The 47,248-nt window shown below is 68.4% G+C and carries 44 protein-coding genes and 2 pseudogenes; 16 read left to right on the top strand and 30 right to left on the bottom strand.

Features of this window, described 5'->3' with window-relative positions; translation table 11 throughout:
* The 6 genes and pseudogenes from ACTWPT_RS54980 to ACTWPT_RS54955 form a co-directional block, all read right to left on the bottom strand.
* Nucleotides 1-292 (bottom strand): annotated as a pseudogene (locus tag ACTWPT_RS54980) (carbohydrate ABC transporter permease); the annotation flags it as partial.
* Nucleotides 293-447: 155 nt separating this feature from the next.
* Nucleotides 448-621: a hypothetical protein gene (locus tag ACTWPT_RS54975; protein WP_305916347.1), complete on the bottom strand. Its 174-nt coding sequence runs from the start codon at nt 619-621 to the stop codon at nt 448-450.
* Between the two features lie 278 nt (nt 622-899).
* Complete coding sequence (locus tag ACTWPT_RS54970) at nt 900-1,118, bottom strand: hypothetical protein (RefSeq protein WP_305916348.1); 219 nt, start codon at nt 1,116-1,118, stop codon at nt 900-902.
* Between the two features lie 24 nt (nt 1,119-1,142).
* Nucleotides 1,143-1,349 carry a hypothetical protein gene (locus ACTWPT_RS54965; protein WP_305916349.1) on the bottom strand — a complete coding sequence of 69 codons (207 nt, stop codon included), beginning with the start codon at nt 1,347-1,349 and terminating at the stop codon, nt 1,143-1,145.
* 41 nt (nt 1,350-1,390) lie between these two features.
* Nucleotides 1,391-3,301, bottom strand: coding sequence for a pectinesterase family protein (locus ACTWPT_RS54960; protein WP_443185539.1), 1,911 nt, complete (start codon nt 3,299-3,301; stop codon nt 1,391-1,393).
* A gap of 73 nt (nt 3,302-3,374) precedes the next feature.
* A complete protein-coding gene (locus tag ACTWPT_RS54955) occupies nt 3,375-4,829 on the bottom strand; it encodes a family 43 glycosylhydrolase (protein WP_443185538.1) in 1,455 nt (484 codons plus the stop codon).
* A gap of 293 nt (nt 4,830-5,122) precedes the next feature.
* On the opposite strand from ACTWPT_RS54955, the gene ACTWPT_RS54950 reads away from it, so the two are divergent.
* Entirely contained in the window at nt 5,123-6,121 is a 999-nt protein-coding gene (locus ACTWPT_RS54950) for a LacI family DNA-binding transcriptional regulator (protein WP_305916352.1), read from the top strand.
* Between the two features lie 543 nt (nt 6,122-6,664).
* Here ACTWPT_RS54950 and ACTWPT_RS54945 read toward each other — a convergent pair.
* On the bottom strand, nt 6,665-6,907 hold the full coding sequence (locus tag ACTWPT_RS54945) for a hypothetical protein (RefSeq protein ID WP_443185537.1): 243 nt from the start codon (nt 6,905-6,907) through the stop codon (nt 6,665-6,667).
* An 11-nt stretch (nt 6,908-6,918) separates the two neighbouring features.
* Entirely contained in the window at nt 6,919-7,293 is a 375-nt protein-coding gene (locus ACTWPT_RS54940; protein WP_443185536.1) for a GDSL-type esterase/lipase family protein, read from the bottom strand.
* A gap of 181 nt (nt 7,294-7,474) precedes the next feature.
* Here ACTWPT_RS54940 and ACTWPT_RS54935 point away from each other — a divergent pair, with 181 nt between their 5' ends.
* Nucleotides 7,475-7,627, top strand: coding sequence for a hypothetical protein (locus ACTWPT_RS54935; protein ID WP_443185535.1), 153 nt, complete (start codon nt 7,475-7,477; stop codon nt 7,625-7,627).
* A gap of 261 nt (nt 7,628-7,888) precedes the next feature.
* Nucleotides 7,889-8,971, top strand: coding sequence for a transposase (locus ACTWPT_RS54930; protein WP_443185534.1), 1,083 nt, complete (start codon nt 7,889-7,891; stop codon nt 8,969-8,971).
* 37 nt (nt 8,972-9,008) lie between these two features.
* Here the strand turns inward: ACTWPT_RS54930 and ACTWPT_RS54925 are convergent, their stop codons facing one another.
* From ACTWPT_RS54925 to fbaA, 8 genes and pseudogenes are all read right to left on the bottom strand, one after another.
* The gene (locus tag ACTWPT_RS54925; RefSeq protein WP_443185533.1) at nt 9,009-10,697 is read right to left on the bottom strand and encodes a glycoside hydrolase family 15 protein; all 1,689 of its coding nucleotides are present in this window, start codon (nt 10,695-10,697) and stop codon (nt 9,009-9,011) included.
* A gap of 9 nt (nt 10,698-10,706) precedes the next feature.
* Nucleotides 10,707-10,943 carry a hypothetical protein gene (locus ACTWPT_RS54920; RefSeq protein ID WP_443185532.1) on the bottom strand — a complete coding sequence of 79 codons (237 nt, stop codon included), beginning with the start codon at nt 10,941-10,943 and terminating at the stop codon, nt 10,707-10,709.
* A 377-nt stretch (nt 10,944-11,320) separates the two neighbouring features.
* Nucleotides 11,321-12,085: a DUF427 domain-containing protein gene (locus ACTWPT_RS54915; protein ID WP_443185531.1), complete on the bottom strand. Its 765-nt coding sequence runs from the start codon at nt 12,083-12,085 to the stop codon at nt 11,321-11,323.
* 71 nt (nt 12,086-12,156) lie between these two features.
* Nucleotides 12,157-12,663, bottom strand: a complete 507-nt coding sequence (gene msrA, locus ACTWPT_RS54910; protein ID WP_443185530.1) for a peptide-methionine (S)-S-oxide reductase MsrA — start codon at nt 12,661-12,663, stop codon at nt 12,157-12,159.
* A gap of 9 nt (nt 12,664-12,672) precedes the next feature.
* Nucleotides 12,673-13,140, bottom strand: coding sequence for a peptide-methionine (R)-S-oxide reductase MsrB (msrB, locus tag ACTWPT_RS54905; RefSeq protein ID WP_443185529.1), 468 nt, complete (start codon nt 13,138-13,140; stop codon nt 12,673-12,675).
* 499 nt (nt 13,141-13,639) lie between these two features.
* On the bottom strand, nt 13,640-14,068 hold the full coding sequence (locus ACTWPT_RS54900; RefSeq protein WP_443185528.1) for a YkgB family protein: 429 nt from the start codon (nt 14,066-14,068) through the stop codon (nt 13,640-13,642).
* 846 nt (nt 14,069-14,914) lie between these two features.
* A pseudogene (locus ACTWPT_RS54895) lies at nt 14,915-15,034 on the bottom strand (adenylosuccinate synthetase); the annotation flags it as partial.
* A gap of 144 nt (nt 15,035-15,178) precedes the next feature.
* Complete coding sequence (gene fbaA / locus ACTWPT_RS54890) at nt 15,179-16,204, bottom strand: class II fructose-bisphosphate aldolase (protein ID WP_443185527.1); 1,026 nt, start codon at nt 16,202-16,204, stop codon at nt 15,179-15,181.
* A 206-nt stretch (nt 16,205-16,410) separates the two neighbouring features.
* On the opposite strand from fbaA, the gene ACTWPT_RS54885 reads away from it, so the two are divergent.
* The 5 genes from ACTWPT_RS54885 to ACTWPT_RS54865 all read left to right on the top strand — a co-directional run bounded on the left by ACTWPT_RS54885 (nt 16,411) and on the right by ACTWPT_RS54865 (nt 18,706).
* Nucleotides 16,411-16,689, top strand: coding sequence for a hypothetical protein (locus ACTWPT_RS54885; RefSeq protein WP_443185526.1), 279 nt, complete (start codon nt 16,411-16,413; stop codon nt 16,687-16,689).
* Between the two features lie 135 nt (nt 16,690-16,824).
* Nucleotides 16,825-17,091 (top strand): hypothetical protein, encoded by a 267-nt coding sequence (locus ACTWPT_RS54880; protein ID WP_443185525.1) that lies wholly within the window; start codon nt 16,825-16,827, stop codon nt 17,089-17,091.
* Between the two features lie 36 nt (nt 17,092-17,127).
* A complete protein-coding gene (locus ACTWPT_RS54875) occupies nt 17,128-17,424 on the top strand; it encodes a hypothetical protein (RefSeq protein WP_443185540.1) in 297 nt (98 codons plus the stop codon).
* A 110-nt stretch (nt 17,425-17,534) separates the two neighbouring features.
* The gene (locus ACTWPT_RS54870) at nt 17,535-18,014 is read left to right on the top strand and encodes a hypothetical protein (protein WP_443185524.1); all 480 of its coding nucleotides are present in this window, start codon (nt 17,535-17,537) and stop codon (nt 18,012-18,014) included.
* Nucleotides 18,011-18,706 (top strand): HAD family hydrolase, encoded by a 696-nt coding sequence (locus ACTWPT_RS54865; RefSeq protein ID WP_443185523.1) that lies wholly within the window; start codon nt 18,011-18,013, stop codon nt 18,704-18,706. Before ACTWPT_RS54870 ends, ACTWPT_RS54865 begins: the two co-directional genes overlap by 4 nt.
* An 87-nt stretch (nt 18,707-18,793) precedes the next feature.
* Here ACTWPT_RS54865 and zwf read toward each other — a convergent pair whose 3' ends face one another.
* On the bottom strand, nt 18,794-20,194 hold the full coding sequence (gene zwf, locus ACTWPT_RS54860) for a glucose-6-phosphate dehydrogenase (protein WP_443185522.1): 1,401 nt from the start codon (nt 20,192-20,194) through the stop codon (nt 18,794-18,796).
* A gap of 215 nt (nt 20,195-20,409) precedes the next feature.
* On the opposite strand from zwf, the gene ACTWPT_RS54855 reads away from it, so the two are divergent.
* The gene (locus ACTWPT_RS54855; protein WP_443185521.1) at nt 20,410-20,700 is read left to right on the top strand and encodes a hypothetical protein; all 291 of its coding nucleotides are present in this window, start codon (nt 20,410-20,412) and stop codon (nt 20,698-20,700) included.
* Between the two features lie 48 nt (nt 20,701-20,748).
* Nucleotides 20,749-21,732 (top strand): hypothetical protein, encoded by a 984-nt coding sequence (locus ACTWPT_RS54850; RefSeq protein WP_443185520.1) that lies wholly within the window; start codon nt 20,749-20,751, stop codon nt 21,730-21,732.
* 42 nt (nt 21,733-21,774) lie between these two features.
* Here the strand turns inward: ACTWPT_RS54850 and ACTWPT_RS54845 are convergent, their stop codons facing one another.
* Nucleotides 21,775-21,960, bottom strand: a complete 186-nt coding sequence (locus tag ACTWPT_RS54845; protein ID WP_443185519.1) for a hypothetical protein — start codon at nt 21,958-21,960, stop codon at nt 21,775-21,777.
* 316 nt (nt 21,961-22,276) lie between these two features.
* On the opposite strand from ACTWPT_RS54845, the gene ACTWPT_RS54840 reads away from it, so the two are divergent.
* On the top strand, nt 22,277-25,717 hold the full coding sequence (locus ACTWPT_RS54840; RefSeq protein ID WP_443185518.1) for a family 16 glycoside hydrolase: 3,441 nt from the start codon (nt 22,277-22,279) through the stop codon (nt 25,715-25,717).
* Nucleotides 25,718-25,971: 254 nt separating this feature from the next.
* Nucleotides 25,972-27,504, top strand: coding sequence for an AAA family ATPase (locus ACTWPT_RS54835; RefSeq protein ID WP_443185517.1), 1,533 nt, complete (start codon nt 25,972-25,974; stop codon nt 27,502-27,504).
* A 61-nt stretch (nt 27,505-27,565) separates the two neighbouring features.
* On the opposite strand, the gene ACTWPT_RS54830 is transcribed toward ACTWPT_RS54835, so the two are convergent.
* The gene (locus ACTWPT_RS54830; protein WP_443185516.1) at nt 27,566-30,292 is read right to left on the bottom strand and encodes an AAA family ATPase; all 2,727 of its coding nucleotides are present in this window, start codon (nt 30,290-30,292) and stop codon (nt 27,566-27,568) included.
* Between the two features lie 65 nt (nt 30,293-30,357).
* Here ACTWPT_RS54830 and ACTWPT_RS54825 point away from each other — a divergent pair, with 65 nt between their 5' ends.
* Nucleotides 30,358-31,260 carry an SDR family NAD(P)-dependent oxidoreductase gene (locus tag ACTWPT_RS54825; RefSeq protein ID WP_443185515.1) on the top strand — a complete coding sequence of 301 codons (903 nt, stop codon included), beginning with the start codon at nt 30,358-30,360 and terminating at the stop codon, nt 31,258-31,260.
* A gap of 12 nt (nt 31,261-31,272) precedes the next feature.
* Here ACTWPT_RS54825 and ACTWPT_RS54820 read toward each other — a convergent pair whose 3' ends face one another.
* The 6 genes from ACTWPT_RS54820 to ACTWPT_RS54795 all read right to left on the bottom strand — a co-directional run bounded on the left by ACTWPT_RS54820 (nt 31,273) and on the right by ACTWPT_RS54795 (nt 37,284).
* A complete protein-coding gene (locus tag ACTWPT_RS54820) occupies nt 31,273-32,112 on the bottom strand; it encodes a Vgb family protein (RefSeq protein WP_443185514.1) in 840 nt (279 codons plus the stop codon).
* Nucleotides 32,113-32,219: 107 nt separating this feature from the next.
* Nucleotides 32,220-32,618 (bottom strand): MerR family transcriptional regulator, encoded by a 399-nt coding sequence (locus tag ACTWPT_RS54815; RefSeq protein ID WP_443185513.1) that lies wholly within the window; start codon nt 32,616-32,618, stop codon nt 32,220-32,222.
* Nucleotides 32,619-32,858: 240 nt separating this feature from the next.
* Nucleotides 32,859-33,347 carry a phospholipase gene (locus tag ACTWPT_RS54810; RefSeq protein WP_443185512.1) on the bottom strand — a complete coding sequence of 163 codons (489 nt, stop codon included), beginning with the start codon at nt 33,345-33,347 and terminating at the stop codon, nt 32,859-32,861.
* Between the two features lie 123 nt (nt 33,348-33,470).
* Complete coding sequence (locus ACTWPT_RS54805) at nt 33,471-35,705, bottom strand: xanthine dehydrogenase family protein molybdopterin-binding subunit (protein WP_443185511.1); 2,235 nt, start codon at nt 35,703-35,705, stop codon at nt 33,471-33,473.
* A 2-nt stretch (nt 35,706-35,707) separates the two neighbouring features.
* Nucleotides 35,708-36,679: an FAD binding domain-containing protein gene (locus tag ACTWPT_RS54800; protein ID WP_443185510.1), complete on the bottom strand. Its 972-nt coding sequence runs from the start codon at nt 36,677-36,679 to the stop codon at nt 35,708-35,710.
* Entirely contained in the window at nt 36,679-37,284 is a 606-nt protein-coding gene (locus ACTWPT_RS54795) for a (2Fe-2S)-binding protein (protein ID WP_443185509.1), read from the bottom strand. Before ACTWPT_RS54795 ends, ACTWPT_RS54800 begins: the two co-directional genes overlap by 1 nt.
* 91 nt (nt 37,285-37,375) lie before the next feature.
* Between ACTWPT_RS54795 and ACTWPT_RS54790 the strand changes: the two genes are divergently transcribed.
* Both ACTWPT_RS54790 and ACTWPT_RS54785 read left to right on the top strand, forming a co-directional pair.
* Complete coding sequence (locus ACTWPT_RS54790) at nt 37,376-37,981, top strand: TetR/AcrR family transcriptional regulator (RefSeq protein WP_443185508.1); 606 nt, start codon at nt 37,376-37,378, stop codon at nt 37,979-37,981.
* 525 nt (nt 37,982-38,506) lie between these two features.
* Nucleotides 38,507-38,809 (top strand): hypothetical protein, encoded by a 303-nt coding sequence (locus ACTWPT_RS54785; protein WP_443185507.1) that lies wholly within the window; start codon nt 38,507-38,509, stop codon nt 38,807-38,809.
* 112 nt (nt 38,810-38,921) lie between these two features.
* Here the strand turns inward: ACTWPT_RS54785 and ACTWPT_RS54780 are convergent, their stop codons facing one another.
* The 5 genes from ACTWPT_RS54780 to ACTWPT_RS54760 form a co-directional block, all read right to left on the bottom strand.
* Complete coding sequence (locus ACTWPT_RS54780) at nt 38,922-39,746, bottom strand: carbohydrate ABC transporter permease (protein WP_443185506.1); 825 nt, start codon at nt 39,744-39,746, stop codon at nt 38,922-38,924.
* 1 nt (nt 39,747) lies between these two features.
* Nucleotides 39,748-40,704, bottom strand: coding sequence for a carbohydrate ABC transporter permease (locus tag ACTWPT_RS54775; protein ID WP_443185505.1), 957 nt, complete (start codon nt 40,702-40,704; stop codon nt 39,748-39,750).
* A 74-nt stretch (nt 40,705-40,778) separates the two neighbouring features.
* Nucleotides 40,779-42,083 (bottom strand): ABC transporter substrate-binding protein, encoded by a 1,305-nt coding sequence (locus ACTWPT_RS54770; RefSeq protein ID WP_443185504.1) that lies wholly within the window; start codon nt 42,081-42,083, stop codon nt 40,779-40,781.
* 136 nt (nt 42,084-42,219) lie between these two features.
* Complete coding sequence (locus tag ACTWPT_RS54765; protein WP_443185503.1) at nt 42,220-43,914, bottom strand: hypothetical protein; 1,695 nt, start codon at nt 43,912-43,914, stop codon at nt 42,220-42,222.
* Nucleotides 43,915-44,048: 134 nt separating this feature from the next.
* A complete protein-coding gene (locus tag ACTWPT_RS54760; RefSeq protein WP_443185502.1) occupies nt 44,049-45,446 on the bottom strand; it encodes a hypothetical protein in 1,398 nt (465 codons plus the stop codon).
* A 125-nt stretch (nt 45,447-45,571) separates the two neighbouring features.
* On the opposite strand from ACTWPT_RS54760, the gene ACTWPT_RS54755 reads away from it, so the two are divergent.
* A complete protein-coding gene (locus ACTWPT_RS54755) occupies nt 45,572-47,038 on the top strand; it encodes an extracellular solute-binding protein (protein ID WP_443185501.1) in 1,467 nt (488 codons plus the stop codon).
* Nucleotides 47,039-47,248 lie beyond the last annotated feature (210 nt).

The raw sequence follows: 47,248 nt of genomic DNA, 5'->3' as shown, positions 1-47,248 counted from the left end.
GCAACAACTGCAGCACGACCTCGACGACCACCCACTTGACGCTGAAGCCGAGGCTCTGCCAGAAGATCGGGTCCTCGAACAGCAGCGTGCGGAAGTTCTCCAGCCCGGCGAAGCCGTTGTCCCAGGGCTTGGTCACGTTGTAGTGCTGGAGGCTGTAGTAGAGCACGCTACCCATCGGGTAGACGAGGAACCCGAGCATCGCGATCAACGACGGCGCGATCAGCACATACGGTGTCAGCGCCCCTGCTCGGCGACTTCTCGAGCGGGGCAGGCGCGCCGGGGCGACGGCCATGTGCAGAACTCCTTCACGGGGATTGCAATCGGTTGCAGGAAACGTTGCGTTAGCTTGCCCGTAACGTCAATGGCACGAGCATGCCGAGGGCCCACTACCAGCGCAAACACCGATAGTTCGAAATTTTCGGGCGCTATGGCATGGCATTTCACCAGTCAGGTGGAGGAAGTGGGAGCATGACGGCTGCTAACCAGCCCGTCCACGGCCATGGCCACCCGCCGGGTCTTGAGCATGATGTTCGTACGCGGCACGTCGTCGCCGGTGGCGGCGAGCTGGCCGGGGCTGAGCATCACGCGGTGCTTGTAGATCGGGTCCTGAAGGTTCTGCAAGACCTCGCGAGTCCAGGGTGCACTTCTTACCGGCCTCGTCGGCGAAGTCGCCGCCGTTGCTGCGGAGGAGGCCGTACCAGGCCGCGGGGAACGTGATGCTGACGCTGATCCCGAACTGCTCGATCTGCTTGGCGAGCGGGAAGGACACGAGCCCAGTACATGAACGGGAGTTGCTTGGCCGGTTCGGAGCTCGTCTCGCCGCCGCAGGCGGCCGCCTCGGCGCCGAGGCGGCCGGCCGCCCATCTTCAACAGGTCATGTCGTCTCATGGGGTGTTCCCTCACTCGGTTGGGACCCAGACCCGCATCGCCCGTCCGTCGCGGTTGTCCTCCTGGACGTAGGGGATGGCCGTTGCCCGCGTCGGAGTGCCGCTGTTGAGAGTCGCTTGGCTGTACGGCAGGCGCGGCCCGGTTGGCGCGGATACCGCGCGGGCGTCGAGTTCGATGGCGACGGTGGTGCCGACGCCATCGATTACCTGCTTTTCCGCGACACGCGGCATCGCGGAGACCGGAACCCGCGGAACTCACCGCCCCTCCCCAGCGGCCAGGCGCAGGTTGGGCAGGCTGCCCGCCTGCTCTATCTGCTCCATGCCGAGGGGGATGCTGACCGCTCGGTTGCGCTCCTGCCACTGGCTGAGCAGACCACCGGTGATGGCGACTTGGTTCACGCCGAGAGGGCGGTGGATCGCGTGGGATTGGGTGGTGGGCACAGCGGGCCCGTTGGTTGCCATGCAGTTCCTCTCGCACAAAGGAAACCAGGGAAGGGGGAGGCTCAGCTCGGCTGCCAGTCCCCGAGGTAGCGCTGCATCGTGTACTTGTCGGCCTCGGTGTCCGGCAGTTGCGGGCGGTCCGGCCCGGGAGTCGCGCCCGGCCCGGTGTTGCGGTATTCCGAGAAGCGGGCATCCCGCCAGGAGAATTCGGCCATATCGGTCCACGGTGCGGCGTTGACGTGCGCGCCGAGCGTTGACTCGCGGACCAGCACCTGCGCGATGGCGGTCGGATCGCCGTTGGGATGCCAGGGGCGACCGAGGTAGACCGACCCGGCCGGCGCGTCGCTGGTGAACTCCGATCTGTTGATCAGGAACCCGTAGGGGTTGGAGTCGGTGGTGGCGGCGGCGGTGACGACGCCGAGCCCCCGCGCCACGGAGTGGATCACGCACCGGTCGAAGACGCCGGTGCCGCGGCCGTAGATGAAGTCCACGTCGCCCTCGACGTAGCAGTCATGCAGGTAGGTCCGCCGGATGTCGGTCTTGGCGGGCGTGTCGAGCATGAAGGTGTCCTGGTTGCCGAGAAACCGGGTGTTGCGGAAGACGACACGGTCTCCGAGCGTCCTGACGGCCAGGGCCTGGCTGGGACCGTTCGCGGCTTCGTCGTAGGAGTTCTCCACGGTCAGGTTCTCGAAGATGATGTCACTGGCGTGGTTCGCGAGGGTCGGGCTGCCCGCAATACCCTCCAGGCCTCCGTAGAACTTCTGGGCGCCCGCGGCCGTGCCGTACGTGATCACCACGTCCTTGGGGTCGCCGGTAGCGCCGCTGATGGTGATGTTGTGGCGGTCGGGCCAGATCCGCACGATCTCGCGGTAGACGCCTGGCTTAACCACGATGGTGGCCGGTCCGGTCGCCGCCATGCCGATGGCCGCCTGGAGGCTGCCCACGTCGCCGCTGCCGTCCAGGGCAACCGTGATCGTCTCACGCGGCTCCTCCTTGCCCCGCGGGCCGGCGTGCCTCCTGACCAGCGCGGGCACCTCCGAGGCCGGGTCCATCCGGTAGGAGTAGTAGCTGGACGGGTCGAACGCGGCCCCGTTGCGGTCGCGGCGGCCCCTGGTCCCGGAGAAGATGTTGCCGCGCTGCACGAGCTGAGAGTCCGGGTCCTTGACCACGATCGGGTCGGTGACGGTGTCGTAGTAGCTGTTCTCCACGACCATCCGGCCCGGTCCGCGGATCATGGAGCCGTAGTAGCCGATGTTCTGGAAATAGTTGTTGAACAGGTGCGCGGCCTCGGTCCTGTCGACGCTTGGATTGCGCTGGAAGGTGTTGCGGAACCAGTTGTGGTGGACCGTCACCTTGGTGACGACGTTGCTGGTCCAGCCGATGCCCACCGCCTTGTTGTGGTCGGCGAAGACGTTCCACGACAGCGTCACGAAGTCGATGTCCTTGCGCAGGTCGACCAGGCCGTCGCCGGTCCGCTGGATGCGGTTGTGGTCGATCCATATGTGGTGGGACGTGTCCACCTGGATGCCGTCGAAGTCGTGCGTCTTGCCATCCCAGTCGCCCGCAACGTAGGTGTCCCTGATGGTGAGGTTGCGGATGATGACGTTGGAGACATTGATCAGCCGGAAGCCACCGTGGACGATCTCCGCGCCAGTGCCGAGCCCGATGATGCTCTTGTTGGAGGCGACCGCGATCTCCTTGCCGAACGGCTCCACCGTGATGGAGCCCTGGACCTTGATGGTGTACGGCTCCGCGGCGCCCGCGTAGTGCTCCAGCTCGGCCTGGGTGTCGACCACCACGGCCTGGCCGCCGGCGCCGCCGGTCGTGGTCTCCAGCCCGTGGCCGGGCAGGGCGGCGAAGCCGATGGGCTGCTCGGTCCAGACCGGCTCAACCGGTTCGTAGTCCGCCGCATGGGCAGGAGCGGGCGCTATCAGGACGAACGCCGTTAAGACGATCGCGAGGAATGCGCGCATGTCAGCCTCCGTTGCGCTTGTTGTCGGTGGTCTGAGCCTCGGTAACGTGGCACGCCGACCATGGCTGCTGCTCTCATGAGCAGTCGATGGCGAATCCGTGAAAGCCTGCCCAGCCCGCCTCGCCGGCCGCGAACAGGCCGAGGACGGCGCCGACCCAGTGCCCCGGCACCGCGTCGAAGACCCCGCCGGTGGCGAACACGCACCGGCCGAAGGCGTCCACCTCGACGGTGAGCTCGGCTTTGGGCCGCTGAAGGGGCACGGGCGGGACCAGGTCACGCTCTGGTCCGGCGGCCTCAGCCGTACGGCAGACCAGGACGGGACCGTCGGCGGTCAGCTCGATGCCGAGCCAGGCGTAGTCGTGGCCGAGGATCACCAGCCCGGCGCGCGAGCCGGGCGCGGCGTCCAGGGTGAGGCGGGTGCGGGTGACGAACGGCGGGCCAGGTAGCCGCTGGGCGACGAGTTGGCCGCGCTCACGCAGGTCGTCGGGGCCGGGCAGGCAGGCCAGGACGAGGGCGCCGCCGCCGATCCGGTACCAGGTGGGTTTGGGGTTGACCGGCCAGTGCCATTGCGGGCCGAGCTTGCCGGAAAGGAAGGTGTCTCCGCTCGGTGGCACGGCCGCCCGCCGGCCGGCGACGGGTATGCGCCCGCCTGACACGGGTTCGCCGTCCTCGCCGATGACCGGCCAGCTGTCCTCGGCCCAGCGCATGGGCTGCAGGTGGACCACGCGCCCGAAGGGGCCGCGGTCCTGGAAGTGCAGGAACCAGTGCGAGCCGTCGGGGGCGTCCACCCAGGCGCCCTGGTGCGGGCCGTTGATGTTGGTGCGCCCTTGCTTCAGGACAATCCTGTCCTCGTACGGCCCGGTGATGTCCTTGGCGCGGAAGACCGACTGCCAGCCGTCGGCAACGCCCCCGGCCGGCGCGAAGACCCAGTAATACCCGTCGCGCTTGTAGAGCTTGGGACCTTCCAGGGTGCTGTAACCGGGCAGCTGGTCACCATCGATGATCACTGTGCCTTCGTCCAGGACCTCTCGCCCGTCGGGCGACATGCGGTGCAGCGTCAGCCGGTTGTTGAACCCGGTCCGGCTCTTGGCCCAGCCGTGTATGAGGTAAGCGCTGCCGTCCTCGTCCCAGAAAGGGCATGGGTCGATCAGGCCAGAGCCGGGTTTGAGCACGCGGGGAACGCTCCATGGGCCGCGCGCGTGGGTCGCGGTGATCACGTGGATGCCGCGGTCTGGATCGCCCCAGAAGATCCAGAACTTGCCGTCGTGGTAACGCAGCGACGGTGCCCAGACCCGGCAGCCGGGCTCCGGCTTGGTGAGTCCGTCCAGTTCGGGCAGCGCGTGCGCGACGATCGTCCAGTTGACGAGGTCCCGCGAGTGCAGGATGGGCAGACCGGGCACCCTGGCGAAGGTGGAGGTGGTCAGGTAGAAGTCCTCGCCCACCCGGATGACGTCGGGGTCGGACCAGTCGGCGTTCAGCACGGGGTTGTGATAGGTGCCGTCACCGAGGCCGGGGTTCCAGAGGCTCATCCCTTCACCGTCCCCGCCGACGAGGTGACTCTGATGCTTTCGCCGCTCTGGTGCGGCGAGCCCGGTGATGACCCATCGTGGGGACAGCCATGGACAGATAGCTCCTTCGTCAACACAGGTCAGTGCCTCACCATCGCTGCAATCGGTTGCTAAGACTTTTGCCTGAACGTTGATGGATCGTCAACGGGCGGTCGCCACACCCTCACGGCTTTACCTGCGCAAATGTGGGTCGCTGCGAAATTTTCGGCACCTCACGCTTGCGTCAGGAGAGCAGGCTGAGCAATGGTGAGCCGGTGAGGCCCAAGCTGTCAGTAATCGCCAGGGAGGCCGGTGTCTCGGTCTCCACAGTGTCCAAGGCACTTAACGGCAAATCCGATGTCTCTCCGCACACCCGCAAGCTCATCGCCAAGGTCCTTGAGCGCCGGGGCTATGTGCCTCGCCCGGCCCACTACCGCAGGGGCAGCATGCTGGACATCGTGCTGCAGTGTCTGACCTCGCCCTATTCCCTGGCCATTCTCAGTGGCGTGGAAGAGGCGGCCTGGCGGGCAGGAGTGGACATCGTGGTCTCCGCCGTCGTCGATCGGACGCGGTACCACCAGCCGCCTTCGGTCTGGCTGGACCGGATCAGCACGCGCGACAGCGCCGGCGTCCTGCTGGCGCGCACGTCATTGACCAGCGCGCAGCGCGCCTGGCTCATCGATCACGACATCCCCATGGTGATCATTGACCCGCTGGGCAAAGTACCGGCGGGCGTAACCGTCGTGTCCTCGGCGAACCAGCTCGGCGCCCGCGCCGCCACGGAGCATCTCATCAGCCTGGGGCACTCGAGGATCGCGGTCGTCACGGGTCGGCCCGGCGTGCCGGCCGCACGCGAGCGGCTGGCCGGCTTTCAACAGGCCATGACGGAGGCCGGTCTGAGAACGGACCCTCGGTGGCAGGTCTGCGGCTATTTCCGCACCGAGCCCGCCGCGGAAGCCGTTCGCGATCTGCTCACCCAACTGCCTGAGCCGCCAACTGCCTTCTTCGCCTGCTCCGACGGCATGGCACTGGGGATATATCAGGCACTGGCCGAGCACGGGCTGCGTGTGCCGCACGATGTGAGCGTCGTCGGCTTCGACGACTCCGTGGTGGCCACAAGCGTGACCCCCTTTCTGACCACCGTCCGCCAGCCTTGGCCAGACCTGGGTGCCGCCGCCCTGATGGCGCTGCTGTCGAAGGATCCACCGGCGCGCATCGAGCTGCCGGCGGAACTCGTCCTCCGCGACAGCACAGCACCACCGGCATTGGGTTGAGACCACATGTCCCTTGCCACGGCTCCTGATCAGGTCACGAACGCGAGCGGCCGACTCCAGGCGTGACTCGGGGAGGCGGCGCTACTATCGGAGCCCGGCGCGCGCACCACAAGCGGGGCCGCCGAGCAACTGCCGTCAGGCCCGCTTGATCAGTCTGCCGCCCCGCAGCGATGCGACGGGCTGACAATTCCGCTCATCATCATCAGATCGTCTTGCAGCGCGATCGGCCCGGTGCCCGAGCGCATCGTGGCCAGCAGCGCCTGGTAGTCGGCGGTGAACGCCGGTAGGCCGACGGTGGTTACGTGGAAGGGGTAGCCGGAGCTACAGAGCGGCTCGGGCCCGATCTCATCTCAATCGCGTGTGAAAGGCCGCGCCGGTCCCGCTTCGAAGGCTCGAGCACGCACACAGGTCATCGTCGACCGTGATGCGCGGTCGTCACAGTGCGACGTCGGGCCACCCGGATCGGGAGGGCATGCCGCCAGCGCGACCGGCGGCGTGGTGATCGGCTGGGGAGTGGGCGGTGCGGTGCTGCGGCGGGCGCGATCAGGCTGGCGCCAGCCACGGCCGCAGCTCGGGCACCGCTTCGCGCGCCAGGTCCGCGACCAGCCTGCCGAAGCGCGCGGCGCCTGCGGCGTTGAGATGCGTGGCGTCGACGGTGCCGTCTGACCTGTGCGGCGAGAGCAGGGCACATCCCGCCGGTCCGAGCGCTGTGCAGAGCCGGGTGCTGGCCGCGTGCAGATCGATCAGCGGCGCACTCTGCTCTGCGGCCACGCGCCTGGCGGCCACCACCCATGGGCCTAGCGTGTCGCGCAGCCGGTCGGACCGTTCGTCGAAGTCACGGCGGTGAGCGAGGTGACCAGGGCGGGGCGCATTCCCGCCGCCCGCGCCTCGGTGACGTACCGGGCGAGGTTGGCGGCGTATTCGGTCTCCGGGTCGGTTTCCCGCTCGGGGCCCTTGCCCGGCTGGTCGTTGTGCCCGAACTGGATGAGCACGTGGTCGGCACGGGTGGCCAAGGCCTTGTCCCAGAAGCCTTCGTCACGGTAGCTCTTCGAACTGCGGCCGCCCATGGCGTGGTTGAGGCATTCGGTGCCGGGGACCAGGCGGGCCCGGAAGCCCGGGCCCCAGCCGTCGAAGTCGGTCACGGTCGAGTCGCCTACCAGCAAGATCTGCATCACGCTATCTTCCCATGCATGATCCGGGCGTCCCTCTAGTTGTCATGCCTGCGCCGCGCCCTCCCGTGATCCAGGCGTCCCTCATGTCGTTTTATGACTGGAGGGACGCCCTGACCACGGGGCAGTGAGCGGGGGCGGACGGAGTCGCGTACCACCAGGTGACGGCGAGGATGACCGGCGATTGCCGGATGCCGCCACCTCGACGTTCCAGAACGAGTTGCGTACCTGGCTCGCCGACCCGCTGACCGCGCGATCGCTCGATCAGTTGGCGTCCACCATCGCCGTCCTGCGCGGGACTGTGGAGGACGCTAAGGCCGGCATGCCGACCGGGTGAGCGTGCCGCCGACAGCTGACGCCGAACGGCTCGGCGGGGTGTGCACGCTCGTTCACCGTCGCGGCGAGCAGGACCTGAGGGCTGGGCTGCACGAGCGGAGAGAGGCCCAGGCCGTGAACTACGCGACTGCGTCGCCGGGCATCGTCGTGACTTGTGGGGCTCAAGAACTCAAATCACTCCCAGCGCAGAGCCCTTCGTCCGGTGGGAGGAAGGACCCAGGGGTGCCGGATGGCTGCTCCGGGCCACCTGGGATCATGTTTCGTGATCTTGTCCACAGTGTACGCCGTCACCCGACGTCTGTTGTCTTTGCCGGCGCTGCTGCTACGGAGGAGCGTCTCCAAGGAGGCGGAACTGCTGGTGCTTCGGCATCAGAACACGGTCCTGCGCCGTCAGGTCCCGCGGGTGCGTGACGAGCCGGCCGATCGCCTGTGGTTGGCGGCGCTCTCGCACCTGATACCTCGCTACCGATGGGCGGAGATCTTCCCGATCAGACCGGCCACGTTGCTGGCCTGGCACCGCACACTCGTGGCCAAGAAGTGGGACTACAGCAAACGTCGCCGTCCCGGCCGGCCCTCCACCGCGGCCGCGGTCAAGGCCCTCATCCTGCGCATGGCCGCGGAGAATCCCCGGTGGGGTCACCGGCGTATCCACGGTGAACTGACCCGCCTCGGCCACAAGATCTCGGCTTCTACCGTGTGGAACATCTTGAGCCGGGCCGGGATCGACCCCGCTCCGCGTCGCAGCGGGCCAACGTGGAAACAGTTCCTGAGCGCCCAGGCCGAGCACATCGTCGCTGTTGACTTCCTCCATGTGGACACGGTCAACCTCACACGCCTGTACGCCCTGATCATGCTCGAACACGGCAGCCGTCGTGCCCACCTGCTCGGCGTCACCGCCAACCCCACCGGCCCGTGGACCGCCCAGGCCGCCCGCAACTTCCTGATGAACACCGACACCGACATGACGAAGCTGAAGTTTCTGATCCGCGACCGTGGCGGCCAGTTCACCGATGCCTTCGACGCGGTCTTCGGCGACGCCGGCCTGCGCGTCCTCAAGAGTCCACCGCAGGCCCCGAAGACGAACGCGCACTGCGAAAGGATCATCGGCACCCTACGCCGCGAACTCCTGGACAGCATGCTCATCCTCAACGAGCACCATCTACGTCGAACGCTCATCCGCTATCTGGAGCACTACAACACGGTCCGACCTCACCGCGGCATCGGACAGTTGTCCCCATCGCAAGCCGAAGCAGGACCGCCCACTCCCATCGACTTGGCCGACCAACGAGTCCACCGCAGAGCCATCCTCGGCGGCCTCATCAACGAGTACCGGATCGCCGGCTGATCAGATGGCCAGCTGACACCACCCGAGAACCGGCAGGTCAGATATCGAATCCTATTGTTGAGCCCCACACCCTGGCTCGGCCGACCTGCCCGGACATGGCGAGCGCCTGCGCCAGCCAGAACGAGCACAGCAGGAAGGTGCCCTCCTCGCCGGCGAGGCCGTCGATGCCGTCCGCGGTGCGGTAGCGGTAGACCAGGCCCCGGTCGTCAGTGAGCCGGTCCGCGACGGCGTCGATCGTGGAAAGCACCCGCGGGTCACCCGCGGGAAGGAAGCCGACGATCGGCACCATGAGGGCGCTGGCGTCCAGCTCGTTCGAGCCGAAGGCCTGCGTGAACGCCCCCACCCGGTCGTTCCAGCCCTCGTGCAGCAGAGTGTCGCGGATCTCGGCGCGGGTCCGCCGCCAGGACTCGACACGCTCCTGCGCCCGTAGGAAGCCGGCGAGGGCGATGCCGCGGTCCAGCGCCACCCAGCACATGAGCTTGGAGTACAGGAAGTGCCGCGGCTCCCCGCGTATCTCCCAGATGCCCTGGTCCTTTTCCATCCAGCGCTCGGCCGCGGTGTCGGCGCAGACGACGAGGAAGCGCCGGACGTCGTCGTCGATGTCGCCGATCTGCCGTTCAAGGCGCACGGCCGCATCGAGCAGCTCACCGTACACGTCGATCTGCCGCTGGTTCCACGCGTCGTTTCCAACACGTACCGGTCGGCTGCCGCGCCAGCCGCGCAGGTGCGGCAGAGTGCGCTCGCTCAGGTCGTGCTCGCCGCGGACGCCGAACATGATCTGCAGCGCGCGGTCCTTGCCCAGCGACGGGGCGGCGGTGGTGAGGAAGGCGAAGAAGTCGCTCGCCTCGTCGGGGCAGGCCGCGACCCACAGGGCGCCCATGGTCAGTGACGCGTCCCGTACCCACGTGTACCGGTAGTCCCAGTTGCGCTCGCCGCCCGCCCATTCGGGCAGCGACGTCGTGGCGGCCGCGACGATCGCGCCGCTGGGCTGGAAGGACAGCGCCTGCAGCACCCGCCCGCTGTGGTGCACCAGGTCGCGCCACGGGCCGTCGTAGGCCTGATGGAGGCTGGACCACGACTGCCAGGCGACGATCGTGTCGTCCAGCCGGGCCGCCAGTTCCGCCTGGTCCCACACCCGCGAGGGAGTCTCCTGCAGCGTCGAGCGGTGCATCCCGAAGTGCCGTGTCTCGCCCTCTCGCACCGTGAACACGCCGTATCCGCTGCAGTCGCCGATGCCGAGGGGGACCGGCGTGGTCAGCACGAGCCACTCGGCACCGCCACGGGCGGTCACGCCGCCGTCGACGACGGACAGGATCGGGTAGATCAGGCCGTACTCCGGCCGGGGCCGGTACTCCATCTCCATCGGCACCTCGCCGCCGACGCCGGACACCCGTCGGGCGAGCAGGTGCGGCACACCGACGCCAAGCCGGTGGCCGCCGTCGTCCGGGCCGGTGAGCAGGGCGTCGGTGAGAACGACCGCGCCGCTCCCGGTGCGGAAGGTGGTCTCCAGCACCATCGTCTGCGGTAGGTAGCGGCGCGTCGTCTCATAAGGGACGGCCGGGCGGATCGCCCAGTGCCCGGCCTCGTCGTCCAGCAGACGGGCGAAGACGGACGGCCCGTCGAACCGGGGGAAGCACAGCCACTCGGCCGACCCGTCCCGGCTGATCAGGCCCGCGGAATGGCGATCGGACACCAACGCGAGGTCAGCGATGGGCGTGGTGCTCATCAGCGCTGCCTACCCGGAGAAGACGACGATGTTACGCACGGGCCGGAAAATCGCAGTAAAGGCATGAAAAATGGAGCGCTCCGACCGCCCGACGCGAAGAAACACACGTTCCTCAAGCGGCACATGAACGTGGCCGCGAAAATAGGCAGTCTCGGCAAGCGCATCATGCTCGTCTAGCAGTCGAACCGCATGTACGACGGCACCTGCCCCAACGTCGGCCGCGCGCCGACGAAGGCGCTCGTCCATCACTCGAGCAAACGCCGGGCGAGCGACTCTCCGCAAGAGCATTACGAGCACGCGGTCGGAGAGGTTCAAGCACTCACCTCAACGTTCCGCACCGGCGATTTCAACTCCTTGAACAGCGCGATACATCGACGGTCGTCACCGGCCACGCCGCATTCACCGACCCGCACACCGCCGGCGTCACAGCGGGCGGCGACAGTCTCACGGTCACCGCCGAAACAATTCTGATCAACACAGGCGCTGAGCCCATCATCCTGGACATCCCCGGCCTGCGCGCGAGCAAGCGCACGCTGACCAGCACGCATCTGATCCAGACGTCCCAGCCGCCGTGACGGCGCGCCAGGCGGCGGCGCAACTGCAGTCCGAAGTGGACTGACGTGTCAGGAGAAGTGCGTGTCCGGCCGCGGGATCTCGGCGCCGTCGACGAAGAGGTCGACCTTCTCGTTGTAGAAGCAGACCAGGCCCTTGATCGGGTCGAGCGCCGCGGTCGGGAAGTCGTAGGTCCAGGCCAGGTCCTGGTGCAGGATGTCGTTCACGCGCACCGACCAGTAGCCGCTCGTGCGGCCCTTGTACGGGCATGCGGTGACCGTGCTCGTGGGCACCAGCCGCGTGAAGTCGACGTCGGTGCGGTTGAAGTAGTAGCGCGTCGGCAGGCCGGTTTCGAACAGCAGCACCGGCGACGACGACTCGGCGAGTGTGTGGCCTTCGAGCGCGACGCGCACGTGCCGGGTCGAGCGCAGGGCGTCGACGCGCGTGTACGGGTTGCGCGGGTGGACGAAGATCCGCTCGTCCTCCTCGAACCACGCGTCGAGGGCGTCCCACTCGAACCGGACGTGACCGGCGAGTCGCGCGACGGCGTCCTCGCCGTAGAGGCGGGCGGCGGCGGGCCGCACCTCGTCCCCGGCCTTGAGGGACTGGCGGCGCGCAGTGCCGCGCTTGAGCCGCGCCGGGTGGTCCTCGTCGACGAGCACGCCCGGCGTCACGTCCTCGGCCGGGATGTAGAACTGCGGGTAGTACGGCCATTCCCACACGTACTTCGCGCGGGTCGTGTCGAGCACCGTCGCCCCGCCGGCCACGGCGCGGACCCGCCGCGGGACGGGCTCGACGTGGCCGATCCCGGCGATCGCCTCGGGGTAGTCACGCATGGGGCTCTCCTCGCTCACGTTTTCCCGGATACGCGCCGGCGCGCGGACCCGGGGTTCGCGCGCCGGAGATATCAGGCCGTCGCCCGCTTCGGGAGCTTCCACCCGGGGCGGGGGAAGTGGCAGGTGTAGCCGTGGGGGTACTTCTGCAGGTAGTCCTGGTGCTCGGGCTCGGCCTCCCAGAAGTCGCCCGCCGAGATGACCTCGGTGACGACCTTGCCGGGCCACAGGCCCGAGGCGTCGACGTCGGCGATCGTGTCCTCGGCGACCCGCTTCTGCTCGTCGCTGGTGTAGAAGATCGCCGAGCGGTAGCTGGTGCCGATGTCGTTGCCCTGGCGATTCTTCGTCGAGGGGTCGTGCACCTGGAAGAAGAACTCGAGCAGCGCGCGGAAGTCGGTCTTCTCGGGGTCGTAGACGACCTCGATGGACTCCGCGTGGGTGCCGTGGTTGCGGTAGGTGGCGTTCGGGACGTCGCCGCCGCTGTAGCCGACGCGCGTGGACACGACGCCAGGCTGGTGGCGGAACAATTCCTCCATGCCCCAGAAGCAGCCGCCGGCGAGGATCGCCTTTTCGGTGGTCACGTCGTCTCCTTACTTGTCGTCGGTGTCACTCGTGAACAGGGTGCGGTACTCGCCGTACCCCTCCTGCTCCAGGTCGTCGAGGTGGATGAACCGCAACGACGCGGAGTTGATGCAGTAGCGCAGTCCACCCTTGTCGAGGGGACCGTCGTCGAAGACGTGGCCGAGGTGGCTGTCCCCGTGCAGCGAGCGGACCTCCGCCCGGATCATCCCGTGGCTGAAGTCCTCGCGCTCGAGGACGTTCGTCTTGGCGATCGGCTTCGTGAAGCTCGGCCAGCCGGAGTGGCTGTCGTACTTGTCGACCGACGCGAACAGCGGCTCGCCGGACACGACGTCGACGTAGATGCCGGGCTCGTGGTTGTCCCAGTAGGCGTTGGCGAACGGACGCTCGGTGCCGTCCTGCTGGGTCACGCGGTACTGCTCCGGATCGAGCCGCGAAACGGCTTCCGGGTTCTTGTGGTACTGGGTCTGCCGGGGCACAGCTCTCCCTTCCCGGCCTTTCGGCGCGAAGCTGGAGAACCAGGTGAAACGCGCCTGGACGTGCAGATACAGACACTCTACGGGCCGGTACTATTCCCATGGACGGCCGCTTGCGCGGTCGTTCTTCTTTGGTAAGGACCGGGCTTCCGCGATGCCGACGACGCGGGCCCCGCGCTCGGCGCTGCCCGGATCGCGTCGAGGTACGCCGGCGGCAGCGGAACCTCGGGCTCGTCGTATCCGGGAACCACCACGATGTCGGCGTCCACCAGCGCTGACAGCGAGTGGCTGAGGGTCATCCTCATTGCGCCGGCGCTCGGCAGATCATCACCGTTCTGTGCCACGTCGGCACACACCATGACCGTGTACCCGCACTGAGCACCCAGGATGTGAGCCGGAACACTGCCCGCTGTCGCGGGCGGGACGGGACGCGGCCGTGTGTCGTGGCCACCGCCCGGGCCAGGGCCGAGCGCGGTGGACCGGTACCCGGTCAGGCCCTGAGCTACCGGCGCTCGGCGGCTCGCAGGGCGTCCGCGGCCGTCAGCAAGGAGGCTCCGAGGAGCACGACGTCCTTCACCAGGAACTGCCCGGCGAGGGACAGCTTCGGTTCCCCGCGTGTCTCTTGCCACGCCTCGGGCGTCGTAGCCAGGAAGCTGAGGGTGGTGGCGAACATGCCGACGGCGGCGAGGCTGCCGAGGGCTGACGCTCTCGGCGCAATCGGTTTCGCTCCGATCAACGAGCCCACAACGATTTCAGTGACGCCGAGCAACCTAGCGACCTTCTTCTCCCCCAATCTGGCGATAAGCCACGCAAGCGGGGGGCTTGAGGTTACGAGGGGACGAATATTTTCTACCTCGTAGTCTTCAAATTTTATTCGCCCGATCTCCAGAAGGTTTATCACAAGTCCATACCGAACAGTCGAAATCCCCATAGTATGCACTATTTGCCCGATGCGGTGCATTTCCATGAAATCCTCGCCTAACGCGTCGGTTATATCGCCCAGTCTAGGACTCGAAACATCAACCAACACGCAGCATCAGGTCATACTTCACCATCGGTGTCGAGGTCACCGCCGATCACTGCTACGCGGTCGGCGACGACCACACGGCCGGGCCGCGTCCGCGGCGCCTCCCGACTACGCCACCTCTCCTCGGCTTCGTCACCGAACGGCGCCCGACGCGGATTCGGTGACGGCGTCGCTACGAGCCAAAAGGGACAGCCAGCCGACCACCCGGCAGAAGATCAAATACATCAAGCGCACCATCACGGCCATCAAGGAGGCCTCCTACCGTTTGTCCCTGGTGGCCACCGAGGTCAAGACCGGCAACGAGGTGGCGCTGTCCCGCGGACCCGTGGTCGAGGCCGTGCTGGCCAGCGTCGCGGCGCCCGGCGTGTTTCCCAGTGCGAGTCGAACGGCAGCACCTCATCAAGGGGGCGGTGCCAACAACACCCCGATCTCGACCGCCGTACAGGCGGGCGCAACAACGGTATACGTCCTACATGCCGGATATGCGTGTGCGCTGCCGGCCCCGCAAGGCGACTCGCGCATGGCTCGACAGCGGCATGCCGAGCGACCCGCTCCGACCTCTACAAGTGCACGAACACGACTAAAGGCCACCTCTCGCCCGCCGGACTCAGCCACTAAAGGCGACAAGATTGTCCGGCGGCGCACCGGCAGGGCCTTTCATGCCGCATCCGCCTCCTCACCGAGATCAAGGTAGACCGCGCTAAACCAAAGACAGGAAACGACTGACCCTGCGTATCAGCGTGGATCTCCTCCCCCGTTGTTGCCACCCTGATAGCGGACGACGTAGTCGACGTCGCCACCGAGCAGGTCGGTGGCCTTGCCCTTGCCCTCATCGCCCCACTGGGCGCCAACGAGAACGGCAGCCGGCATGGTTCAGTCTTCCGAGCGCAAAACGAAACCCCTGGCGCAAGCGCGACAGGGACTCTTGCGTAGTCCGGCGAGAAGGTTATCCATACTTACGCCAGGGAACGGACCGCCGCCGGAGATCCGTCCCTCGAGCAGCGGTCATTCCGGTCAGGCGGAGATCTTCGTCCCTGCGCTCTTGAGGCTCTCGCACGCCTCCACGACGCGCGCGGCCATCCCCGCCTCCGCGGCCTTGCCGTACGCCCGCGGGTCGTACATCTTCTTGTTGCCCACGTCGCCGTCCACCTTGAGCACGCCGTCGTAGTTGCGGAACATGTGGTCCGCGATCGGCCTGGTGAAGGCGTATTGGGTGTCGGTGTCGACGTTCATCTTGACGACGCCGTAGGAGATGGCCTCGTGGATCTCCTCCAGCAGCGAGCCGGAGCCGCCGTGGAAGACCAGGTCAAACGGCTTCTCCTTGCCGTACTTGGCGCCGACCGCGTCCTGGATCTCCTTCAGCACGCTCGGCCGCAGCTTGACGTGGCCCGGCTTGTAGACGCCGTGCACGTTGCCGAACGTGGCGGCCAGCATGTAGCGGCCCCGGTCGCCGATGCCCACGGCGTCGGCGGTGGCCAGCGCGTCCTCGGCCGTGGTGTAGAGCTTCTCGTTGATGTCGCCGACGACGCCGTCCTCCTCGCCGCCGACGACGCCGATCTCCATCTCCATGATGATCCTGGCCCGCGCGCACTTGTCGAGGAGTTCTTTGGCGATCTCCAGGTTCTCGTCGAGCAGCACGGCCGAGCCGTCCCACATGTGCGACTGGAACAGCGGGTCGAGGCCCTTGGCGACCCGTTCCAGCGAGATGTCGATCAGCGGCCGCATGTAGCCGTCGAGCTTGTCCTTGGGGCAGTGGTCGGTGTGCAGCGCCACCGTGACCGGGTATTTCGCGGCCACCACCCGGGCGTACTCGGCCAGCGCGGTCGCGCCCGTGACCATGTTCTTCACCGTGGTGCCGGAAAGGAAGTCGGCGCCACCCGTGGAGACCTGAACGATGCCGTCGCTCTCGGCCTCGGCGAAGCCGCGCAGAGCGGCGTTCAGCGTCTGCGATGACGTCACGTTGATCGCCGGGTAGGCGAATCCGCCGGCCTTGGCCCGGTCGAGCATCTCAGCGTAGGCCTCTGGAGTCGCAATAGGCATGATTCATCTCCCTGAGAAGTTACGGCTTCGCGCCAGCCCAATATCCCGGCTCTACCCCGTGTGGTAGAGACAACGCGCGCCTGATGGTCATGTCCCGCCTCGCCGCCACGGGTAGGCTCTCGGCGTGTGCTCCTCGGGGCGGCGCGCGCGAGTTCCCAACGCGGCCGCCAGTCGTCCGGGTTCTCGCCACAGGTCACCACGAAGTCGTGGGTGACCTCCCAGGTGGGGCAGCGGTGGCCGGCGGCCGCGTCGGCCAGCACCGAGCGGGAGTGCCTGGTGCGCTCTTCCAGGTCGTGGTAGGACGGCCGGCCGGCGCGTCGGCGCAGCTCGCGCAGCGTCTGGGCCGGGTCGGCCAGCGGGCCGTCCCAGGTGATCGGCTTTTCGGGCCGGGGCATCGGAGGCCGGTCCTCTTTGCCGAGGTCGGCAGCGGCTACGGCGGCTACAACCCCGACCACGAGTTCTTCGGCTACCGGCAGTCCATTTAATCGCAGACCGGAGAGCGCCGGGCTGGGGCGCTCGCGGGCGTTCGCCGTGGTGGAAGGGCCGCGGAAGGCCGGGATGGACGGCTGGTCAGGACAGCAGACGAAAGACGCCACCGGAAAGGATCAGGAGGAGCGATCATGACCAGAAGCCATGCGCATGGCCCTCCGGATGCTCTGGTATTTTTCGGGGCGACCGGAGATCTGGCGTACAAGCAGATCTTCCCGGCACTGGCCGCGCTGGTGGCCAGGCAACGGCTGGATGTGCCGCTGATCGGGGTGGCCAAGTCCGGGTGGGGACCGGGACCGGCTCATCAAGCGGGCACGGGACAGCCTCGCCTTCGTGCCCAACCTCAGGTTCAGCCCGGGGACGGTGGCGGCAATGGCGCCCCTGGTACATGCGGCTAAAGTGGGTATGAGGCCAGTGACGGTGTACGCCGAGGCATCCGGCCAGCGGCACCAGCCGATCGAGAACATACGAGCGTTGGGCTCCGGCGCCGGGGTGTTCCTGAACCCGGCTACTTCACCGGAAGCGTCGAAGAGATCCTCACCGAGGTCGCCCTGGTTCTGATGATGACCGTCGATCGGAGCTTCGGCGACCAGGAACCGAATCCCTCGACGCTGGACAAGGTGCGCCGGGCCGCGGGGCTGCTGGCCAGCCGGAGCTTACCGGTACAGACGTCTAGGTGGACGGGGGCATCCACGAACAGGCCATCGCTATGGCGGTCGACGCCTGGGTAACCATCGCCGTCGTCGGCTCGGCCATTTTCGATACCACGCGGTCGGTACGACGCGACGCCCTGCGCACGGCCACTTCTCGACGGCCACAGTCAGAGGAGCGTTAACTACTTATGGCCGATCAAGCAAACCAGCTCGCCATGGTGCATAACGGGATCGAGTACGGGGTTATGGCCGCCTACGCCGAGGGCCTGAACATCCTGAAGAACGCCAACGCCGGCACCGCGAGCCGCCAGGCCGACGCCGAGACCGCCCCACTTGAGCAGCCCGAGTACTACCGTTACAACATCGATCTCGCCGAAGTAGCGGAGGTGTGGCGCCGCGGCAGCGTGATCGGATCCTGGCTGCTGGACCTCACCGCCGCTGCCCTGCTGCGGTCCCCGACCCTGGAGGAGTTCTCCGGCCGGGTCTCGGACTCCGGCGAGGGCCGCTGGACCGCGGTCACCGCAGTGGAGGAGGGGGTGCCCGCGCCCACCCTGGCCACCGCGTTGTTCTCCCGGTTCGGCTCCAGGGATTTGGACCACTTCGCCAACCAGGTCCTGTCGGCCATGCGCAAGGGCTTCGGCGCGCACGCGGAACGGCCGGCCAGATGAGTGCCTCCGATCACCGGCGCCTGGCCCTGCTGTTCGACATCGACGGCACCCTGATCACCACCGGCGGGGCGGGTGCCCAGTCGTGGCGCCTGGCCTTCGACAAGCTGTACGGCATCCCCGCCGACATCGGCAAGTTCACCGACACCGGCATGACCGACCCCGACGTGGGCCGTAAGACCTTCGAAGCGGTATTGGGCCGCAAGCCCGAACGGCACGAGTTCGCCAGGCTCCTGGAACGCCGCCTGCACTACCTGCGCCGAACCGTGGAGGAGTCCGAAGGCTACCACGTGCTGCCCGGCGTCGAGGACCTGCTGACGGGGCTGGTCGACAAGGGCTACCTGGTCGGCCTGATCACCGGCAACCTGGAGAGCGCCGCGCACATCAAGCTGCACCGCGCCAACCTGAACCGGTTCTTCTCCTTCGGCGGCTACGGCTCAGACTCCAACGACCGCGCCGAGGTAACCCGCATCGCGCTGCGCCGGGCCTCCCTGGTCTACGGCGAGGACCTGGACCCGGACTGCTGCCTAGTCATCGGCGACACCCCTCACGACGTGGCGGGCGCGCACGCGGCCGGGGTCGCCTGCGTCGGGGTGGCCAGCCACAAGTTCAATTCCGCCCAGCTCGCCGAGGCCAAGGCTGACTGGGTCATCGAGTCCCTCGAAACCGGCCTGCCCAAGGAGGCCCTGGAATGAGCATCCTGGCAGGAGAGCACCTGTGCCCCTACGCCTGCCGGGGACCGGCCGGTGCTGCCGGGCCTGGCGTGCGGAATGCCGAAACGATCAAGCGGAGACGCGGGCGACGGTGGGGATCCAGCGGCCCTCTTCGGTGAGCCGGTCGGCGCCGGAGGGCCCCCAGGTGCCCCGTTCGTAACGCTCCGGCGTGGATTTGGCGTCGAGGATGGGATCGACGATGCGCCATTGCTCTTCCACGGTGTCCTGGCGGGCGAAGTGGCGCGGGTCGCCGGAGAGCGCATCGGTGAAGATGCGTTCGTACGCGCTCTCCGCCTGACCCAGCTCGCCGCCGAAGCTGACCGACACCGGCACCTCGCGAACCGCGTCGACCTTTCCGGGCGCCTTGGCGAGCAGTTCGAACGTCACTCCGGGATTGGGTTCCAGGCAGAAACGCACGGCGTTGGGTCGCAAACGTTCGGCGTTGCCGGAGGCGAACAGCATGCGCGGTGGGCGGCGGAGCTGTACCGCGATCTCGGTGGTCGTGGCCGCGAGGGCCTTGCCTGTTCTGATCAGGAACGGCACGTCGGTCCAGCGCCAGTTGTCGATCCACAGCCGCACCGCTGCGTAGGTCTCGGTGGTCGACGTGGCGGCGACGCCTTGGGTGTCGAGATAGCCGGCGTACTGGCCGCGCACCAGGTCCTCCTCCGCATCGATTGCGCGGATCGCACACATCAGCCGTCGCTTTTCGCCGCGTTCGTTTTCTGGACTGTGGTCGGACGGAGGGTCCATGGTCAGGTACGCCAGGACCTGCAGCAGATGGTTCTGCAGGACGTCGCGGACGGCGCCCACCGCGTCGTAGAACGCACCCCGGTCGATGACGTCGAACGCCTCGGCCATCGTGATCTGCACGGAGGCGACATGATCGCGGTTCCAGATCGGCTCCAGCAGGCTGTTGGCGAAGCGGAACGCCACCAGGTTCTGCACCATCTCCTTGCCAAGGAAATGATCAACCCGCAGCAGCCGCTCCTCCGGGAAGTGCCGGTGCAGCGCGGTGTTGAGCTGCCGGGCGGAGGCAAGGTCGTGGCCGAACGGTTTCTCCACCGCCAGCCGCCCGCAGGCGTTCAGCCCCGCGGCGGCCAGCTGTTCGGCCATCGGCCCGAACAGCGCGGGGGGCACGGCCAGGTAGTGGACCGCGAACGCGTTGTCGGGGATGTGGCTCGCGATCTGCGAATACAGGCCGGGTTCTGTCACGTCGCCGGTCAACGGAACGAGCCTGTTGAGGAACGCGCCGAGCACCTCCTCATCGACCCGGTCGCAGGCGGCGGCGACGCTGTCGCGCACGTGCTCGCGCAGCGCGGCCGCCTCCTGTGGCCCGCGATCCACGCCGATGACCGGAACGTCGAGTACGCCGCGGGCGGTGAGCCGATACAGCGCTGGAATGATCATCTTTTTGGCGAGGTCCCCGGCGATGCCGTACAGCACCAGGACCTGCCCTCGCGGAATATTCATGAATCCCCCAACTCGAGGCACTGGGCGTGCCCCGACGCCTGACGGGCGGCGCGACTGGGTATATACGGTGCTAGAGCTACGCACTCGGTCAGGCGGCCCAGCCATACGCGTACCCACGAGCCATCAGATGAACCCGCCCGTCCGGGATCACCACGGGACATCAGATCGTACGGCCGATTGGCGCAGTCCAGCGGGTGTGCGTGGACCTGCGCAACATGACCGAAGTCGGACTGTTCGGCGGCTACCACCAGGTGCCACCCGCCCAACGGCTGTGGATCTGGGCCACCGACCCGGAACAGGCCCGCAACGACCTGCCCCTGGCCTGGCCTGGGATGAGCGAACGGGAACGGTCGCCGGGGAACCTCCTGGCTGCGGCAAGGCCCACCACGGACCACCGCCAAGCAGGTCAAACACCCTGGTACGGCTGGCCCTACCACCCGTGGGAGGGCTGGCCGTCCTCTGGTTCGGGGGCCGCCAGGCTGGGACGGAACCGCGCCGATTCCTAACGTCGGGGCTGTTCCGTCATCGCGGCTTCCGCTTCGAAAGGCGTGCCGATGCCCGCAGTCCTCGAACCAGCCCGTACGGCGGTCCGCCGCCTGCACCGCCCGCTCCTGCTGATGGTCGCCTCGATGGCACTGCTGCTGGTCGTCTCGGCCGTGGGCATGGTGGTCGACGACCGTGTCCTGCTCGGCGCGCCGGTCTGGGGGAAACCCCTCAAGTTCGCCGTGTCGTTCATCGTGTACGGCCTGACGCTGGCCTGGTTGTTGACGCTGCCGCACAGGGCGAGCCGCTGGACCTGGTGGATGGCGACGCTGCTGGCCGTCACCGGCATGCTCGACGTCGGCGTCGTCGTGGTCCAGGCGGCGCGCGGTACGTTCAGCCATTTCAACCAGGCGGACGACCCGTTCAACAACGTCATCCAGTTGATCTTCGGCGTGGGCGTGCAGCTGCTCATGCTGGCGAACTTCGTCCTCGCCGGGCTTCTGATCTTCCAAAGGGTCGGCGACCGCGTGCTCACCTGGGCGATTCGCGCGGGCCTGACCTTCGTCATCGCCGGGATCGGCCTCGGGCTCCTGATACCGATGAGGTCCAGCGAGGTGTGGACGGCCAAGGACGCGGCCGGGCACGCGATCCCCCTGGCCGCCCAGCACAACGTGGGCGTCCCGGACGGCGGTCCCGGGCTGCCACTCACCGGCTGGAGCACGGTCGGCGGCGACCTGCGCATCCCGCACTTCGTCGGCCTGCACGGGCTGCAGGTCATGCTGGTCGTGGCGCTGGTGCTCGGGTTCCTGGCGAGCCGAGTCACCCCGCTGCGCGACGAGCGGACCCGGGCGGGCCTGATGATCGTGGCGGCCGCGGCGTACGCGGGCCTGATCGTCCTGGTGACTTGGCAGGCGCTGCGCGGCCAAGCGCTGATTCACCCCGACGGCCAGACGTTGGGCGCCCTGGCCCTGCTCATGGCCGCCACGACGGTGGCGAGCTGGGCGGTCCTCGCCGCGGGCGTTCGCCGGGCCCGCGCCGGGTGGTTCGCTCGGTGACCTGATCGATGCCGGGTCATGCCCAGCTGACGGCGCCTCTTCTCATGATCGCGGGAGCGGGAAGACGATGGCCACGGACAGGTGGGCAAAGCTCATCACGGTGCTGCCGGCGGCGAAGGCCGCGTACAGGATGCCGGCGGAGGAGAGCGGCTCCGGGCATTGCCCATGAGGGGTAAGAGAAGGGCCGTCCTCGTCGGATGCGTCGCGCTCGCACATCTGGAAGTACATCGCCACGCCGTCCTCGAAGAAGGGCGGTCAGGATCCGAACGCCCGGAGCGCGATCAGATACAGGAGACGGAGAGACACAAGGACCGATCTTGCCCGTACCGCCGCATCAGGTCGACCTACAGGTCAAGCGCCCCGCGACGACTTCTGAAGCGGTACAGGTTCCTGCGGTCGCCTGCGCCCGTTGCCAAGCGGTGCCGCACCCTTCTGCCCGACGACTCATAGCTTTCTTCGATTTCTGGAGAAAGATATGGGCAGATCGGATATTTAGCCTTATATTACGGCGCAGAGCAGCGTTAACCCATTCATGTTCCAGCGAATGAGACCCGGCATTCGCCGATGGATCGCAGCTATCCCGGCGATGCCGTACCCCCACACCCCCGCCGAACGCGGCACCCCCGCCGAGATGGGACAGCTCATGCGGAAACTATCCCTGTTATCCGTCTTACTGATCACCGCGCTCTCATGCCTCGTCGTACCCGCTCTAGCGCACGCGGCGGTGCCGCCGCAGGAGCCGGGCATCACCCTGCGCACCTACGACGTCCAGGTCGAGCTGTCCAAGCTCTGCACGCTCAAGCCCGGTCAAACACCCAACGTGGACAAGCTGATGCCCACGATCGACTGGACCTCCGACGCTGACTTCGGCCTGACCGACAAGTTCGTCACCGAGGTCATCGGCAACATCTCCATCGCCGCCGCAGGCTCGTACGAGTTCCGGCTCACCAGCGACGACGGCTCCCGGCTGCGCATCGACGACACCGTCGTGATCATCAACGACGGGCGGCACGGCCCGATCGCTGTGGACGGCATGATCACCTTGACCACTGGCTACCACCCGCTGCGCGTCGACCACTTCGAGCACCTGTACGGCCAGCAGCTCAAGCTGGAGTGGAGACCACCTGGATCCGCGGAGTTCACCCTCGTACCGAACTCGGTGCTGAGCACGGACGCGGAAGTGGTGCGGGTCACCGCCCCCGGGCGGAAGGAGTGCGAGAGCGGCGCCGACTCGCCTGGCGACGGGCTGCCGATGGAGTCGGTACACCCTGACTTCGCGCTCACCGACCTGCGGCCGAACGGTTTCCAGCCGCAGGTGACCGCGATGGACTGGCTGCCCGACGACCGGTTGGCGATCGCCACGTGGGGCGGCTCGGAAACCAAGCTCGGCGAGGTCTACCTGCTCGACAATGTCACAGGCAAGACCTCAGCCGCGCAGGTGACCGCCAAGAAGATCGCCGGCGGGCTGCAGGAGCCCATGGGCATCAAGTACGTGGACGGCAAACTCTACGTGTCGGAGAAGTCCCGGCTGGTGGAGCTGAACGACACCAACGGCGACGAGGTCGCCGACAACCTCAGGACCGTGGCGAGCTGGCCGTTCGGCGGCAACTTCCACGAGTTCGCGTTCGGGCTGCTCTACCGTGGCGGCCACTTCTACCTCAACCTCTCCGTCGCCATCAACTACGGTGGCGCCACCACCGACCCGCAGCCGGCGCGGGACCGGGGCACGACCATCAAGGTCAACAAGGCCACCGGCAGGGTCGCATACATCGCCGGCGGTCTGCGCACGCCCAACGGCCTCACCTGGGGTCCGGAGGGTGACCTGTTCGTGACGGACAATCAGGGCGGCTGGCTGCCCGCCTCGAAACTGGTGCACATCAAGAAGGACCGGTTCTTCAACCACTACACCAACCCTGACGGCCCGTTCGACAACAACCTGGTGAGCCCGCCCGCGCTGTGGCTGCCGCACAACGAGATCGCCAACTCCCCCAGCACCCCGCTGGTCATGGGGCAGGGCAGGTTCGCGGGACAGATGCTGTTCGGCGACGTCACCTACGGCGGGATCCAGCGGGCCTACCTCGAGAAGGTCAACGGCGAGTACCAAGGCGCGGTCTTCCGCTTCACCCAAGGACTCGAGGCAGGGGTCAACCGGATCAGCCTGGGGCCCGACGGCGCCATCTACGCCGGAGGTCTCGGCGCCGGCGGAAACTGGGGCCAGCCGGGCAAGCTCACCTACGGCCTGCAGAAACTGACCCCGGGCGACGACAAGGCGTTCGACATCCTGAGGATGCGCGCGATCGAGGGCGGCTTCGAGCTGGAGTACACCCAGCCGCTGTCGGCGGAGACCGCCACGTCGCTGGCGTCCAAGTACCAGATCACCCAATGGCGGTACGCCGCCGCCTCCACGTACGGTGGCCCCAAGGTGGACGAGGAGCCGCTGACCGTCACCTCCGCGAAGCTGACCTCCGGCGGGAAGAAGGTCACGCTCAAGATCGCGGGTCTCAAGCCTGGGCGCGTGGTGCACCTGCGCTCGCCGCGCCCGTTCAGCTCGGCCTCAGGGCAGCCGCTGTGGAGCACCGAGGCCTGGTACACGCTCAACTCGCTGGTCGGCGGCCCGACGACGGACACGACGTACGAGGCGGAGAGCGCGTCACACAGCGGCGGCGCGAAGCTGGGCACCGACCATCTCAGTTACTCGGGAAGCGGCTTCGTCGACGGCTACTGGACGGCGGGCGCGGCCACGCAGTTCGCCGTACGGGCAGCCGAGGCCGGCACGTACCACGTGGGCCTGCGCTACTCCAACGGCCCGCACCCCGCACCCGGCACCAAGTCGCTGAGCGTGTACGTCAACGGGACCAAGGTCAAACAGGTAGCGTTGCCCACCACGGAAACGTGGGACCTGTGGGCCACCCAGGTAGAACCGCTCACGTTGAAGGCAGGCGCCAACACCATCGCCTACAAGTACGACAGCGGCGACATGGGCAACGTCAACCTGGACTCCATCACCGTGGCCACGCGACCGGTGCTCGAGGCGGAGAACGCCTTGCTGCGCGGTGGCGCGAAGGTGAGCACGAACCATCAGGGCTACACCGGCAAGGGCTTCGTCGACGGCTACACCGCCACGGGCGCGAGCACGTCGTTCACCGTACGGACGGACTCACCCGGCATGCACAACGTCGGGCTCCGCTACGCGGCCAACGCCGGCACGTCGGTGAGCGTGTACGTCAACGGTGACAAGGTCAGGCAGGTGCGGCTGGCCGCCACCGGCGGCTGGGACGCCTGGGCAGTCCAGACCGAGGCGCTCAACCTGAAGCGAGGATCGAACAGAATCGCCTATAGCTACGACTCAGGCGACACAGGACAGCTCAGCCTCGACCACCTCACCGTGTCGATGGCACAGCGGATCATGCTGTTCGACGGGTCCAACCTGGCGGCGTGGGAGAAGCGGGCCGGCGGACCGGCGACCTGGCCGATCGCGAACGGCTCTATGGAGTCCTACGGCGGCGACATCCGTACCCGGCAGACGTTCGGCGACTTCAAGCTCCACGTCGAGTGGTACGAGCCGGACTACCCACCGGACGTGACCGGCCAGCAACGCGGCAACAGCGGCGTCTTCCTCCAGGAACGCTACGAGGTGCAGGTCCTCGAGTCGTACGGTGACACCACACCGGCTGCCAACGAGGCGGGCGCGATCTACTCCAAGCGCGCGCCCGACCGCAACATGGCCACCGCCCCGGGAACCTGGCAGACCTACGAGATCACCTTCCGCGCGGCCCGCTACACCAGCGCGGGAGTGAAGGTCGACAACGCGCGGGTGACGGTCGTCTGGAACGGCGTCGTGGTGCACAACGACGTGGCCATCGACGGCGGCACAGGCGACAACAACCCGGAGAGCGCGGCCTGGGGCGGGATCCGCCTCCAGGACCACGGCGACCCTGGCGAGAATCCCCGCTTCCGCAACGTCTGGGTCGAACCCGTCACCTGACATCTTCCGGCCCGGCAGGCCGTCCCGCCTCTGCGCGTGGCCGGTCTGCCGGGCCATGAGAGCGCCATGCTGACCTCGTCCTCGGGGATCGCCCACACGCAGACCGCGCCCGTCACCTGGCTCGGCTACGAGAAGCCGCCTTGGTTCCCTTGTTCCAGGCACTCAGATCAGAGTGGTGCCAGAATGTGACCGTGCCACCACTCCGAGCGAAGTATTTCAATACCACCGGTCCCTGCGATCCGCAGCTCCATTACATGCTGCCCCCCACACCACGGCTACCCGAGGCTCGGGCACTGATCGAGATGGACCGCTACTTCGTGCTGCACGCGCCCCGGCAGACCGGCAAGACGACCATCCTGGACACCCTGGCCTCCGAGCTGACCGCCGAGGGTGACATCGCCGCCCTGTCGTTCTCCTGCGAGCGTGCCAAGGCGGCCGGCGACGACTACGCCGCAGCGGAGTCGCTGCTGCTCGATTCCCTCTGCGACGCCGCGCAGTGGTCGGGATGGCCGGACGAGCTGCTGCCGCCGGATCCCTGGCCGCAGGCCACTCCGGGCAGCCGGTTCGGCGCGGCGCTGCGTGAGTGGTGCGACCGCTGCCCGCGCCGGGTCGTGCTGTTCCTCGACGAGATCGATGCCCTGCAGGGCGCCAGCCTGGTCAGCATCCTCAGCCAGCTCCGCGACGGCCACAACGCGCGGCACAAGGGACATCCGTTTCCTGCCTCAGTGGTGCTGTGCGGGTTGCGCGACCTGCGCGACTACAAGGTCGCCTCGGGCGGCGACCCCGCGCGGTTCAGCCCGGCCAGCCCGTTCAACATCCTTGCTGACTCGCTGCGCCTGAGCGACTTCACCGCCGACCAGATCGCCGAGCTCTACGACCAGCACACCCAGGCGACCGGCCAGGAGTTCACCAAAGACGCCGTGGACCGGGTCTTCGAGCTGACCCAGGGACAGCCCTGGCTGGTCAACGCCCTCGCCCACGAGATCACCTTCAAGATGAAGGTGACCGGCACCATCACCGCCGGGCAGGTGGAGGACGCAAAAGAGCGGCTGATCCGGGCCCGCGCCACTCACCTGGACTCCCTGGCGGCCCGGCTGCACGAGCCCCGGGTCAAGCGGGTGATGGAACCGATCGTGGCCGGCGGCCCCTACACCGACCGGAGCAACTCCGACGACCTGTCCTACGCCCGCGATCTGGGCCTGATCACACAGAAACCTCCGCCGCAGGTGGCCAACCCGATCTACCGGGAGGTCATCCTGCGCGTGCTGGGCGACCTGACGGAACAGAACATCCACGCCGACCCGCACAGCTTCGTGCTCCCCGACGGCCGGTTCGACCTGCCCCGCCTGCTGGAGGAGTTCGTGGTGTTCTGGCGCGAACACGGCGAAGTCCTCATTCAGCAAGAGGGATACCACGAGGCCGCCTGCCAGATCATCCTCATGGCCTTCCTGCACCGCCTGGTCAACGGCGGCGGCTACCTCGACCGTGAATACGCCGCCGGCACCAAACGCCTCGACGTACTCGTTCGCTGGCCGTACAGCGGCCCCGACGGTGGACGGCTGATGCAACGCGAGGCCATGGAACTGAAGGTGTGGCGACCCGGCGCAGACGACCCCAAGCCCGAGGGTCTGGCCCAGCTCGACCGCTACCTCGACCGCCTCACCCTGCCCACCGGCGTCCTGGTCATCTTCGACCGCCGCCCCGAAGCCCCACCATGGAAGGAACGCGGCGGCTTCGAGCAGGCGACCACTCCGTCCGGCCGCCAGGTCACCGTCCTGCGTGTGTGAGCAACGATTCCGTTCTAGATCACAGTAGAAGCTTTTTGCAGACAATATTGGATGGGATTAGTTAGGGCTCGGGCAGGTCGAGGTCGCGGAGCTGCGCGCGGTTGGCGATGCCGAGTTTCGGAAAGATCTTGTGAAGGTGGTAACCGACCGTTCTGGGGCTGAGAAAGAGGCGGGTACCAATCTCCCGGTTGCTCATCCCAGTTGCGGCGAATCTGGCGATGCGGAGCTCCTGCGGGGTCAGCGCGCCGTTGGCGAGCGTGGTGGCCGGGCCGCCTCCGGTCGGCCGGAGCTGGGTCTGCGCGGCACATGTCCAGGGGCTGGCGCCAAGCCGTTCGAAGGTCTCGTACGCCATGCGCAGCAGCGGCCGGGCACGGCCCGAACGCCGGGTCCTGCGGAGCCATTCGCCGTAGAGCAGGGCCGTGCGGGCGTATTCGAACGGGTGCTCCGCGGCGGCGTCGGCGCACGCCTCGGCGTAGAGCTTGCCCCTGTCGTCATCCTTGCCTGCCAGCAGTGCTCGGCAACGGCGCAGGAGATGGCCCGGCAGCGGGGCGGCGGCGCGTTCGGCCCACGGTTCGAACGCGCCGAACGCCCGATGCGCCCGCTCGAAGTCACCGGCACGGACGTGCGCCTCGACGAGATCCGCGGCCGCCAGGCGTCCGACATGGGCGTGGGCGACCGGCGAATGGGGGTCCCCGATCGTCTCCAGCCGCTCGGCGGCAATCTCGTAGCTGCCCGCGGACAGGTCGAGCAGGCTCAGCGCCCAGGTCGAGCGGGCGGCGGCGAGCCGGTTGTGCAGGGGAAGTGCGAGCTCCAGCGCATGCCTGGCCTGTCGCCAGCACTCGGCGGCGTCGCCCCGCATCGCGGCGAACATGGCCAGGACGGCGTGGAAGTCCGCTTGCTTGGATCGCTGTCCGGTGTCGCGGGCCGACCGCAGCCCTTCCTCGGCCCGCGCGATGCCCTGCGGCCAGAGCCCAAGCTCGTGCTCCAGCTCCGACAGCCAGAGAGCGGGCAGGGTGAGCACGGCATGCATGCCGTTGGCGGAGAACTCCGACTCGGCCTCCAGACCGAATGCGTAAGCCAGCCGTGGCGTGGAGAACTTACTGATTATCAGTGGCCACAGCCACTGGTGCACGTCACCGGCGCGCAGAGCCGCAGGCGCTTCGGCCCGCAGCCGCCACGGATCAGCGGCCGGTGCCAGGTCGGTGATGCCACCGAGTAGTCTGCCGTAGCGGGCGAAGCCGGGGCTCATGCCTACGATGTCGCCCGCCACCGACGCGAAGCCGTCGCTGAGATCGGCATGATGAGCCGCGATCGCGGCCATGAACAGCAGGCCCACCGCGAACTCCGGCCGCTCCCTCGCCAGGGCGCGTGCCGACCTGGTCAGGTGGTCGTAGGCGGCACGCTGGTCGCCGTCGCCGAGCGCGATGAGTCCGCGCAGCCGTTCCAGCATCGCCGCGGCCTCCGGGACCAGGCTGGTGACGGCGCATTCGGCGGCCAGGGAACGCGCCAGCGTCGGCTGCCCGGACTTCCACGCCGCGTATCCCGCCGCCGCGAGACGCCGGCCGCGGTCGCGCGGCGTGCCGGACAGAGCCGCAGCCAGGCGCAGCGCGTTCGCGGTCCCGGCCAGCCCGCCGTGCTGTGCGACCAGACTCGCGCGTTCCTCCAGCCGGTCGGCAAGTGTCTCGTCGGCCCCTTCCGCGGCCATGGCATGGTGCCAGAGCGCCCGGTCCTCTTCGCCACGCGCCCCCAGCTCGCCGGCCAGAGCGCGATGTGCGGCACGTAGGGCGGCCGGGCCGGCCTCATCTCGCGCCAGCGAACGGGTCAGAGAATGGCGGATGATCAGGTCGTCGCCGCGCCGTTCGACCAGTCCCGCCCGTTCGGCCGGCTCGAGAGCCGCGACGTCCAGCCCGAGCCGCGCCGCGGCCCCCGCGATCACGCCGGCGCGGGAGGTGGAGTCCGCGGCGGCGAGCACCATGATCGAACGTGTGGCGCCCGGCAGGCCGCGCAACCGCTCCCCGAACATCGACCGCAGCCGCGAACGCGCCGGAACGCCGGGCGCGGGCGTGCCGTCCTCCGCCATGTCCGCGGCGCCGGCCGCGAGCTCGGTCAGGACCAGCGGGTTGCCCGCCGCGGCGGCGATCAGCGCCTGCCGGTATGGTACGTCCCGCGCCACCCCCAGGCCGTCGAGCACCTCGTGAGCCTCCTGCGGCACCAGCCCTCGCAGCAACAGCATGGGCAGGGAGACGTCCCCGCCGTCCGCCCCCTCGACGGCGAACAGGACGGCGACCGGCCGCCCGGCCACCCTGCGCGCGACGAACATCAGCGCGGCCGTCGAGGTGGCGTCCCACAGGTGGAGGTCGTCGATCGCCAGGAGCAGCGGCTGCCGGGCCGCGGCGTCGTCGAGCAGCCTCAGCACTGCGGTGTACAGCAGGAAATCCGTGCACGGCGCGGTCCGCAGGCCCATCGCGATGTGCAGGGCCTCGAGTTGCGCGGGCGGCAACCCTGCCAGGAGCCCTGGGTCGGCCCACAGCGGCGCCAGCAGCTGGTGCAACCCGCCGAACACCAGCCCCGACTCGGCCTCGCTGCCCGCGGCCGTGAGCACCCGCAGGCCGCCCGCCCGCTCTGCCGCCGCGCCGAGCAGCGCGCTCTTGCCCATCCCCGGCTCTCCGCACACCATCAGGGCGCCCCCGCGGCCCGCACGGGCGGCGTCGAGCAGCCGGTCGAGCGCCCGGATTTCGTCGTCCCGTCCGCGCATCATCCGGTTCCCGTCGGCCAGACCGGTCGACATGACAGATGTGGCGCCGGGTGCCCGGCGCCGATCCTGGCAGCAGCCATCAATATCAGGAGGAGCACATGAAGGAACGCGTCACCCGCCGAAGCCTGCTCGGCGGCGCCGGAGCAGCCGGGCTGATCGGAGCTTTCCCGGCCGCCGCGCAGTCGGCGCGGGCGGACGAGGGCAGCTTCCAAGGGAAGGTCGTGCTCATCACGGGCGCCACGTCCGGGATCGGCGAGGCCACCGCCAAGGCGTTCGCCGCCCAGGGGGCGAAGGTGGGGTTCTGCGGGCGGCGTGAGCAACTGGGCCGCGAGGTCGAGCGCCAGATCCGCCGGGCCGGCGGGCAGGCCAGATACATCAAGGCGGACGTACGCGTGCCCGCGCAGGTCAAGGCGTTCGTCGACGAGGTGGCCCGGCACTTCGGAGGGCTGGACATCGCGTTCAACAACGCCGGCGTCTCGGCGACCGCCGACCCGCACGAGCTCACCGTCGAGCAGTGGGACGATGTCAACGACACCAACGCCCGCGGCGTGTTCCTCTCCATCAAATACGAGGTTCCGCACATGCTCTCCAAGGGTGGTGTGATCATCTGCACCTCCTCCGGCGCGGCCGAGCGGGCCCGGCCCAACGGCGCGGCGTACACCGCCAGCAAGCGCGCCGTCCAGGGCATCGTGAAGGCCGCCGCCCTCGCGTACGGCACCCGCGGCATCCGCGTCAACGCGATCCTGCCGGGGACCACCGACACGCCGTTCATCCGGGTGCCCGGACTGTCGGACGAGGAGTGGGAGAAGTTCAAGAAAGCATACGGCCCGCTGAACATCGACGGCCTCGAGCGTGTCGCCGAACCCGAGGAGATCGCCGGCGCCGTCCTCGCGCTCGCCTCGCCCGAGTTCGGCTACATGACCGGCACGTCCGTGCCGGTCGACGGGGGCGCGACCGCGGGCCGCAAGATGGTGCTCCCGCCGGGAACCCCACGATCCTGAGCGAGCCGCCGGTCAAGCGGGCACCTGGTAGAGGGCACCGTCGTCCCAGGTCGCCGTGTAGACGGTGCCAGCGGCGTTCACACCGAGCGCGACGGGCGAGCCGAGGCCCGACATGACCGCGACGGCGTTTCCATCCGGCTCCACCCGCTTGATCGCGCCCGCCGCCCGGTCCGTGGCGTACAAGCGGTCGTCCGGACCGACGACCAGGCCGACGCCTAGCCCGTCGAAGTCGTCGGAGTGCGTGGACACCCGGCCATCGCGGCCGATGCGTGACAGGATCCCGCCGTCGTAGTTGGCCACGAAGATCGTGCCCTGGGCGTCCTCGGCCACGCCGACAGGCGTGCTGAGCCCACCGGTCACTCTGCTGACCGTGCCGTCGGGGGCGACCCGCATGATCTCGTCGCTGGCCCGGTTGCAGACCAGCAGGTTGCCGCGCGAATCGAAGCTGATGCCCGCCGGGGTGTGAAACCCCGTCGCGAACTCCTGCCGCCGCCCTGCTGGGCTGATCCGGTAGACGGTGTCGCCGGAGTAGCTGGCGACGTAAAGGTTGCCCTCGGTGTCCAAGGCCAGCCCGGCGGGCGAGGACACCTCCGCGAACGTCGAGCGCGCGCCGTCCGGGGTGACGCGTTCGACCGTCCCGCGCGACCAGTTGGAGACGTACAGCGTCCCATCCGGAGCGAACGCCAGGCCGGTCGGCGCTGAGAAGCCGGTGTGGATCGCCGCGGGTGCGGCGCCAGCGGACGACGAACCGGGCGACGGGGCGCCCGTACGGGGCGTCCGGCTTGTCTCGCCCGTACACCCGACCGTCGCCGCCAGCAGAATCACGCCCAGGAGACGCCGTACGAAGTTCACCCGCGCGCCGCCGGATCCGCAGAGCAGGCGCTTGGCACGCGTGCTTCCCCTCCCACCAGGCCAGCCCAGGGATCGAAGGTGTTGGTGGTGCCGATCCGCTGCCACGGTCACTTCTCCTCCAGGAGGGCTCGGTAGTGGGCGATCTTCTTGTCCAGTGCGCGCATACTCGATCGCAAGCTCCGCAGGCGCTGATCGACGACCTTGCGATGGTCGCTCAGCAGTTCCAGCCTGGCGGCGATGCTCTCGTCGCCGGCCCGGCGCAGTTCGGCGAACAGCTTCATGTCGGCGATCGACATGCCCGTGTCGCGCAGGCGCATCAGGAAGGCGAGCCACTCCATGTCGGCCGTCGCGTACCGGCGCACGCCGACTCGGCTGCGGCGGACGGGTTGGATGAGTCCGGCCTTCTCGTAGTAGCGCAGGGTGTCCGCGGACAGGCCGGTCCTGCGCGATACCTCGGTGATCGACAAAGTCTCCGCGTCATCGTTCGGCTGTGGCGATGCTGGCATGGGAACACGCTAGGAGTTGGAGCGCACTCCACCGCAACCCCGGCCTCTACTAGGGCAAACGTAGCGTGCCAGCGGTCGACGACGGCCAGAAACCGGGACAGGCGGGCTTGCTGAGGGCTGTTCTCATGTCGGTTCCGGGGTGCTGGGCAAGCTGCGCGAGTCTCCGGATCTGGTGGATCTCCGCCTTCGCCGGTTCCTCGCCCCCGAAGCGGTAAGGAGGGGCGCCGCTGCGTCATGGGCTCACAGATGGCCAGTGGCCCTGACCGCCGAGTAGTAGGTCTGGGCGGTCTGCCGGCAGGCGTCTCTCTGCCATTCGTAGAAACCCCACTGTCTCTCGCAAACGCGCCGCATATCCCAGAGGAACGTGTTGTCGACGCGCAGCTTGTTCTCCTTGGAGAACGCCTTCAGCTTCTTGTAGTTGCGGTACCCGAAGTCGTGACGGTGGCACGCACCCCTGAAGTTGAAGCCGCCCGGCTTGTCCGGAGCGCTTGAGCAGTAGTCGGTCGTCCAGTCGAACTGGTACGGGTCCTTACACGGCCGGATGGCGCAGTCATAGGCGATCGCGAATTTCTCGAGGCTCGAGCTATCGGGCTTCGTCAGCTGGAGGATGCGGGCCAGCTTCTTTTCCCTGGATATCGACAAGGCGGAGGAATCCGCCGCAGCCGGTATTGAGACGGCGATGACTCCGGCGAACACCGCCCCAGCCCAGCACGCGCGCAATACACTCATGGACTTCCCTTTCTATGGCCGCATCGTCGACGTCGGCCTTCGGTTTTTGGAGTTTGGCTTTGCTCAGCCCAGGACTTGCTGAAGTGATCTCGACCGCCACGATGCGCAACTCCCGCTGAGCGGTCAGGCGAGCAGCTTGTCGATGGTGATGGGCAGATCGCGGACGCGTTTGCCGGTAGCGTTGTAGATCGCGTTGGCCACGGCGGCGGCCGAGCCGATCGTGCCGAGCTCGCCGATGCCGCGGGCTCCGACCGGGCTGAGCGCGGTGTCAGGATGGTTCAGGAAGTGGACTTCGATATTGGGCAGATCGGCGTTCGTGGGGATGAGGTAGTCGGCCAGGTTGGCGTTGGCCGTGCGTCCCGTGGCCGCCTCGATCCTCGTGCCCTCCAGCAGGGCATGCCCGACGCCGAACGCGACGCTGCCGGCGATCTGGCCGCGGGCGGTCTTGACGTTGACGATCGCTCCGGCATCCGCGATGGCCAGGAACCGCGACAGCCGCGGCTCGCGGGTCCAGCGATTGACCCTGACCTCGCAGAAGTGCGCCACGAACGAGGCGAACGTGTACTGGCTCGGCCCCGGCTCCGGCTTCGACACCTCGCTCGCGCCCATCTCCCGGGTGCCGGTGAGGGTGAGCAACTCACCGAAGCCGACCGCGCGATCACCCGCGCGCAGAACGCCGTCCTCGTAGCGCACGCCGGCGGGGTCCATGCCCTGGAAGGGGGACCTCGCATGGGTGATGGCGTGCTCGATGAGCGCTTTCGTGGCCGCCTGTGCCACCTCCCGGACGGCCGGTGCGGCCTTGCCGGTCGAGCCGGATCCGACGGCGCCATAGCCGGAGTAAGGGGTGGATCTCTCGACGGGAAGCGTGGAGTCGCCGAGCCCGGCTTTGACCTTAGCCACGGGAATGCCCAGGCTGTCGGCGCAGACCGCAGCGAGCACCGTGCGCAGTCCGGTGCCGAGATCGGCGCTGGCGGTGTCCACAGCGACAGTGCCGTTGGCGCGGAACATCACCCGCATCGCGTACGGGCTCCGGCTCGCCCCGAGCACGCCCGCCGACATCCCCAGGCCGATGAGCCAGTCCCCGTCGCGCACCGTGCCGGGCGTGGCCCTGCGCTTGTCCCATCCGAAACGTTCCGCCCCGACGCGGTAGCACTCGTCGAGATGCTTGCTGGAGAACGGCAGACTCCTGGACTCCTCCGGCGGCCGGGGGAAGGCGACGATGAGATCGTTCTTCAGTCGCAGCTCGATCGGGTCCATGCCGAGTTCGACGGCCAGCTCGTCCATGGCGCTCTCCATGGCGAAGGAGCCCGGCTCGTCGGTCGGCGCCCGCATGATCGTCGATGGCGGGAAGTCGAGCTGGACTCCCCGGTTGTCCACGTACAGATTTGGGGTCTTGTACGCCGTCAGCGCGACGCGACCGGGAAACTCCACGACTCCCCCAGCGCGAGACACGCTGGAGACGGCGTCGAACTTGACGGCGTTGACCGCTCCGTCGCGGGCCGCACCAATCCGCACCGTCTGATACACGGCAGGCCGGTGCCCCGTCACCGTGTAAAGCTGCTCGCGCGTGACCACGATCTTCACCGGCACCCCGCACTCGCGCGCCGCGGCGGCAGCCAGCACGGCCGGCGCCCACGTCGTGGCCTTGCCGCCGAAAGCGCCGCCCACATGAGGGCAGACCACGTGCACGTTCTTCTCCTCGACGCCCAGGGCGGCGGCCATCTCCCAGGAGTGCGCGGCCGGGCCCTGGGTGGCGCTGTGCAGGGTCAGTCTCTCGCCCTGCCAGATCGCGACGGTGGCGTGCGGCTCCATGGCGTTGTGGTGCTTGGGCGGCTGACTGTAAGTGCCGCCGGCGACGGCGTGGCTCGACTCCAGCGCCTCGTCGATGCCGCGCACCCCGTCGGCGAGGATCTCCATTCGCTTCCATTGAGGCAGGGCTTCGGGAGTGCCATCGCGTAAGGACGCCTGGGGTTGCTGGGCGGCGTACTCGGTCTTGAACAGCGCGGCGGCGTCGCGGGCCTGCTCCCAGGTACGGGCGATGACCAGCCCGATGATCTGGCCGTGGTAGCCCACGCTCCGGTCGCCGGGTTGCTGAAGCGGCAGCCGGCTCTCGCCGAGTATCGGGGCCAGCCCGATCGTGATCGGCCCGTGCAGCGGCAGCGCGTCGAAGGGGGTGAACACGGCGAGCACGCCGGGCGCGCGGCGGGCGGCCGCCACGTCCATCGAGGTGATCGTGCCCTTGCCGATCGTGCTGAGCACCAGATGGCCGTGGGCGAGGTCGTCGAAGCGGTGGTCGGCGGCGTACCTGGCAGCGCCGGTCGCCTTCACCAGGCCGTCGACGCGGTCGATGTCGGTCATGATCAACCTGCCACTTCCAGCAGAGCGCGGACGATGGTCTGTCGCAGGAGCGCGGCTTTGAAGGCGTTGCCCTCCAGCGGGTGGGCGCCGTCGGCGGCACGGGCGGCGGCCGATTGGAAGGCTGCCTGTGTTGCGGGCCTGTTCAGCAGCGCCTGCTCCACTGCGGGCAGCCGCCATGGCCTGGTGCCGACGCCGCCGGCTGCGACTCGGGCGGCGGCGACGACCCCGTCGCGGAGGTCCAGGGCCACGGCGGCCGAGGTGAGGGCGAACTCGTACGACTGGCGTTCGCGGACCTTCACGTACGCCGATCGCCTGGCCCAGGCCAAGCGCGGGACGAGCACGGCGGTGACGAGCTCGCCGGGCCGCAGATCGTACTCGACGTGCGGGGTGCCACCGGGCAGGCGGTAGAAGTCCACCAGCGGCACGCTCCTGGTGCCACCGCGGCCGCGCAGCTCGACCCGGGCGCCGAGCGCGACCAGGGCCACCGCGAGATCGCTGGGGTGGGTCGCTACACAGGCGGCGCTGGTGCCGAGGATGGCGTGCGAGCGGTTGTCGCCGTGGATAGCGGGGCAGCCGGTGCCGGGCTCGCGCTTGTTGCAGGGGCTCGCGTGGTCGCGGAAGTAGCCGCAGCGGGTACGTTGCAACAGGTTGCCGCCGATGGTGGCCATGTTCCGTAGCTGAGGCGAGGCGCTGGCCAGCAGGGCGCGGGCGATCATCGGGTATCTGGAGGTGATCAGGTCGTGGGCCGCCACCGCGCTCATCGATTCGAGTGCGCCGATTCTCACGCCACCGGAGTCCTGGCGAATGCCGCGCAGAGGTAGTGCGGTGATGTCGACCACCTGGCCGGGGCTCATGACCCGCAGTTTCATGAGGTCCACCAGTGTCGTACCACCGGCCAGGACGGCCGCGCCGTCACCGGCCAGGGCCAGCGCCTCCTCTACGGTGCGGGCGGCGGAGAAAGCGAAGGGGCGCATCAGCTCGCCCCGGCCTCGGAGGTGGCCTTGATCGCGGCCACGATGCCGCCGTACGCGGCGCACCGGCACAGGTTGCCCGACATGAACTCGCGGATCTCCGCCTCCGAGCCCGCACGGCCCTCCTCCAGCAGCGCGACCGCGGACATGATCTGGCCCGGCGTGCAGTAGCCGCACTGCAGGCCGTCGTGCTCGACGAACGCCCGTTGCACGGGGTGCGGCCGCCCGTCCCTGGACAGCCCTTCGATGGTGGTCACCCGCTTGTCCGCGACGCTGCCCGCGAGGGTGAGGCAGGACAGCACGCGCCGGCCGTCCACATGCACGGTGCAGGCTCCGCACTGCCCCCGATCGCAGCCCTTCTTGGTGCCGGTGAGCCCGAGCCGTTCGCGCAGCGCGTCCAGCAGCGTCACGCGGGCGTCGAGGCTGAGCTTGTGAGTGGCGCCGTTGACGTCGAGCACGAGATCGAGCTCCGGGGTGGCCACCGCCGGCTCCGCGGTCGCGGGTGCGGGGACGGTGAGCTGGGCGGCGACGGCTGACGCCGCGGCTCCGGCGAGGAAGCCGCGGCGCGGGATGCCGCCCTCCGCGCCTGGTTCAGGCGGATGGTTCATGTGAGCTCCCTGCCATGTAAGAGGCTTTGACAATGTCAGCATCATTTACATTCGACTGGGAACTGTCAAGGTTTGCGGCTACTGTGATGCCGTGCGGAACAGTCCAAAGCGCGGTCGCTACCACCACGGCGAACTGCGGGAGGCCGTGCTCGACACCGCCGTCGACCTGATCACGGAGAAGGGCGTGGCCGGATTCTCGCTGGCCGAGGCGAGCCGCCGCCTGGGCGTGACCGTCGCCGCCCCCTACCGGCACTTCGCCGACCGTGACGAGGTGCTGGCGGCGCTCGCCATGCGCGCCGTGGACGGGCTGGCCGCCGCACTCAAGACCGAGGCCGGACAGACGGCGGCGACTCCGGCCGACGCGCTCGCCGCCGCCGCGCGGGGTTTCATCCGCTTCGCCGCCGAGCACCGCTCCCTCTACCTGGTGCTCCTCGCCTCCGGGCTCGACAAGTCCCGCCATCCCGAGCTCCTGGCCGCCACGCAGCGCATCGGCGCGCCCTTTCTGGAGCCCGCGCTCGCGCTCTGCGACGGCGACCCCGACAGCGCCCAGCGGCTGACCACCGCGGCCGTGGCCGTCGCGCAGGGCTATGCCGCGATGCTCCTCGACAACTCTTTCCAGCGGGACGACGTCGCCTCGGTCGCAGCACAGGCGTCGGACACGATCCTGGCACTAGTGCGGGGCCGGGTGGCGCCGTAGAACCGCTTCTCACGATCCCTGTTGACGCTCCACCCCTCCAAGTGATAGCCAATCACATTGTGAGTCTATTTAACATTGGAGCAGGTTCACGCTGGGAGGTGCTCAACCCGGCCAACAGTGCCGGGGTGGGTCTACCTGTCTGTCGTCACCGCAGCGCCCATCGGCCGCTCGGCCTGCGGTCGGCAGGATCGGCCGGCGCGGGCCTGGCACCGACAGTGAGCTCGGGCACGTAATTATGGATGGCTTGAGCGGCTGACGCCGAGAAGCCGGGCGATGCTGGAGACCCCGGTGAGTGAGCAAATCGCGGGCATGTCGACCTGCTCGGAGCCCCATCGCCGACGGGCGAGCGAAGCGCTGGGAACTTCCAGCTCGGACTCCTCATCGCGATGCGCCGCGACTCCGATCTCGCACATATGGTGCGGCGACCGGCGAACCTCTCGACCTGTTCCTTCGGCAACTCGTGGACGCGGCACTGCTCCCCATGCTCAACCATCAACTCGACCAGCGATAAAGGACCCTCTTGCCATGTGGCAGACCATCGTTCTCAGCTTCCTTGGCGGCCTCATCGCCGGCAACGGGCTCCCCCATTTCATCCGCGGCATCACCAGAAGGAGCTACCCGAGCGCATTGGGCAATGGGCCTATCATCAACCTCGTCGCGGGATGGGCCGGCCTCGTCCTCGGAGGCCTGCTGTTGTGGTGGGCACACATCGACCGCTACCCCGAACTGTCCTTCGCATCCATCGGTACGAGCGTCCTGCTCATCGGACTCTTCCACGCGGGCCCAGGTGCCTTCGGACGCAAGCAGCGGAGAGCAGCAGACAAATGATCCCCTGGTGCTCACGTCCTGCTCTTCCCGGCTGAGCAAACGGGGCAGGCCCACGACCGTGGCGAGTTCGCATCTTCTGCGATTCGCGACCGTGGGGGACCGAAGACAGGCACTAATCCTTCAGGCCCGCGCTGAGGTCGGCGTTCATCACGTACTTCTGGAAGATCAGGTAGATCACGACAAGGGGGATCATGGACAGGACCGACGCCCCGAGCAAAACGGACCAGTTGACGTTCTCCGCGCCCACGATGCTCGCGACGCCGATCTGCAGGGTGAACTCGTTCGGGTCGTTGAGGATCACGAGGGGCCAGATGTAGTCGTTCCACCGCCACTGGAACGACATGATGGCGAGGGTCATGATGATCGGCCGGGAGAGCGGGAGCATGATCCGGATGAAGGTCGACAGTTCCCCGCTGCCGTCGATGCGGGCCGCGTCCAACAGGTCGCGCGGCACGCTCAGGAAGAACTGGCGGAACAGGAAAGTGCCCGTCGCCGTGATCACCGAGGGGGCCACCACGCCGGCGAGACTGTTGTACAGGCCCAGGTCGCGGACGATGAGGAACAGGGGCGAGAGGATGACCTCGCCCGGCAGCATCGTGGTGGCCAGAATGCAGATGGTGAACGCCCGCAGCCACCAGTTGGTGTACTTCGCCAGGGCGTACCCGCAGGTCGCGCTTGTCACGATGGTGATGAGGGTCGCGGACACGGCCACGATGAGGGTGTTGCCGAAGTAGCGGCTGAAGTCGAAGCTCGTCCAGGCCTCGGTGAAGCCGGAGATGGTCGGCTGCTCCGGGAAGATGGTCAGCGGATAGGAGAACAGCTCTCCCGCCGGTTTGAAGGAGCTGAGCAGGAACCACAGGACGGGAATGCCGTACAGGGCGACCATGAACCACAAGGCCGCCGTCGCCCAGACCTTCTTCGGCAGCAGGTTGTCCATCTCAGGACTCCTTCCGGCGGTTGATGACCAACTGCGTGACAGCGATGATCATCAGGATCAGCATGAGCACGAAGGACGCCGCACTCGCGTAACCGATCTGGGCGCGGCGGAAGCCGGTCGTGAAGATGTACTGGATGAGCAGGTTGTTTTCGGTGCCCGGACCTCCGGCGTTGACCGCTTGGATGAGCGCGTACTCCTTCATCGAGTGCAGGGTGGTGAGCAGGATCACGATGAAGGACGTGGGCGCGATCGAGGGCAGCGTGATGTGGCGGAACTTGGCCCACGAGCCCGCGCCGTCCAAGGACGCGGCTTCGTAGTACGCGGTCGGCACGTTCTTGATGGCCGCGACGAACATCAGCATGTTGACCGCGGTGCTCCCCCAGGCTGCGGCGATGACCACGATGATCAGGGACAGGTTCGCGTTGGACTGCCACGGCACCGCCTCGCCGCCGAGCGCGATGATGACGTAGTTGACGAGCCCGAAGTTCTCACCGAAGATCCAGCGCCAGATGACACCGGCGATGATCGGGGAGATGAGCCAGGGCACGAAGAAGATCACCCGCGCGACCGGCTTGCCACGGCTGTTCGGGTTGACGAGCAGCACGGCCGCGCTCAGCGAGGCGACGTACGTCAGCGGAACGACGGCCACCGTGAAGATCACGGTACGGACCAGCGCCGCGTAGAACGCCTCGTCGTTCAGCAGCCGCTGGTAGTTGTCCAGGCCCACGAACGGCGCCGAGCCGACGCCCGTGTAGCTGGTAAAGGAGTATCCCAGGCCGATGACGGCCGGCCAGACGAAGAAGAGCAGGAACAGGGCGAGGTTGGACGAGATGAGCAGCAGGGGCGCCAGGGTGTAGCGGTCATGCCGCCGGATCCGCCGGCGGAACCACTGCCGCGACCCGGTCCGGGCCGGCGTCTCGTTGGCGCGCCCCGCCGATTGCGGCACACTCTCCGCCATTGCGCTCTCCTCCTTCTTCCGCGTTCTTCAACGCTCGGCCCGCCGGCGCGGGGAAGCGCCGGCGGGCCGGACGATCAGCCGATCTGCTGGTTGAGTCCCGACACGATGTTGTCGACGGTCTTCTTGATGTCCTGCTGACCGTTGATCAGCTTGGCCATCTCGTCCTTGGTCGGGTCGTCCTGGAGGGCCTTGCCGGCGAGCAGGAGCTTCGTCCCGCTCTGGTGTCCCGAGGAGGAGATCGGGTCCGCCAGCTCGAGCTCCTTGAGGTAGAGCTGGAACGCGTCCAGGGCCGCCTGGTTCTTGAACGGGTAGTTCAGCGTGAGACCGGACTCCACCGGCAGGTAGCCGTTGACCTGCGCGAGCTTCGTGTAGTTCGCGGGCTGGAAGACGTAGTCCACCCACTTCTTGGCGGGCTCGGCCTTGTCGCCGTTGTTGAAGGCGACCACCTTGCCGCCGAGGTTGATGTCGGTGGCGTGGACGGGGCCCGGCGTCGGCGCACCGGCCCAGTCGAAGCTCGTGATGCTCTCCGCGAAGTCCGCCACCTGCCAGACGCCGGAGAAGTACGCGACGACCTGGCCGCTCTTGAACAGGGCGTTCGGGTCGGCGCCCGCGCCCCAGACGGACTTCGGCATGACCTTGTCGTCGTTCAGCGAGGCGAACTTCGACATCGCCTGCACGGTGGCGTCGTCGGGGGTGGCGTACTTGTTGTCCGCGCCGAGCTGGAAGCCCTTGCCACCGTGGCCGTAGAGGAAGGCCCTGATGCGCGCGGGGGATTGGTCATAGACCAGGTCGTACTTTGCGCCCGTGGCGGTGCGGACCTTCTTGGCGGCGGCCAGGAACTCGTCCCAGGTCCAGGTCTGGCTCGGGTCGGCGGGAATCTTGACCTTGGCCTTCTCGAACAGGGTCTTGTTGACGAACAGCCCGGCAGCCGTCAGGTCGGAGGGGATGCAGAGGACCTTGCCGTCCTGGATGGTGAGCAGGTCTTTGTTGATCTTGTTGGCCGGGGCGTTCGCCGTCGCGGCGAGGTCCTGGAGCTGGTTGATCCAGATGGGGTCGAGCGAGGGCACGCTGGCCGCGTCGGGCAGGGAGTTGGCCTGCGCCGCCTGGCGCAGTTTGTCCTGGTAGCCGTCGTAGGGGACGTTGACGATCTCGACCTTGACGCCCTCCTTGGTCTCGAACTCCTTGGCCAGGTCGTGGTAGCCCTGCGCCTGGGCCGAGCTCGCCGAGAGCCAGAAGGTGATGCTCTTGGCGCCGGAGTCCCCGCCCGAGCCTGCGTCGGAGCTGGAACCGCATGCGGTGAGGGCCATCGCCGCGGCGACGGTCACTGGCAGCCAACGCCAGCGCATGAGTCGTCTCCGGGCTGTCGCAGAAGTCGTCATGGCGTCTCCTTGAACGTTGTCTGCCTGTGGCGTGGGACGGTAACTGGAAAGCGTTTGCCGGGTCAATAGTCAGTACATGAGATCTTTAAGATCTTCTGACATGCATACATCAGGACAAACTTCATTAGCTGCTGTTTTATCCCGGGTGATGGGCAGCTGCGAGACGTAAACGCAACCTTCCCGGAACCCGTCCGGCGACGTAGAGCCGCTCTCCCGACACGGCGTCGGTGCCCCCGAGGAACCGGTACTCCTCGCCGGGCTCGTAGCCGGGAACCGAATGGGAAGCGGCCATCGACATGGCGAACACCGTGACCGTGATCGAGTCGTCGCCAACGCGGTAGACCGCGGGCTCGCCCGGGTCGAGCTGCCAGGCATGCTCGTCCAGGGCCACGGCGCCCGTCATTCGCCCGCCGGGCCGGAAGGCCAGCTCCAACGCCCAGTCCACGGCCGGGCCCGCCAGGTCGACGGTCAGGTCGGCCCCGGTGTCCGTGATGGCCACGTGGACGGCGGTGGTCAGCGTGACCTCGTCCCGCGTGCGCAGGCCGAAGTCCATCGCCGAGCTGAACCGGCCATCGTCAACCAGCCCGTAGTGGCCGCGCGCGTCGCGGTTCTGATCCGTCATCGGCTGGTAGTAGGAGGCCGACACGGATTCCGTGAGCGTCGCGGTCGTGCCCCCCTGATCGTCCTCGACCAGCAATCGGGCGGCGCGGAACGGCCCCAGGCCGAAGAAGACACGCGAGAGACGCACGTCCCCCAGGACGGCCGCCCCGGCGAACAAGCGGAGAAACGTCGGGGAGTTCGCCAGCCCGGAACGGATGCGTCTGTGGCGCGGATAGTCGGAACCGCCGAAGACCACGGTCGTCGTCGCGGGCCGATGGTCGACGAGCAGTCCCGCGGCACCGAAGACGCGTTGCCGTGGTCTCCGGCGCGGGACGGGTTCCGGCAGCTCCCGCGCGATGCCGGGGTCGAAGATCAGCTCCGTGGCCGCGCGCGCCGGTGAGACGACCCCCTGGGACAGCGCAAGCCCGGCCGCCCAGGCGAGGTCGCCGCGGCCCCGCAGCAGCGCGATCCGGCGCAGCGGGAGCAGGTAGGGCGCCAGGGGCAGCGGCTGCCGCTGGTCGTGGCGGCGCGACAGCACCGTCTCGACCGACCCGTCCGGCAGCAGCAGATCGAGCGTGGCGTCCAGGTTCCGTTCGACGGCGTCGACCAGGTCGGGACGGTCGAACACCTCGGCGATGGCGAGCAGCGACGGGTTCGACACGTACGCGGCGTAGTTGGCGCTGCGTTCGGAGTACAGCCCGTCGTCGTCGATGTCGACTCCCTCGGCCAGCCACTGGCCGACCCGTTCCGCCAGCACCCGATCGGGCGCGAGCCGGTGCAGCCTGGCCAGGGCGGCCGAGATCTCCCAGCGGTGGTTCGGGGTGTGCACTCCACCCCGCGCCAAGGCCGGGGTGACCGCCGTCAGTAGGTCGTCGAGCAGGTCCGCCAGCCGGTGCTCGGCAGCGCCGGGAGGGTCGCGCCGCAGCATCCGCAGGGCGTCGGCGAGATCGTTGACGCTGAACGCGGAGTCCGGCGGGGAGTCGACGTTGTCACCGCCGGTGAACAACCCACCGGGACCCTGTAGCTCGCGCAGCCGGGCGGCGAGCCGGGCCGCGTGATCGAGCAGCCGGCCGTCCCGCCCGTACGCGACGAGGGCCAGGATTCGCTCCGCCAGCCGGCGGTGTTGCAGGTGACCCCCGCCATCGCCCTCGTTGAGGATCGCCTTGACCTGCCCGGTCAGGGCAGCCTGGACCGCCGCGGTGAACGCAGCGTCAACATGTTTGTCGTTCATCTCTGCATCGACCAGCCATGAGCGGGTTCATCTGGAAGCTGTAGCGGGCCGCGGCGTAGAGGTGCGTGCCGTACTCCACGGGCGTGCCGCTGTCGTTCTAGGCGACGATGCCGGCCGATTCATGTTGATCTCCTTCAGAGCGGCGAGATCTCGAGGGTGAGGTGGAGGGGGCCTGGGTAGCGGATTCGGAAGGGGGCGGGTCTGGCGGCGGCGCCGGTGGAGACGGTCACCGACAGGCCCGGCAGGAGCCAGCGGTCCGCGCCGACGTCAGCCCGGCAGTCCGACTCGAACTCGAGGTCGCCCGCGGCGGTGACCTCGAGCACGCCGTCCTTGGTCACGGTGGCGTCGACGCCGGCGGACGGCATGACGCGCAGCCAGTGCGGCGCGCCGTCGTCGCCGCGCCAGTGGACGGTGACCGGGTGGTACTGATCGTCCGCACCTGTTTTGGCGCCGCCGGTGTCCTGGGCGCCGATCATGTGGTGCGGCCCGAGCCACGACGTGGCGATCCGCCACGGGGACTCGGTGACGGTGGTGCTGACCCAGCGCGGTTCCTCCGGGGCCGGGGCGAGCAGCCCCGCGGCCTTGGGGTGGGCGCCGAGCAGGGCGAAGCAGGGGGCGAAGCACAGGTCGTGCGCGTGGACCGCCTGCGAGGGGTCGCCGGCGGGCAGCGGCGCGCGCTCCAGGCCGTCGGCCAGCGCGATCCACTGGCCGAGCAGGGACACGTAGCCGGACAGGTCCATGCCGTACGAGCGGTCGTACGGACCCGCCAGGTTGCGCAGGCCGGGGTGGTAGCGCCGGCCGATCTCCGTCCAGAGGCCGACCTCCATCTCGTCGCCGAGTTCGCGCAGGACCGGCGATGAGCTGCCGCGCCAGAGGGCCAGAGCGAACAGGTCCACTCCGTAGTAGGTGGGCGAGTTGAATTCGGCGAACGTCCGCGTCCGCCGCCAGATGTCGAAGACCTGCCGTCCCAGGCTCTCGCCGGCCGCGGCCAGCGCGGGATCGCCGCTCCGGACGCCGACCTCGTGCATGAGATGCGCGCTCATCAGGGCGATGTTGCTGTAGTGCGGCGACACGGCGCGTTCTCTGGCGTTGCCGGCCGCCAGGGCGAGCGCCTGCCTGATCTGCGCGACCAGGTCGTCCGGCAGCGTGCCGCCGTACTCGCGCAGGACGAGTAGGAGCGTGCAGCCGACGAACTCGCGCCAGTTCGGGTCGTAGTCGTTCCACAGGACCGGGTCGGCGGGAGGCTGCGGCTCCTGGGGGGAACGTCGCCAGGTGCCGTCGTACGGCGTCCCCGGCGCCACGTACTGGTGCGTCAGGACCGACGCGATCGCCTCGGCGGCCCGCTCGGTGTCGGCCCTCATGAGCAGGCCGAGCGCGTACCAGGAGGTCTCCCTGACGCCATGGGTGCGCCAGGCGTGCGAGGACCTGGCGAGGGAGATCGCCGGGTAGCGCAGGAGCCGCACTTCGGGGTCCCACAGCGAGTCCATCCACGCCATGGCCCGCGCCGCGAGCTGATGGCCTGGTCCACTCACAGGATCTACCTTTCACCTGTTGTCATGACATTCGGTGATTAGACCTGAAGGAGATGCACAGTGTCAATAGTGGCAAATAGGATGGCAAAAGAATGGTTTCGAGCGTGCTGCACCAAGGGAGCGTGATGTCGCACAGTCAGCCGCCACCGCTGTACGAGCAGCTCAAGGCCCGCCTGGTGGCGGACATCAGGGCCGGGCGCTTCGGTCCGGACGGCAGGATCCCCACCGAGCAGGAGCTGTGCGAGGAGTTCGGGCTGAGCCGCACCCCGGTGGCCAGGGCGCTGACCGAGCTGGCCCAGGAGGGGATCGTCCTGCGGCAGCGGCGGCGCGGCACGTTCGTCAACCCCGCGTGGGCCAGCGGGGCGGCTCCGGCGGAGGAGGAGCAGGAGACGGCCGACCTGACCGTCCTGGCGACCGGCACGGTCAGCGTCGACCACCTGCGGACGGCGGCGGCCGGCGCGGCCGCCCGGCCGCGGATCCGCACGGTGCGGTTCGACGAGCTCCACGCGGCCTTCCTGCGGGCCATCGCCGAAGGGCGCGGCCCCGACCTGGCCGTGCTCGACTCCGTCTGGGTGGCCGAGTTCGCCAGGGCGGGCTTCCTGACCCCGCTGGAGGACCTCGACGCCGACGGCTGGCTGGCCAACGAGTACACCCGCGACCTGCTGCCCCCGTTCTCCCACCGGTTCGGCGGACGGACGCCGGCGGTGCATGCACCGGCCGACGTCACCGGGCTGTGGTACCGGCGCGACACGTTCGAGCGGCTCGGGCGCCGCGCGCCCGGGACCTGGGAGGAACTGCGCGCCACCGGCCGGCTCCTGGCCGGGCGTCGTACGGGGTCCGGGCACGTCCTCGTCATGCCGGGCGGGCGCCGGGCGGGGGAAGAGACCACGTACGCGCTGACTGGGCTGCTCGCCGCCAACGGCGCCCTCGTCCTGGGCGAGGAGGGCGAGGTGGTCCTGGACAGCCCGGCGGCCGCGGAGACCATGCGCCTAGTCCGGGAGCTGATTGACGAAGAGGTGCTGTCGCCGGACGTCGCCGGCTTCGGCAAGGACGAGGCCATCGAGCTGCTGGGCGCGGGCAGGGCCGAGATGTGCGTCGGCGCGAGCTACCAGGCCGGTGCGCTGGCGAAGGTGACGAGGCTCTCGCTCGATCAGGTGCACAGCAGGTTCGGCTTCGCCCCGATGCCGCGCGGCCCGGAAGGCCGCTCCGCGGTGATGTGCGGCGGGATGGTGTACGTGATCCCGCGGCAGGCCCGCCATCCCGAAGCCGCGATGCGGCTGCTGCGGGCCGCCATGGCTCCCGACGCCCTGGTCCGGCTGTGCCTCATCACCGGGCAGCTGCCGCCGCGACGGACCTCGCTCCAGGCGGCCGCCGCCGTGTCGGCCTTCCACGCCCAGACCGCCGCGCTTCTCGACCGTGCCGTCCTGCGTCCGGTGAGCCCGGTGTACGCGCTCGTTTCCGCTCAGCTCCAGGTCATGATCGAGGAGGTTCTCCGCGGCGAGCGCGGCCCGGCCGCCGCCGTCGCCCGCACCGCCGATCTGATCCGCGCCGTCACGATGGCCGCTGACGTGACGCGACCTGCCGCGGGCTGACTGCCTTATCTATCGCCTGGCCGCGCAGCCCATCTGCTCGCATACGGGCTGATGGTGGGGCGGAAGCGACCATGCCTGATCATGCTAGTGCCGCGTCAGGCCACGTTCGCCCTGTTGACGATCTTCCGTAGGCGGGGGTTGTCGGTGTTGCGGTTTCGCCAGGCGATGTAGCGGCGGATCATGCTGCCCTGCTCGCGGTGGCTGGCATGG

Source organism: Nonomuraea sp. 3N208, from assembly GCF_052245935.1.
Classification (GTDB): Bacteria; Actinomycetota; Actinomycetes; order Streptosporangiales; family Streptosporangiaceae; genus Nonomuraea.
The sequence above is the reverse complement of the archived record's forward strand: the minus strand, read 5'-3'. Positions and strand labels throughout refer to the sequence as shown.

Excerpts from the sequence above, each read along its gene's own strand:
- ACTWPT_RS54970 (WP_305916348.1), bottom strand. The coding sequence starts at position 1,118 with ATGCCGCGTGTCGCGGAAAAGCAGGTAATCGATGGCGTCGGCACCACC.
- ACTWPT_RS54965 (WP_305916349.1), bottom strand. The coding sequence starts at position 1,349 with ATGGCAACCAACGGGCCCGCTGTGCCCACCACCCAATCCCACGCGATC.
- ACTWPT_RS54960 (WP_443185539.1), bottom strand. The coding sequence starts at position 3,301 with ATGCGCGCATTCCTCGCGATCGTCTTAACGGCGTTCGTCCTGATAGCG.
- ACTWPT_RS54955 (WP_443185538.1), bottom strand. The coding sequence starts at position 4,829 with ATGAGCCTCTGGAACCCCGGCCTCGGTGACGGCACCTATCACAACCCC.
- ACTWPT_RS54940 (WP_443185536.1), bottom strand. The coding sequence starts at position 7,293 with ATGCAGATCTTGCTGGTAGGCGACTCGACCGTGACCGACTTCGACGGC.
- ACTWPT_RS54925 (WP_443185533.1), bottom strand. The coding sequence starts at position 10,697 with ATGAGCACCACGCCCATCGCTGACCTCGCGTTGGTGTCCGATCGCCAT.
- ACTWPT_RS54920 (WP_443185532.1), bottom strand. The coding sequence starts at position 10,943 with ATGGACGAGCGCCTTCGTCGGCGCGCGGCCGACGTTGGGGCAGGTGCC.
- ACTWPT_RS54915 (WP_443185531.1), bottom strand. The coding sequence starts at position 12,085 with ATGCGTGACTACCCCGAGGCGATCGCCGGGATCGGCCACGTCGAGCCC.
- ACTWPT_RS54900 (WP_443185528.1), bottom strand. The coding sequence starts at position 14,068 with ATGGGGATTTCGACTGTTCGGTATGGACTTGTGATAAACCTTCTGGAG.
- fbaA (WP_443185527.1), bottom strand. The coding sequence starts at position 16,204 with ATGCCTATTGCGACTCCAGAGGCCTACGCTGAGATGCTCGACCGGGCC.
- ACTWPT_RS54880 (WP_443185525.1), top strand. The coding sequence starts at position 16,825 with ATGACCAGAAGCCATGCGCATGGCCCTCCGGATGCTCTGGTATTTTTC.
- ACTWPT_RS54870 (WP_443185524.1), top strand. The coding sequence starts at position 17,535 with ATGGCCGATCAAGCAAACCAGCTCGCCATGGTGCATAACGGGATCGAG.
- ACTWPT_RS54865 (WP_443185523.1), top strand. The coding sequence starts at position 18,011 with ATGAGTGCCTCCGATCACCGGCGCCTGGCCCTGCTGTTCGACATCGAC.
- zwf (WP_443185522.1), bottom strand. The coding sequence starts at position 20,194 with ATGAATATTCCGCGAGGGCAGGTCCTGGTGCTGTACGGCATCGCCGGG.
- ACTWPT_RS54855 (WP_443185521.1), top strand. The coding sequence starts at position 20,410 with ATGACCGAAGTCGGACTGTTCGGCGGCTACCACCAGGTGCCACCCGCC.
- ACTWPT_RS54850 (WP_443185520.1), top strand. The coding sequence starts at position 20,749 with ATGCCCGCAGTCCTCGAACCAGCCCGTACGGCGGTCCGCCGCCTGCAC.
- ACTWPT_RS54845 (WP_443185519.1), bottom strand. The coding sequence starts at position 21,960 with ATGTACTTCCAGATGTGCGAGCGCGACGCATCCGACGAGGACGGCCCT.
- ACTWPT_RS54840 (WP_443185518.1), top strand. The coding sequence starts at position 22,277 with ATGAGACCCGGCATTCGCCGATGGATCGCAGCTATCCCGGCGATGCCG.
- ACTWPT_RS54835 (WP_443185517.1), top strand. The coding sequence starts at position 25,972 with ATGCTGCCCCCCACACCACGGCTACCCGAGGCTCGGGCACTGATCGAG.
- ACTWPT_RS54830 (WP_443185516.1), bottom strand. The coding sequence starts at position 30,292 with ATGTCGACCGGTCTGGCCGACGGGAACCGGATGATGCGCGGACGGGAC.
- ACTWPT_RS54825 (WP_443185515.1), top strand. The coding sequence starts at position 30,358 with ATGAAGGAACGCGTCACCCGCCGAAGCCTGCTCGGCGGCGCCGGAGCA.
- ACTWPT_RS54815 (WP_443185513.1), bottom strand. The coding sequence starts at position 32,618 with ATGCCAGCATCGCCACAGCCGAACGATGACGCGGAGACTTTGTCGATC.
- ACTWPT_RS54810 (WP_443185512.1), bottom strand. The coding sequence starts at position 33,347 with ATGAGTGTATTGCGCGCGTGCTGGGCTGGGGCGGTGTTCGCCGGAGTC.
- ACTWPT_RS54805 (WP_443185511.1), bottom strand. The coding sequence starts at position 35,705 with ATGACCGACATCGACCGCGTCGACGGCCTGGTGAAGGCGACCGGCGCT.
- ACTWPT_RS54800 (WP_443185510.1), bottom strand. The coding sequence starts at position 36,679 with ATGCGCCCCTTCGCTTTCTCCGCCGCCCGCACCGTAGAGGAGGCGCTG.
- ACTWPT_RS54795 (WP_443185509.1), bottom strand. The coding sequence starts at position 37,284 with ATGAACCATCCGCCTGAACCAGGCGCGGAGGGCGGCATCCCGCGCCGC.
- ACTWPT_RS54785 (WP_443185507.1), top strand. The coding sequence starts at position 38,507 with ATGTGGCAGACCATCGTTCTCAGCTTCCTTGGCGGCCTCATCGCCGGC.
- ACTWPT_RS54780 (WP_443185506.1), bottom strand. The coding sequence starts at position 39,746 with ATGGACAACCTGCTGCCGAAGAAGGTCTGGGCGACGGCGGCCTTGTGG.
- ACTWPT_RS54775 (WP_443185505.1), bottom strand. The coding sequence starts at position 40,704 with ATGGCGGAGAGTGTGCCGCAATCGGCGGGGCGCGCCAACGAGACGCCG.
- ACTWPT_RS54770 (WP_443185504.1), bottom strand. The coding sequence starts at position 42,083 with ATGACGACTTCTGCGACAGCCCGGAGACGACTCATGCGCTGGCGTTGG.
- ACTWPT_RS54765 (WP_443185503.1), bottom strand. The coding sequence starts at position 43,914 with ATGAACGACAAACATGTTGACGCTGCGTTCACCGCGGCGGTCCAGGCT.
- ACTWPT_RS54755 (WP_443185501.1), top strand. The coding sequence starts at position 45,572 with ATGTCGCACAGTCAGCCGCCACCGCTGTACGAGCAGCTCAAGGCCCGC.